Origin of the sequence: Streptomyces sp. NBC_00322, from assembly GCF_036147535.1 — a bacterium.
Classification (GTDB): domain Bacteria; phylum Actinomycetota; class Actinomycetes; order Streptomycetales; family Streptomycetaceae; genus Streptomyces.
Genome location: NZ_CP108019.1, coordinates 7,671,938 through 7,727,824, shown reverse-complemented (window position 1 = coordinate 7,727,824; position 55,887 = coordinate 7,671,938). Strand labels below are relative to the sequence as shown.

At 70.4% G+C, this 55,887-nt stretch carries 51 protein-coding genes and 3 pseudogenes (2 of these 54 only partly in view); 22 read left to right on the top strand and 32 right to left on the bottom strand.

Annotated elements, in window-relative coordinates:
• The 7 genes and pseudogenes from OG905_RS35370 to OG905_RS35340 all read right to left on the bottom strand — a co-directional run.
• Positions 1-207, bottom strand: a pseudogene (locus OG905_RS35370) (ATP-binding protein); its annotated part reaches 108 nt to the left of the window's first position; the annotation flags it as partial.
• 29 nt (positions 208-236) lie between these two features.
• Positions 237-1,031 (bottom strand): SDR family oxidoreductase, encoded by a 795-nt coding sequence (locus OG905_RS35365; protein ID WP_328680830.1) that lies wholly within the window; start codon positions 1,029-1,031, stop codon positions 237-239.
• Complete coding sequence (locus OG905_RS35360) at positions 1,028-5,314, bottom strand: amino acid adenylation domain-containing protein (protein ID WP_328680828.1); 4,287 nt, start codon at positions 5,312-5,314, stop codon at positions 1,028-1,030. The genes OG905_RS35365 and OG905_RS35360 overlap by 4 nt, the downstream gene beginning before the upstream one ends.
• A 230-nt stretch (positions 5,315-5,544) precedes the next feature.
• Positions 5,545-6,354, bottom strand: a complete 810-nt coding sequence (locus OG905_RS35355) for a 2OG-Fe(II) oxygenase (protein WP_328680826.1) — start codon at positions 6,352-6,354, stop codon at positions 5,545-5,547.
• A gap of 702 nt (positions 6,355-7,056) precedes the next feature.
• Positions 7,057-7,161 (bottom strand): annotated as a pseudogene (locus OG905_RS35350) (IS5/IS1182 family transposase); the annotation flags it as partial.
• Positions 7,162-7,366: 205 nt separating this feature from the next.
• A pseudogene (locus tag OG905_RS35345) lies at positions 7,367-7,639 on the bottom strand (formylglycine-generating enzyme family protein); the annotation flags it as partial.
• A gap of 130 nt (positions 7,640-7,769) precedes the next feature.
• Positions 7,770-8,549 (bottom strand): aminotransferase class IV family protein, encoded by a 780-nt coding sequence (locus OG905_RS35340; protein WP_328680823.1) that lies wholly within the window; start codon positions 8,547-8,549, stop codon positions 7,770-7,772.
• A gap of 359 nt (positions 8,550-8,908) precedes the next feature.
• On the opposite strand from OG905_RS35340, the gene OG905_RS35335 reads away from it, so the two are divergent.
• Positions 8,909-10,291, top strand: a complete 1,383-nt coding sequence (locus OG905_RS35335; RefSeq protein WP_328680822.1) for an MFS transporter — start codon at positions 8,909-8,911, stop codon at positions 10,289-10,291.
• Positions 10,292-10,363: 72 nt separating this feature from the next.
• Here the strand turns inward: OG905_RS35335 and OG905_RS35330 are convergent, their stop codons facing one another.
• The 4 genes from OG905_RS35330 to lnt form a co-directional block, all read right to left on the bottom strand.
• Entirely contained in the window at positions 10,364-12,283 is a 1,920-nt protein-coding gene (locus tag OG905_RS35330) for a helix-turn-helix domain-containing protein (protein ID WP_328680819.1), read from the bottom strand.
• A gap of 80 nt (positions 12,284-12,363) precedes the next feature.
• Positions 12,364-13,179, bottom strand: coding sequence for a 3-hydroxybutyrate dehydrogenase (locus OG905_RS35325; protein ID WP_328680817.1), 816 nt, complete (start codon positions 13,177-13,179; stop codon positions 12,364-12,366).
• A gap of 55 nt (positions 13,180-13,234) precedes the next feature.
• Positions 13,235-13,717 (bottom strand): NUDIX hydrolase, encoded by a 483-nt coding sequence (locus OG905_RS35320; protein WP_328680814.1) that lies wholly within the window; start codon positions 13,715-13,717, stop codon positions 13,235-13,237.
• A gap of 87 nt (positions 13,718-13,804) precedes the next feature.
• Positions 13,805-15,424 carry an apolipoprotein N-acyltransferase gene (gene lnt / locus OG905_RS35315; RefSeq protein WP_328680811.1) on the bottom strand — a complete coding sequence of 540 codons (1,620 nt, stop codon included), beginning with the start codon at positions 15,422-15,424 and terminating at the stop codon, positions 13,805-13,807.
• 281 nt (positions 15,425-15,705) lie between these two features.
• Between lnt and OG905_RS35310 the strand changes: the two genes are divergently transcribed.
• On the top strand, positions 15,706-16,785 hold the full coding sequence (locus tag OG905_RS35310; RefSeq protein WP_328680809.1) for an O-antigen ligase family protein: 1,080 nt from the start codon (positions 15,706-15,708) through the stop codon (positions 16,783-16,785).
• Positions 16,786-16,815: 30 nt separating this feature from the next.
• Here OG905_RS35310 and OG905_RS35305 read toward each other — a convergent pair whose 3' ends face one another.
• Positions 16,816-17,382 (bottom strand): hypothetical protein, encoded by a 567-nt coding sequence (locus OG905_RS35305; RefSeq protein WP_328680807.1) that lies wholly within the window; start codon positions 17,380-17,382, stop codon positions 16,816-16,818.
• Positions 17,383-17,494: 112 nt separating this feature from the next.
• Positions 17,495-18,268, bottom strand: a complete 774-nt coding sequence (locus OG905_RS35300) for a glutamate racemase (RefSeq protein WP_328680805.1) — start codon at positions 18,266-18,268, stop codon at positions 17,495-17,497.
• Between the two features lie 58 nt (positions 18,269-18,326).
• Between OG905_RS35300 and OG905_RS35295 the strand changes: the two genes are divergently transcribed.
• Positions 18,327-19,502 carry a glycosyltransferase gene (locus OG905_RS35295; RefSeq protein ID WP_328680803.1) on the top strand — a complete coding sequence of 392 codons (1,176 nt, stop codon included), beginning with the start codon at positions 18,327-18,329 and terminating at the stop codon, positions 19,500-19,502.
• A 16-nt stretch (positions 19,503-19,518) separates the two neighbouring features.
• On the opposite strand, the gene OG905_RS35290 is transcribed toward OG905_RS35295, so the two are convergent.
• Complete coding sequence (locus OG905_RS35290) at positions 19,519-20,829, bottom strand: TerD family protein (protein WP_328680802.1); 1,311 nt, start codon at positions 20,827-20,829, stop codon at positions 19,519-19,521.
• A gap of 241 nt (positions 20,830-21,070) precedes the next feature.
• On the opposite strand from OG905_RS35290, the gene OG905_RS35285 reads away from it, so the two are divergent.
• The 3 genes from OG905_RS35285 (at position 21,071) to OG905_RS35275 (ending at position 25,073) form a co-directional block, all read left to right on the top strand.
• Positions 21,071-21,520, top strand: coding sequence for a DUF6643 family protein (locus OG905_RS35285; protein WP_328680800.1), 450 nt, complete (start codon positions 21,071-21,073; stop codon positions 21,518-21,520).
• 425 nt (positions 21,521-21,945) lie between these two features.
• Complete coding sequence (locus OG905_RS35280; RefSeq protein WP_328680798.1) at positions 21,946-22,554, top strand: Rv1733c family protein; 609 nt, start codon at positions 21,946-21,948, stop codon at positions 22,552-22,554.
• A gap of 125 nt (positions 22,555-22,679) precedes the next feature.
• Positions 22,680-25,073 carry a right-handed parallel beta-helix repeat-containing protein gene (locus tag OG905_RS35275; RefSeq protein WP_328680797.1) on the top strand — a complete coding sequence of 798 codons (2,394 nt, stop codon included), beginning with the start codon at positions 22,680-22,682 and terminating at the stop codon, positions 25,071-25,073.
• On the opposite strand, the gene OG905_RS35270 is transcribed toward OG905_RS35275, so the two are convergent.
• Positions 25,043-27,403 carry a hypothetical protein gene (locus tag OG905_RS35270; RefSeq protein WP_328680796.1) on the bottom strand — a complete coding sequence of 787 codons (2,361 nt, stop codon included), beginning with the start codon at positions 27,401-27,403 and terminating at the stop codon, positions 25,043-25,045. The two genes, OG905_RS35275 and OG905_RS35270, sit on opposite strands and share 31 nt — an antisense overlap.
• A 226-nt stretch (positions 27,404-27,629) precedes the next feature.
• On the opposite strand from OG905_RS35270, the gene OG905_RS35265 reads away from it, so the two are divergent.
• The 3 genes from OG905_RS35265 to OG905_RS35255 all read left to right on the top strand — a co-directional run bounded on the left by OG905_RS35265 (position 27,630) and on the right by OG905_RS35255 (position 29,490).
• Entirely contained in the window at positions 27,630-28,475 is an 846-nt protein-coding gene (locus tag OG905_RS35265; protein ID WP_328682767.1) for a DeoR/GlpR family DNA-binding transcription regulator, read from the top strand.
• Positions 28,476-28,481: 6 nt separating this feature from the next.
• Positions 28,482-28,931: an SRPBCC family protein gene (locus OG905_RS35260; protein WP_328680795.1), complete on the top strand. Its 450-nt coding sequence runs from the start codon at positions 28,482-28,484 to the stop codon at positions 28,929-28,931.
• Positions 28,932-29,007: 76 nt separating this feature from the next.
• Positions 29,008-29,490 carry an SRPBCC family protein gene (locus OG905_RS35255; RefSeq protein WP_328680794.1) on the top strand — a complete coding sequence of 161 codons (483 nt, stop codon included), beginning with the start codon at positions 29,008-29,010 and terminating at the stop codon, positions 29,488-29,490.
• Between the two features lie 4 nt (positions 29,491-29,494).
• Here the strand turns inward: OG905_RS35255 and OG905_RS35250 are convergent, their stop codons facing one another.
• Positions 29,495-30,628 carry a PLP-dependent cysteine synthase family protein gene (locus tag OG905_RS35250; protein ID WP_328680790.1) on the bottom strand — a complete coding sequence of 378 codons (1,134 nt, stop codon included), beginning with the start codon at positions 30,626-30,628 and terminating at the stop codon, positions 29,495-29,497.
• A gap of 199 nt (positions 30,629-30,827) precedes the next feature.
• On the opposite strand from OG905_RS35250, the gene OG905_RS35245 reads away from it, so the two are divergent.
• Both OG905_RS35245 and OG905_RS35240 read left to right on the top strand, forming a co-directional pair.
• Complete coding sequence (locus tag OG905_RS35245) at positions 30,828-31,151, top strand: hypothetical protein (RefSeq protein WP_328680788.1); 324 nt, start codon at positions 30,828-30,830, stop codon at positions 31,149-31,151.
• Between the two features lie 178 nt (positions 31,152-31,329).
• Positions 31,330-31,845 carry an ATP-binding protein gene (locus tag OG905_RS35240; RefSeq protein ID WP_328680786.1) on the top strand — a complete coding sequence of 172 codons (516 nt, stop codon included), beginning with the start codon at positions 31,330-31,332 and terminating at the stop codon, positions 31,843-31,845.
• Positions 31,846-31,901: 56 nt separating this feature from the next.
• Here OG905_RS35240 and OG905_RS35235 read toward each other — a convergent pair whose 3' ends face one another.
• Genes OG905_RS35235 through OG905_RS35225 form a run of 3 tightly spaced genes read right to left on the bottom strand, consistent with a single transcriptional unit; the run spans position 31,902 to position 35,514 of the window.
• Positions 31,902-34,472 (bottom strand): ABC transporter permease, encoded by a 2,571-nt coding sequence (locus OG905_RS35235; RefSeq protein WP_328680784.1) that lies wholly within the window; start codon positions 34,470-34,472, stop codon positions 31,902-31,904.
• Positions 34,469-35,230, bottom strand: coding sequence for an ABC transporter ATP-binding protein (locus OG905_RS35230; RefSeq protein WP_328680782.1), 762 nt, complete (start codon positions 35,228-35,230; stop codon positions 34,469-34,471). The genes OG905_RS35235 and OG905_RS35230 overlap by 4 nt, the downstream gene beginning before the upstream one ends.
• The gene (locus tag OG905_RS35225; RefSeq protein WP_328680780.1) at positions 35,227-35,514 is read right to left on the bottom strand and encodes an SHOCT domain-containing protein; all 288 of its coding nucleotides are present in this window, start codon (positions 35,512-35,514) and stop codon (positions 35,227-35,229) included. The genes OG905_RS35230 and OG905_RS35225 overlap by 4 nt, the downstream gene beginning before the upstream one ends.
• A 174-nt stretch (positions 35,515-35,688) precedes the next feature.
• Here OG905_RS35225 and OG905_RS35220 point away from each other — a divergent pair, with 174 nt between their 5' ends.
• Both OG905_RS35220 and OG905_RS35215 read left to right on the top strand, forming a co-directional pair.
• On the top strand, positions 35,689-36,270 hold the full coding sequence (locus OG905_RS35220; RefSeq protein WP_328680778.1) for a TetR/AcrR family transcriptional regulator: 582 nt from the start codon (positions 35,689-35,691) through the stop codon (positions 36,268-36,270).
• A complete protein-coding gene (locus OG905_RS35215) occupies positions 36,270-36,872 on the top strand; it encodes a DUF4865 family protein (RefSeq protein ID WP_328680775.1) in 603 nt (200 codons plus the stop codon). Before OG905_RS35220 ends, OG905_RS35215 begins: the two co-directional genes overlap by 1 nt.
• Here OG905_RS35215 and OG905_RS35210 read toward each other — a convergent pair.
• Together OG905_RS35210 and OG905_RS35205 are read right to left on the bottom strand one after the other, a co-directional pair.
• Positions 36,869-37,720: a YhjD/YihY/BrkB family envelope integrity protein gene (locus OG905_RS35210; RefSeq protein ID WP_328680773.1), complete on the bottom strand. Its 852-nt coding sequence runs from the start codon at positions 37,718-37,720 to the stop codon at positions 36,869-36,871. The two genes, OG905_RS35215 and OG905_RS35210, sit on opposite strands and share 4 nt — an antisense overlap.
• A 161-nt stretch (positions 37,721-37,881) precedes the next feature.
• On the bottom strand, positions 37,882-39,096 hold the full coding sequence (locus tag OG905_RS35205; RefSeq protein WP_328680772.1) for an ROK family protein: 1,215 nt from the start codon (positions 39,094-39,096) through the stop codon (positions 37,882-37,884).
• Positions 39,097-39,172: 76 nt separating this feature from the next.
• Here OG905_RS35205 and OG905_RS35200 point away from each other — a divergent pair, with 76 nt between their 5' ends.
• The 3 genes from OG905_RS35200 (at position 39,173) to OG905_RS35190 (ending at position 41,579) form a co-directional block, all read left to right on the top strand.
• Complete coding sequence (locus tag OG905_RS35200; RefSeq protein WP_328680770.1) at positions 39,173-40,393, top strand: MFS transporter; 1,221 nt, start codon at positions 39,173-39,175, stop codon at positions 40,391-40,393.
• A gap of 72 nt (positions 40,394-40,465) precedes the next feature.
• Positions 40,466-40,813 carry an SCO4225 family membrane protein gene (locus OG905_RS35195; RefSeq protein WP_328680767.1) on the top strand — a complete coding sequence of 116 codons (348 nt, stop codon included), beginning with the start codon at positions 40,466-40,468 and terminating at the stop codon, positions 40,811-40,813.
• A gap of 22 nt (positions 40,814-40,835) precedes the next feature.
• Positions 40,836-41,579, top strand: coding sequence for a maleylpyruvate isomerase family mycothiol-dependent enzyme (locus OG905_RS35190; protein WP_328680766.1), 744 nt, complete (start codon positions 40,836-40,838; stop codon positions 41,577-41,579).
• Positions 41,580-41,585: 6 nt separating this feature from the next.
• On the opposite strand, the gene OG905_RS35185 is transcribed toward OG905_RS35190, so the two are convergent.
• On the bottom strand, positions 41,586-41,984 hold the full coding sequence (locus tag OG905_RS35185) for a MarR family winged helix-turn-helix transcriptional regulator (protein ID WP_328680764.1): 399 nt from the start codon (positions 41,982-41,984) through the stop codon (positions 41,586-41,588).
• Positions 41,985-42,071: 87 nt separating this feature from the next.
• Between OG905_RS35185 and OG905_RS35180 the strand changes: the two genes are divergently transcribed.
• Both OG905_RS35180 and OG905_RS35175 read left to right on the top strand, forming a co-directional pair.
• On the top strand, positions 42,072-43,550 hold the full coding sequence (locus OG905_RS35180; RefSeq protein WP_328680762.1) for an MFS transporter: 1,479 nt from the start codon (positions 42,072-42,074) through the stop codon (positions 43,548-43,550).
• Positions 43,551-43,625: 75 nt separating this feature from the next.
• On the top strand, positions 43,626-43,910 hold the full coding sequence (locus OG905_RS35175) for a DUF6332 family protein (protein ID WP_328680760.1): 285 nt from the start codon (positions 43,626-43,628) through the stop codon (positions 43,908-43,910).
• On the opposite strand, the gene OG905_RS35170 is transcribed toward OG905_RS35175, so the two are convergent.
• The 3 genes from OG905_RS35170 to OG905_RS35160 all read right to left on the bottom strand — a co-directional run bounded on the left by OG905_RS35170 (position 43,871) and on the right by OG905_RS35160 (position 46,556).
• Positions 43,871-44,536 carry a response regulator transcription factor gene (locus OG905_RS35170; RefSeq protein WP_328680757.1) on the bottom strand — a complete coding sequence of 222 codons (666 nt, stop codon included), beginning with the start codon at positions 44,534-44,536 and terminating at the stop codon, positions 43,871-43,873. The genes OG905_RS35175 and OG905_RS35170 overlap by 40 nt on opposite strands.
• Positions 44,533-45,768 carry a sensor histidine kinase gene (locus OG905_RS35165; protein WP_328680755.1) on the bottom strand — a complete coding sequence of 412 codons (1,236 nt, stop codon included), beginning with the start codon at positions 45,766-45,768 and terminating at the stop codon, positions 44,533-44,535. Before OG905_RS35165 ends, OG905_RS35170 begins: the two co-directional genes overlap by 4 nt.
• Before the next feature lie 86 nt (positions 45,769-45,854).
• Entirely contained in the window at positions 45,855-46,556 is a 702-nt protein-coding gene (locus tag OG905_RS35160) for a TetR/AcrR family transcriptional regulator (RefSeq protein WP_328680753.1), read from the bottom strand.
• 127 nt (positions 46,557-46,683) lie between these two features.
• Between OG905_RS35160 and OG905_RS35155 the strand changes: the two genes are divergently transcribed.
• Positions 46,684-47,133, top strand: a complete 450-nt coding sequence (locus OG905_RS35155; RefSeq protein WP_324989227.1) for a nitroreductase family deazaflavin-dependent oxidoreductase — start codon at positions 46,684-46,686, stop codon at positions 47,131-47,133.
• A gap of 144 nt (positions 47,134-47,277) precedes the next feature.
• Here the strand turns inward: OG905_RS35155 and OG905_RS35150 are convergent, their stop codons facing one another.
• The gene (locus OG905_RS35150; RefSeq protein ID WP_328680749.1) at positions 47,278-48,531 is read right to left on the bottom strand and encodes a geranylgeranyl reductase family protein; all 1,254 of its coding nucleotides are present in this window, start codon (positions 48,529-48,531) and stop codon (positions 47,278-47,280) included.
• A 143-nt stretch (positions 48,532-48,674) separates the two neighbouring features.
• Here OG905_RS35150 and OG905_RS35145 point away from each other — a divergent pair, with 143 nt between their 5' ends.
• On the top strand, positions 48,675-50,030 hold the full coding sequence (locus OG905_RS35145; RefSeq protein ID WP_328680747.1) for a dipeptidase: 1,356 nt from the start codon (positions 48,675-48,677) through the stop codon (positions 50,028-50,030).
• 37 nt (positions 50,031-50,067) lie between these two features.
• On the opposite strand, the gene OG905_RS35140 is transcribed toward OG905_RS35145, so the two are convergent.
• Positions 50,068-51,099 carry an NUDIX hydrolase gene (locus OG905_RS35140; RefSeq protein WP_328680745.1) on the bottom strand — a complete coding sequence of 344 codons (1,032 nt, stop codon included), beginning with the start codon at positions 51,097-51,099 and terminating at the stop codon, positions 50,068-50,070.
• 243 nt (positions 51,100-51,342) lie between these two features.
• Here OG905_RS35140 and OG905_RS35135 point away from each other — a divergent pair, with 243 nt between their 5' ends.
• On the top strand, positions 51,343-51,513 hold the full coding sequence (locus OG905_RS35135; protein WP_328680743.1) for a hypothetical protein: 171 nt from the start codon (positions 51,343-51,345) through the stop codon (positions 51,511-51,513).
• Positions 51,514-51,600: 87 nt separating this feature from the next.
• Here OG905_RS35135 and OG905_RS35130 read toward each other — a convergent pair whose 3' ends face one another.
• The 4 genes from OG905_RS35130 to OG905_RS35115 are packed head-to-tail and all read right to left on the bottom strand — an operon-like array spanning position 51,601 to position 54,759.
• The gene (locus OG905_RS35130; protein ID WP_328680741.1) at positions 51,601-52,479 is read right to left on the bottom strand and encodes a biotin-dependent carboxyltransferase family protein; all 879 of its coding nucleotides are present in this window, start codon (positions 52,477-52,479) and stop codon (positions 51,601-51,603) included.
• The gene (locus tag OG905_RS35125; protein WP_328680738.1) at positions 52,476-53,150 is read right to left on the bottom strand and encodes a 5-oxoprolinase subunit B family protein; all 675 of its coding nucleotides are present in this window, start codon (positions 53,148-53,150) and stop codon (positions 52,476-52,478) included. Before OG905_RS35125 ends, OG905_RS35130 begins: the two co-directional genes overlap by 4 nt.
• Complete coding sequence (locus OG905_RS35120; RefSeq protein ID WP_328680736.1) at positions 53,147-53,911, bottom strand: LamB/YcsF family protein; 765 nt, start codon at positions 53,909-53,911, stop codon at positions 53,147-53,149. The genes OG905_RS35125 and OG905_RS35120 overlap by 4 nt, the downstream gene beginning before the upstream one ends.
• Before the next feature lie 53 nt (positions 53,912-53,964).
• Positions 53,965-54,759 carry a putative hydro-lyase gene (locus OG905_RS35115; RefSeq protein WP_328680734.1) on the bottom strand — a complete coding sequence of 265 codons (795 nt, stop codon included), beginning with the start codon at positions 54,757-54,759 and terminating at the stop codon, positions 53,965-53,967.
• Positions 54,760-55,077: 318 nt separating this feature from the next.
• On the opposite strand from OG905_RS35115, the gene OG905_RS35110 reads away from it, so the two are divergent.
• Positions 55,078-55,773: a GntR family transcriptional regulator gene (locus tag OG905_RS35110; RefSeq protein ID WP_328680732.1), complete on the top strand. Its 696-nt coding sequence runs from the start codon at positions 55,078-55,080 to the stop codon at positions 55,771-55,773.
• A gap of 36 nt (positions 55,774-55,809) precedes the next feature.
• Here OG905_RS35110 and OG905_RS35105 read toward each other — a convergent pair whose 3' ends face one another.
• On the bottom strand, positions 55,810-55,887 hold the end of the coding sequence (locus OG905_RS35105; RefSeq protein ID WP_328680729.1) for an ABC transporter substrate-binding protein. The gene runs 1,194 nt beyond the window's last position; only the last 78 of its 1,272 coding nucleotides appear in the window; its start codon lies beyond the right edge, outside the window; the stop codon is at positions 55,810-55,812.

Sequence of the window (55,887 nt, the reverse complement as noted above, 5' to 3'; positions counted from 1 at the left end):
GAGAACGCCGTACAAGGCGAACGGGTCGTACGTGAACGCCGCTTGCGCGTGCACATAGGGCCGATGCAGATCCCCTGGGCACCGAGACCGCCCTCCGCGAGAAATGGATACGCCCCCGGAAGCGGTAGCCGTCGTCATCCGGTGGGCGGGGAGCTCGAGCCGTCCGCCGCGGGCGGAGGCTGGGCCGAGTCGGCCGGTGGACAGGTAGGCGGCCGGCTGACGGGCCGACCGACCGGTCAGGGCCGCTGGCGAGTGGGGCGCAGACGAACATCGTCGAGGTGGACATGCGACGGGCGTCCGATCACGTACCCGACGACGTCGGCGACGTCCTCCGGGACCAGCAGCGGCCCGTTCTCCTCGGCGATCGCCTCAAACCACGCCGCATCGTATCCCGCAGCCTCCTGGAACCCGGAGCGTACGAAACCCGGTTCGATCAGCGTCACCCGGATGTTGTAGTGGCACACCTCCTGCCGCAGTGCCTCCACCAGCGAGTGCACCGCGAACTTGGTCGAGCCATAGACCGGATTCGCTGCCGACACCTGCCGACCGACGGTCGAGCCGACGACCACGATGTCACGCACTTGCGCGCCGCCGTCGGCCTCCGCCCGCTTGCGGAACTCAGCGCCAACCACGCGGAGTTGGCGCAGCATGGCGAGGTAGTTGACTTCCACCAGTTGCTGCCAGCGCTCCGGGTCGGAGCCCAGCACGGTGCCGGGCAAGCCCTGCCCGGCGGCAGCGACGAACACGTCGGCCGGTCCCCACTCCAGCTCAGCCTTAGCCAACAGTTCCTCGGTATGGCCGGCCTGCGCGATGTCGCCGGGCACCGGTACGGCCCGGCCGGGCGCCGTACGTAACTCTTCGGCCAGTTCTGTCAGTCGTCCGGCGCGCCGCCCGGCGGCCACCACGTAGGCGCCCTGATGGGCGAGGTGGCGGACGACGGCCCGCCCTATCCCCGACGAGGCCCCGGTCACGACTGCGATGCGTCGGTCTGTCATGTTGAGTCCCTGTAGTTCATCGATCGGCTGGCTCATGGAGGGGGCAGAACGGGCCGGTGCGGCAGCTCGCCCTGGTCGATCAGGCCGGTTAACCAGGCGTGTAGCCAGGTACGGTCCGGTGCGGGGAAGGACACGTCCAGGCGGGCGAGTAGGCGACGGGTGCGACTGTGGTCGTAACGAACATTGCGCTCCGGACGGCTCGCCCAGAAATGCGCCAGAGGGATCTGTTCGTCGCCGCCGGTCAGATGGTCCGCGAACAGCGGCGCGAAGTCGGCGGCCTCGTCAGGCTCCAGGACGAACCTAAGCTCACGCAGGGCGGCGAACAGGTCCGCGTAGAGCACCTCGTGGTGCGTGTCGACATGGAAGGTGCCGCCGGACACCCGTTCGCTCCGCGAGATCGCCAGGATGCCTTCAGCCACCACATCCACCGGGCTGAGTGCCACCGTCCGCGCGTCGACCCTGGGCACACGGCCGATCTGTACCGCGGCGCGCAGGAGCTGGACCAGCCGGCTGTCACCGCCGTTGCGCTGGAAGCGGCCGGTAACCGAGTGGCCAGTGACGTTACCGGACCGGTAGACGAAACCCGCGCCGCCGGCCGCGGCGAACTCGTGGACGATCCGCTCTGCGTCGTACTTGCTGCGCTCGTACTCATTGAGGAAGCGCTGGCCGATGTTGAGGCTTTCCTCGGAGAAGACTGCCGGTTCACCCTCCGGCCCGGTACCGCACACCGCGAGAGTGGACACGTAGTGCAGGTCCTTCGGCCGACCGGTGGAGGCGAGAGCGACGACTGCACGCAAGGGTTCGGTGTTGAGACGGGTGAAGCTCTCGCGGTCGCCGAACAAACGGGTATCGGCGGCGAGGTGGTAGACGGCCTCGACCTCGCGGACCAGCCGTTCGTACTCCTGATCGGACAGGCCGAACGCGGGCTCGGCGAGGTCACCAGTCAGCACGGTGAGTCGATCGGCATAACGGTCGAAGTCACCATCGGGCAGGTACCAGGTGAGCGTCTCGCGCAGCCGCTCGGCGGCCGGGCGGCCGTCGCGGTCACGGACCAGGCAGTGGATCGTGCCGCTGGTACGGGTGAGCAGCAGGTGCAGGAGGTGGGCACCGATGAAGCCGGTGGCCCCGGTAAGGAGCACGGTGCCGTACTCACGAACGCCAGTCCGTCCGAGGCCGCCGCCGGCCGACGGCTCGAAGCACAGCGTGCGCGGGACTTGGACGAGCAGACCCGTGGTGGAGCCAGGCTCCACCACGAACTGCCCTTCCTCCGGCGGAAGTCCGGCCGCCTCCAGCAGGTGCGCCCGGGTACCCCGTGCCAGGTCGGCCAACTGCCCGAGGTCGTGCGAGCGTGAGGGGTAGGACAAGTCGGCGACCAACTGGCCGTCGTGCAGGCGCGCGGTGAGCTTGAGGGCGTAACCGCGGTCGTTCTCAGGTCCACGGACTGGGCCCTGGCGGTGCCGTGAGGGCGACAGCCGAAGCTCGTCGTCCTGAGGGAAGGCAAGCGTGCCCAGGTAGTTGAAGCACACGTCGGTGCGCTGTGGCTGACCGTAGAGCCCATAGGCAACGCCGAGTCGGGGCACATCTGCCAGCGCGGCCTCAGCGGCCTTGACCGTAGCCGTCATGTCTTCGGCGACGGCAGCGATGCGGACCGGAAAAGTGGATGTGAACCAGCCCACCACCCGGGAGACATCAAGGGCCTCGTCAAGTGGGAGTCGTCCATGGCTCTCGACATCCACCACGACCTCGTCGGTGCCGCGCGCTGTGGCCAGTGCTTGGGCGAAAGCGCCGAGCAGGACAGCATGAGGGGGCAGCCCGGTGCGATTCAGCGCGTCGGTCTGGGCGCGGGAGAAGCGGAACCAGATCGTCTCGGCGTTGCCCTCGCGGTTGTTGCCGATGGCGGCAGAGGTTGGGGTCGAGGTGGTGATGTCGCCCCAGTGCATGAGGTCGTCGGCCAGGACAGGGGCCTGGTCGCGCAGGTGGGTCGCCCAGTCGCCGAAGTCGGTGGGTGCGGGAGCAAGCGACGGAGCTCTGCCGCGCAGCCGTTCGGCGTAGCAGTGGGCCAGGTCGCTGGTAACAATGCGCCAGGAGACGGCGTCGACGCACAGGTGATGGGCCACCAACAACAGGTGGCTCCGTTCCGTGCCGAGGAACAGGTGGGCCTGCAACAGGGTGCCGTCCTCGACCCGGATCCGCTGCTGGCAGGCGGTGGCGGTCTCCTCGATGTGCCGTTCAGCCTCTCCGGCGGCGACTGGCAGGGTGGAGCTGGTGAAAGGAGTGCCGGGCTCGGTGAGCACTCGGCGGACACCGCTTGGTCCGGGGCGGAAAGCGGTGCGGAGCAACGGGTGCAGGCGAACCACATCGGCCACCGCGGCGGCCATGATCTCCGGTCGGACGGGCGGGTCGGCGTCCAGCAACAACGCTTGGTTCCATTGGTCAGGCTGGGCAAAGTGCTGCCGGAAGAACCATGCCTGGGCGGGGGACAGCGCGGTGTCCTCGGCCAGGAAGGGGACCACCGGGCGGTCCGTCGTCCCAGGACCCTCACCCGCGGCGCCCGCCCGTAGACGGGTGGCCAGGGCAGCTGCTGTGGGTTCGGCCAGAAAGGCGGCAGCGGATACCCGATGGCCGCGGGACTGCAGGTCCGCGATCACCTGGATGGCATCGATCGAGTTGCCGCCGACCGACGAGAAGTCGTCGTGTGGGGTGAAGTCATCGTGACCGAGTTGGCGCCGCCAAGCCGTCAACACCTCGTCGAGCAGCGGATCCTCCGCGGAATGGGCGCTTCGACGCTCGGTGGGGCTCTCCTCGACCAACTGACGCAGCGCCGCAAGGTCGGTCTTGCCGTTTCCGGTCCGTGGGAAGGCGTTGAGCACTTCGATCCGGTCCGGGACCATGTACGAAGGCAGCACTTCCCGGGCTCGGGCTCGCAGCGAGACCGATCGCTCGCGGGTGCCAGGTGCGCTGACCACGGCGACCAGTCGGCCCTGCTCACCGGGCAGCAGTATCGCGAGGGCGTTGGTGACGCCGGGCATCCGTCGCAACTCCGCTTCGACGTGGTCGAGTTCAACGCGGTGGCCGCGCACCTTGACCTGCCGGTCGCCGCGGCCGAGGAACTCCAGCACACCGTGGGAGTCGGCCCGGACCCGGTCGCCGGTGCGATAGGCCACGCCGAGACCGGGATGTCGCACGGCCACTTCCTCAGTGAACGCCGCCGCAGTGGCCTCCGGGGCGCCGCGATAGCCGAGTGCGACCGAAGGGCCGACAACGTACAGCTCGCCGGTCGCATCGCGCTCATGGAAGGCTCCGTCCGGCGTGCGGACGAAGAGCCGGTTCGCACCGAGCGGGCGGCCGATCGGTACCGACGCTGCGTCGCCCAGGGCGTCGAGGTCGGTATTGGAGGTCAGGAGGTGGACGGAGACGCCGACCGTCGCCTCGGTCGGGCCGTAATGGTTGACCAGTGTGGTGGTGATGCCGGAAGCGATGACTCTGCGGGCGAGCGGCAGGGGCAGGAGCTCGCCGCCGAGCAACAGATGCCGAAGCCTTGGTCGGGTGGCGCCGTCAAGCCCGTAAGCCTGGAACAGGACGCTCCAGTGCGAGGGCGTGGTCTTGAGGACGTCGATCCCTTCAGCAAGTAGATAGTGGAGCAGACCTGCGGGGTCGCGCCGTGTGGCGTCGTCCACCAGATGCAGGGTGCCGCCGGTCCACAGGGCGAGGAAGACGCATGTGTTGCCGAGGTCGGCGGCAAGCGTGGTGACGTGGGCGTACTGGAGCGGCTCGGTTATGTCGAGCCGCTCCAGCAAAGACTCGGTGTAGTGCCTGATGTTGGCGTGCGTGACCATGACACCCTTGGGCACCCCGGTAGAGCCGGAAGTGTGCAAGACGTATGCGGTGTCCTGCACTGCGGGAGTGGTCACGCCCCCCTCGGGGGGCTCCCCGGCGTCCCCGGGGATGTTCTCGTAGACGTCGATGACGTTGAGCCCATGTCGACGTAGTTCGTCGAGGTACGGTGCCGCACCAAGTACCAGGTCGGGGCGAGCCGCGGCGAGACGGCCCGCCCCCTCGGAGACCGGATCGGCCAGGTCGACCACGGTGTATGCCGCACCGGCGGAGAGCGCGGCCAGGAGCGCGGCGACAGTCGCAGGCGTACGGTCCAGGTGCACGCCGACGAGGTGCCCGCGGCCGACGCCTTGGTGGCGCAGACGGCGGGCCAGTCGAGAGACCCAGACGTCCAGCTGTGCGTAGGTCAGACGATCGTGACCCACGACAACAGCCGTGCGGTTCGGGTGAGCCTTCGCGTGCGCTTGGACCTGAGCCGGGAGCATTTTCGGTCGTCCTCTGGGTGTCGACTCGTGGCCGGGTGGCTGGTGGTGGGGCGCTAGGGCGTGTTTTAGAAGTAGCGCCGTCCGCCCGCAGGGCGGGCCCCACGGCGTCTGGTGCGTGCAATCGCAAGGCGGAGGATCGCCCTCGTACTGGACGTACTTGGGCGACTCCGACAACACCGCGAGTGTGCGTGCCAGGCGCCGCGGGGCAGGCGCGACTTCTAAAACACGCCCTAGCTCCAGAACAGGAGCGGTTCCTGCGGGCCCTTGGTGACGATGAAGGCGCTGGCTCCGACCCGGTGTCGGTCCTTGACCGGCGTCACCGCATGCAACTGACGCGGGCTGACGAGAATGAGGTCCCCGGCTTCTGGGTGGATCTGAATCATCGGCTTCTCGATTGAGTCCGGCTCCAGGCCCTCAACCTCGAGGATCCGCTCCTTCTCTTCCGGAGTGGGCTCACGCAACCAGAGCTGGAGATCGCCACCCTCATCCGCGGACTGCAAGTAGATGTTGGCAACGAGTTGGTTGAGCACGCCCTCGATCTCGGGGGCGTCGGTCTCCTGATCAATTGAGTCGCTGTGAGGCCAGAACTCTGAGGTGTTCGGCTGGAAGACGCGGAGGGCGCCGACGAAGCAGGTCCGGCCTCGCAGGCGCAGCAGGTTGGCGCCTGCCGGCCACAGCTCCTGCAGCTCCAGTCGGATGCGGTCTACCGGCGCCATGTAGGGATGGAACATCGAGCGGACGTCTTCGATCGCCGGGAGCGCTTCCTCGTGGTACTTATTCGTCAGTTCCTTGTCCCACTTGGTATCGATGTGAGGCATGTAGACACGACCGACACTGCTAGTGTGCTGCTTGTGGTAATGGCCGAGTTCCTGGTGATTGATTGCTTTTTCGGCGACCTCGGCGGCGACCTCGACCGGGTAATAGCCGCGCACGTGGATCGCGGCGATCTCTCGGTTGGCCAGCTGCAGCAGCGTATCTGTTGTGAGTTCGTGCGCGACCGTGCTTGTCGCGGACCGTACGACGTCGGGCAGGGTGGTCACGGATAGCTTCCTCTCGGTGGACGGCGCAGGACCGGTGCGAAGGCGTGACCGTGCTCGGAACTCGATTTCGCGCTCATTCGGATCGGCATTAATGGCAAGACAGCCCGGATCAGAAAGAACGGAATTCGCTAGCCGCGACGGCACGGTCGGCCGGAGATCAGCGATTTGAAACCCTTACCATGTCAATACCGTGGATCGCACTACCCTCGGCGACAGGAGGGCTTGGGACCCCAGTAGACGAGGTGACGTGTGTACTCATCGCGCTTCTCCTCCTGCTTCACTTCGCCGTGCAGTGAAATCTCGATGCATGGAGGCTTACGCAAAAGCCCATGATTACCCCGCATCACCGCAGGCCACCGGTATGCTGCTCCCGAGTTTCGCATGACACGGAATCCAGAGCTGCCCAGGGATTCAGTGGCGGCACCGGATTTGAGTCTGGGTGATCTCTCCCAGTCGTGTCAACGATGTGGCAATGGGAACTAGGGAAATCACTAGGGAACGATGCATTTCGAGCCCAGCACCCAGGAGCGCCGGCAGATGTGCGACCCGCTCGAGATCCGGTTGTCGACAATCAAGTTTTTCCCCAGCTTGGGCGGTTTGAGCTTCATGTAATTCCCCATCCCGAATTCTCCTCATTGGCCATGGGCAAGCGTTGTCCCGTAAATGATCTACGGCATGCCGGTTGACCAGCGCCACTGCCCCTCATCCAGCCAGCGTGAGGTTGTGCAGGCGGGCGATGCCGAGCATGGCGTGGTGAACGCCGTCGCGTTTCAGGAGGCAGTCGCGGAGGATTTTCCAGATGCTCAACGCGGGCACCGAACGGGCCAGCCCGCCGCCTTATTCGGGCGCCATCCGCGCCCGATCGGTTGTCCTCCTCTTTTGGAGTCTGGCTTAATCGCCCGCCCCAGCACTTCGCAGGCGCTCCGGACTGGTATCGGAAGACTGGCGTGGTCGCGTCTATGCCGGTCTCGGCGACGTTGCATTTGGCGGCTGTGGGTTCGTTGCCCCACGGGTAGATCCTTCCCCTCGGACCACGAGCGGCCTTCTCCCACTGCTGGGCTGTGGACAGAGTCCCGGCCCAGCGGGCGTACGCGGTGGCGTCGTGCCAGGTGACCCAAACCACGGGATGGGTGGCCAGATCAGCGGGACAGCGCCCGTTCGGCCAGTGCTGGGGCGGCCGGCGCCCGGTGGCCTGTACGAAGCGCTCGTAGTCGCTGTTGGTCGTTGGGTACGTCGTGTTCGACGGCGGCCCACTCGGTGAGAGGCGCCGCGAACCGCTGTTGATCGTCGGGTTTGGATTTGGCGCGGATTGACGCCGACCAGTGCGGCGAACGCCTTGCCGCTCTTACGCATCCCGAAGGGGGCAGGCCGGCCTCACGGCCGGTCCACCTGGTCACCCCCGTCATGGCCGGGCCCTACGGCCTCTCGCCGGGGACGGACAGGTAAGTCTCGCGCAGCCGGTCCAGCACGGGGTGCTCGGTGGGCAGTTCGGTGTCGTCGATCGCAGCGAGGGCCCGCACGCCGATACTTGTGTTCGTCGCGAACGCGGCTGCCATGCCCTTGGCCTGTTCCAGGGTGACGGTGGCGATCCGGTGTTCGGCGCGCTGCTGGAGCAGCGCCATGGTGACTCCGGGCAGTACAGGAGCCTGTGGCCACACGACCGTGCCGTTCTGGTCGACGAATCCGACGTTCCAGGTGCCGCCTTCGCTGACGAGACCCTCGCGTCCGATGAACAGGGCGTCGTCGAATCCGGCGAGCTGGGCGCTGCGCCGGGTGTGCAGGACCCCGAAGAGGCCGACATGCTTGACCTCTGGCAGGTCTCGCTCGTACAGCATGCTCCTGGCACGCAGCGGAGCCGGAGGCATCGCGCCGGCACCGCGCACGGTTACCAGGACGTGCGGTTCCCCGGCGTCCGCGGGGTGTCCCATGTCGACCTTGGGGTCGTAGATGGTCACGCGGACGACGCACGGCTGCGTCGGTCCATCCAGGGCCTGGCGGACGAAGTCGCGGACACGTTCGGTGTCCAGGTCAGCACCCCACACGGCCTTGCAGTCCTTCGTGAGGCGTTCCATGTGCAGCGGCAGGCCGCGAATGCTGCCGTCATCTACTCGCATGGACGTGAAATGGCCGACGTTGACCAGGGCCAGGGTCAGCAGTTCATCGGGGGAAACGGGCTTTCCGTTGAGGGTCGCCATGCCGCCCAGGATGTCAGGACTGCCGTTGCTGATGGCACCCCAAACTTGGTTACTGACGGGTCAACGTCATCTCGAAGTCATTCCCAAGGCGTTGCCGCGGGGTGTTCCCTGGTCGCTGTCCGGACACATCTGGTGACCAGTCAGGCAGGGCGCGCCGCTCGACAGCGCAGCCAGGTCAGCTGCGTGCTTCCCCGACCGCCCGCCCGGGAGGTGAGCGACCGCTCCGCAAGCGGGCATGGTGGCCCGACGCATAGCCACGACCCGAACTATGTTGCCCCACCACATGTGCGCCTGACCTGCGTGTTTCTACGGTGTGGCGACACACAAACGTCCCCGCCAACTGTCCGGAAGTGGTGTCCATGGCCGCCCCCGCAAGCGCTCCACCAGCTCCCAGTTCACTCAAGCGCATCGTCGCCGCGAGCCTCATCGGCACCACCATCGAGTGGTACGACTTCTTCCTCTACGGATCGGCCGCTGCGCTGGTCTTCAACAAGCTGTTCTTCCCCGGCTCCGATCCACTCGTCGGAACCCTGCTTTCCTTCCTCACCTACGCCGTCGGGTTCGCCGCCCGCCCCCTCGGTGCGCTGGTCTTCGGGCACTACGGCGACCGACTCGGCCGTAAGAAGCTGCTGGTGCTGAGCCTGCTGCTGATGGGTGGGGCGACCTTCGCGATCGGGTTGCTGCCGACGCATGCCACCGTCGGGAGCGCCGCGCCCGTGCTGCTCACCGCGCTGCGGCTGGTGCAGGGATTCGCCCTCGGCGGTGAGTGGGGCGGTGCCGTGCTGCTGGTGTCGGAGCACGGGGACGCCAAACGGCGCGGGTTCTGGGCGTCCTGGCCGCAGACCGGCGCTCCGGCCGGGCAGTTGCTCGCCACGGGGGTGCTGTCGGCACTCACCGCGCTGCTGTCGGACGCCGCGTTCACCTCATGGGGCTGGCGCATACCCTTCCTCCTCTCCGGTGTGCTGGTGGTCGTCGGCTTGTGGATTCGTCTCTCTGTCGATGAGTCACCGGTCTTCAAGGCCGCGCTGGCACAGGCGGAGGAGCGCAAGGCCGTGGCCGGGCAGGCCGAGAAGATGCCGCTCGTCGCCGTGCTTCGGCACCACTGGCGCGATGTGCTGGTCGCGATGGGCGCCCGCATGGCGGAGAACATCAGCTACTACGTCATCACCGCCTTCATCCTCGTGTACGCGACGACCGCCGTGGAGATGAGCAAGCAGACCGCGCTCAATGCCGTACTCCTCGCCTCCGCCGTGCACTTCGCGGTCATCCCGGCGTGGGGCGCCCTCTCGGACCGGATCGGGCGCAGGCCGGTGTATCTCATGGGCGCGATCGGCGTCGGCGCCTGGATGTTCCCGTTCTTCTCGCTCATCGACACCGGCAGCTTCGGCAATCTGCTGCTCGCCGTCACGGTCGGGCTGGTGTTCCACGGAGCGATGTACGCACCGCAGGCCGCCTTCTTCTCCGAGATGTTCGCGACCCGCATGCGGTACTCCGGTGCCTCCATCGGCGCGCAGTTCTCCTCGGTCGCGGCCGGTGCCCCAGCGCCGCTGATCGCCACCGCGCTGCTCGCCGACTACGACTCGTCCACGCCGATCGCCCTGTATGTGATCGCCGCGGCGCTGATCACGGTGGTGGCCATCGGGTGTGCGCGCGAGACCCGGCAGCGGGATCTGAACGCTGTCGAGGCGGAACCGGCGGAGGAAGCGCCCGCTGCCCGCTCGGCGGATGTGCGCACCGCCTGACGGACGCAGAACATACGACGCCCGTCTGCCGCGCGGACTCCCGAGGGAGGTCCGCGCGGCGGCGCGTTCGGCTCAGCGGGCGACCGAGGTGGACATGGCGTGCAGACGCAGCGCCAGCTGGATCTCGAGCGCACGGCCCGGTGACTGCCAGTCTGGGCCGAGCAGCCGGCCTATTCGCTCCAGGCGCTGGGCCACGGTGTTCACATGAACGTGCAGATCGTCCTTCGTACGGGCAGGGCTCATGCCGCTCGCGAAGTACGCGTCGAGCGTGCGCACCAGGTCCGTGCCGCGCTTGCGGTCGTACTCGACGACCTCGCCCATCGTCCGCCGGACGAAACCGTCGATGTCACCGGGGTCGGCGAGCAGCAGACCGAGGAAACCCAGGTCCTGCGCAGCGGCCCCCTGCCCGGAGCGGCCGAGCAGCCGCAGGGCGTCCAGGCAGCGGCGCGCCTGTTCGTACGCCCCCGCTATCGGGCCGGGATCGCCGGCGGGCGCTGCGACCGGCGAGGAAGCGCCGACGGTGACCAACTCCCTGAGCGTGCACCCCAGTTGTCTGGCTGTCTGGCGGGCGAGATCGGACGCGCTGTCACTGGGGCCGAGCGGCAGCAGCAGGACGGTGCCGCCGTCGCGGGCGGCCGCCAGACCCGAGCGGGTCGCGGCCAGATGCGAGGCGGCCGACCACAGCCGCTGCCGGTCCGCGGTCTCCCGCTCTCCGGTGGCCGCCGCATCGCCGCCGCGCCCCCCGGCGTCCCGGCCTGAGCCGTCCGCGCCGGCTGTGTCGATCCGTGCGGCCAGCACCACATGCGGCACGTCGAGATCGGCTTGCAGGCGGGCCGCTCGTTCGCGCAGCAACCGCGGGTCCCGGTCCGCCGCATCGAGAAGGTCGTCGAGCAGCTCGCCCCGTACCCGCTGTTCTGCCTCGTGGGCGGAGCGCCGGGCGAGCAGCAGAAGTGAGGTGACCATGGCGGCGCGCTCCAGGGTGCGCTGGTCGACGGGGTCGAGGTCGCGGTGCCCGCGGAGCACCAGGGCCCCCAGCAGCTCACCGCCCGCCGACACCGCGGCCACCCAGTCGTCCCCGTGCCGTATCGCGCGCCCGTCGGCGCCGGTCACTTCGAGGTCGTAGTCCGTGAACTCGACCGTGCCGTCAAGGACTTCGGACAGCGCGGCAGCCACATCATGGACGCCGCCACCGCGCAGGACGACCTCGGTCAGCCGGTCGTGGACGTCCGAGGCGCGCTCGATGACGCCACTGTGGTCCCGGATGATCTCGTTGGCCCGCTCCAGCTCGGCGAGGGCGGAGCGGGTCTCGGCCAGCAGGTTCGCGGTGTCGATGGCGACGGCGGCATGCGCGGCGAACGAGGCGAGCAGCGCGACCTGTTCCCGTTCGAAGACTCTCGCGCGGCGGTCCGCCGCGAAGAGCACGCCGATGACCTGGCTGCCGAGCATCAGCGGCACTCCGAGGATCGCGACCAGGCCCTCGTCTCTGACCGCCGTGTCGATCGCTCTGGTGTGCTCGAAGCGGGCGTCGTCGAAATAGCTGTCGGTGACATACGGCCGTGCGGTCTGGGCGACGAGCCCGCCGAGCCCCTCCCCCATGCCCAGCCGCAACTGCTGGAAGCGCGCCGAGACCGAGCCTTCGGTGACGCGCATATAGGTGTCGCCCGCCGACGGGTCGTTCAGGCTCAGGTAGGCGACCTCCGTGCCGAGCAGTGAGCGGGCGCGCTGCACGATCGCGCGCAGCACGGCGTCGAGATCGCGCAGTCCCGCCAGATCGTGCGCGGTCTCGAAGAGCGCGGACAGCTCGGCCTCACGCCGTCGCCGTCCCTCCAACTCGGCCCGGACCCGCAGCGCGAGCTGCTTGGCCTGGTCGAGTGCGGCGAGCTCGTCCGGTCCGGCGCCGCTCGCGCGGGCGAGCAGCAGCGGCCGGTCGTATGCTTCGGCGGCGGCACCGCGGGCGAGGAGCTCCAGGTAGGACGCTTGATCGTGGGACATGGACACAGGATTACCTGCCGTACGGGTGGGCGCACCAGACCTGTGGACGACGAAGCTGGTGTGGACAACCTCGTCACCCACTAATGAGCGGTCCAACCGCCGTCGAGGGTGAGCGAGGTGCCGGTGATGAAGGACGCCTGCGGGGTGCACAGATACAGCACCGCTTCGGCGACCTCCTCCGGCTCGATGAGCCGCTTGATCGCGGAGTCCTTGAGCAGTACGTCGGCGAGCACACGCTCCACGGCCATGGAGTGGGCAGCGGCCTGGTCGGCGATCTGCCGCTCCACCAGCGGTGTGCGCACATAGCTGGGATTGACGCAGACCGATGTCACCCCGTGCGGGGCCCCTTCGAGGGCCGCGGTCTTGGAGAGCCCCTCAAGACCGTGTTTGGCGGCCACATACGCGGACTTGAAGGCAGAGGCGCGCAGCCCATGGACGGAGGAGATATTGACGATGCGGCCCCACCCCTGCGCGTACATGTGCGGCAGCGCGCCCCTGATCAGGCGGAACGGCGCTTCCAGCATCACGGTGAGCACGGTGTGGAAGACGTCCGGCGGGAACTCCTCGATGGGCCGGACCAGTTGCAGCCCCGCGTTGTTGACCAGGATGTCGGCGCCGGCCGCGGCGGCCTCGGCCGCGTCGAGATCGGTGAGATCCAGGACGTCCGGTTCGACGGCGCCGGCCAGCCCGTCGGCGTGCGCGGCGAGGGCATCGAGCCCGTCGGCGTCCCGGTCGACCGCCCTGACCTTGGCTCCGGCGGCCGCTAGCCGCAGCGCACACGCCCGGCCGATACCGCCGGCCGCGCCGGTGACGAGTGCCGTACGGCCGCCGAGGTCGAGATCGACCGAAGGGGCAGAGAGGTGGGGTGCGGGACCTGGTGTGGTGGGGGCGGTCATGCTTCGCACCCTAGGCACTGATGATCCGCCGACCGATGTGGTCAGCTCCCATACTTCACCGCTGGGTGGTGGGTTGGAACCATGCAGGCCCCTCGGTCAGGGCCTGCTTGATCCGGAAGAGGGCGAAGTCCTTGAGCTCCGGCAGGGTGTCCGCGGAGAACCACCCCACCTCCAGCGACTCGTCGTCGTTGACACGCGCCTGTCCACCCACCGCGCGGCAGCGGAAGGTGATGTCCATGAACTGGCACCGGTCGCCGTTCGGGTAGGTGACCGGCTTGGGCAGCCCCTGGACGAGCACGACCCGTTCGGCGACACAGCGCACCGCGGTCTCCTCGTACACCTCGCGCACTGCCGTCACGGCCGGCTGCTCCCCCGGCTCGGGAATCCCGCCGATGACCGACCACTTGCCGGTGTCGGCACGTCTGCCGAGCAGCACACGGCCCTTGTCGTCGAAGACGACCGCGCTGACGCCGGGCAGGAGTAGCAGCTGATGGCCCGCATCGGCCCGGATCTGGCGGATGAAGTCAGGGGTTGCCATGTACTCGACCCTAACCGGCGTCGGCCGTCCTCACCGGCGGAGGCGTCCTCACGGGGGTCACCGTGTCCTAGCCGGCGTCACCGTGTGCTAGCCGGCGTCCACCACGCCCTGTCCAGCCTTCCGCAGCCTGCGGGCCCCGGCCGCACGGGCGACGGCCCAGCCCACGCCGCCGGCCGCGACCAGCACCAGAATCCGCTCGGGCCACGTGCCGAGCCGGGTCGCCGGAGTGAGCGAGGAACGCAGCGGCACCTTGGCGACCAGGGCGTCCGGCGTGAACATCTCGGTCTTCTGGACGATCTTCCCGTCCGGCATGATCACCGCGCTGACGCCGCTGGTGACGGGTACGACGACGGCGCGCCCGTGCTCGACGGCCCGCACCCGCGACATGGCCAGCTGCTGATAGGTCATCTCGCTGCGACCGAACGTGGCGTTGTTGCTGGGTACGGAGATCAGCTGCGCGCCGTGGGTGACCGTGTCCCGCGCGGCGTCGTCGAACGCCGCCTCGAAGCAGGTGACAAGCCCGACCCTGGTGCCCGCCAGATCGAAGACACCCACCTTGTGGCCGGGGCCGAAGTCGCGCCGTACCCGGTCGACGTCGGCGCTGAAGAGCCGTACGAAGGAGCGCATCGGGATGTACTCGCCGAACGGCTGCACATGACGCTTGTCGTAGGTGTTGACGGGCCCGCCCACTGGATCCCATTCGATCAGGGTGTTGCGGAGCTTGCCGGTGTCGGGAGTGACGACGGCGCCCACGACGGTCGGTACGCCGATCGCCTTCACCGCCTGGTCGATCACGAGCTTGGCGTCGGGATTGCGGTACGGGTCGAGGTCCGAGGAGTTCTCGGGCCACAGCACGAAGTCCGGCTGCGCCACCTTGCCCGCCTTCACATCGGCGGCGAGCTGCTGGGTGCGGCGGGCGTGGTTGTCGAGGACGGCGCGGCGCTGGGAGTTGAAGTCGAGCCCCAGGCGCGGCACATTGCCCTGGACCGCGGCGACGGTCGCGGTGCCGTCCTCGGCGGTGTCATCGACGAGCGGCAGGGCGGCGAGGCTCCCTGCGAGCGGGACGAGCACGGTGAGAACCGCTGCGAGCGCTGCACCGCGCGGCAGTTCGCCGGTGCGCCGGTACGCGAGAACGCGGCGGGCGGTCTCGTACAGGCCGAAGCCGCACAGGACGACCGCGAAGCTGAGCAGCGGTGTCCCGCCCACCGCGGCCAACGGCAGAAAGACGCTGTCCGCCTGGCCGAAGGCGATCTTGCCCCACGGGAAGCCGCCGAACGGCATCCGCGCGCGGGCCGCCTCGCCCACGATCCACACCCCGGCGGCCCACGCCGGCCACAGCGGCAGCCGGGACACCGCGGCGATGCCCATGCAGGCGAGCGCGACGAACACCGCCTCCGCCGCCGTCAGGGCCACCCACGGCAGGGCGCCCACCTCCTCGCCCGTCCAGACGAGCAGGGGCAGCAGAAAGCCGAGGCCGGTGAGGTAACCGAGGCCGAAGGCGGGCCGCAGCCTGCGGCCGTACAAGGTCCAGCCGAGCAGGGCGAACGCGGGCAGGGCCAGCCACCACAGGGGCCGCGGCGGGAAGCTCAGGAACAGCATCACCCCGGACAGCGCGGCGGCACCCGGCCGTACGGACCGGCGCAGCAGCGGGTGGCCTGCGGCGGTGGCGGGCTGGGGGGTGTCGACGGAGGTGACGGTGGCGCTCACCCAGCGGAGTCTACGGCGGGTGGCTGTGCTCTTGGCAGTCCGGTCCAGATCAGCTGACGCGTCTGCGGGTCGGGCCGCCTGCCACGCTGCCGCAACTCCGGGACCGCCTGCCCCCACCGCCGCCGCAAGTCCGGGACCGCCCGCCGCGCCCGCTGCCGCAACGTTCCTGCGCAACCCATCCACAAACACCCGCATCTGCCGTTACCGTGTGCGCCAGTCCTGCCAGCCGATCCGGTTCGGCTGCTGCGGCAGGGCCCGTCACAGGTCGGGGGGTCGACGGGATGGCTGCACCGGACAGCCGGTCCGCGGCGCGCGAGCGCGGCAGCGCGACCGACGTCGCCGGCGTCGTCGTCCTCAGCGGATGCGTCGTGTGGTCGCTCGTCAGCGCGGCCGGGCGCGAGGCACGGCCTGAGGGCGTACTGCTCGCCGTGTTCGCCGTGGCCGCGGGCTACGCCTGCGGCCGTATCTGCGGCACACTCCTGCCGGTCGCCGCCCCGTCCGCGGCGGCGCTCGCCGCCCTCGGTCTGGCGCTCGCATCACGGCAGGGCGTACCCGGCGCCAACGCGGGCGCGCCCATCCAGCCGGGTCACACCGGGGCGGCCGCCGCCCTGCTGGTACTCGCCGCGGGCGCTGCCTGCTGCGCCGCCTCCGCCGCCCGCCCGCCGGTGCTGCGTCTCGCACTGCGTCTGCTCGCTCTCGCCGTCGCCTCCACCGCGCTGGCGCTCGGTGCCGTGACCGGGTTCGCCACCGCGATCGGCGTGCTGCTCTGCTCGCTCGCGGCGGCCCGGATGCGCTGGCGGACCCTGGCACTCGGCGGCCTCGCCGTCGCCACCGCCCTGGTCGTCGCCACCACGTGGGGCGTGGCCGAGGACGCCCTGCCGGAGGGACTCACGGTCTCGCTGGATGGCCAGCTGACCCAGAACCGGGTGGCGCTGTGGCAGGACGCGGTCGCCCTCGCCAAGGAGGATCCGGTACGGGGCGTGGGCCCCGACCGCTTCGGCAAGCTGAGCACCACCGCGCAGCAGTCGCTGGGCTCCGACGGCAAGCCGCACTCGGCCTCGCTGCAGCAGGCGGCCGAGCAGGGTGTCGTGGGGGTGGCCCTGCTGGGGGCGGTGTTCGGCTGGATGCTCTACGGCCTGTGGCGCTCGCCCCGGTCGACGCCGGTGGTGCTGAGCGCGGGCGCCACGTTAACGGCACTGGCGTTCCTGGCGAGCGTCGGCAACGCTCTGAGCTTCACCCCGGTGACGGCGGGTGCGGGGCTGCTCGCCGGTCTGGCGACTGCCCGCATGCCGGGCGAGGGCAGCACGGGAGCGCAGCGGCATGCGGCACGGAAGAGGCAAGCGGACAGCCGGGTGCCGTAGGCCGCACGGGCCCTCGCGGCATCCGGAGGCTCAGGCCTCCGCGGGCCGGCCGGCTCCGGCGCCCGCCAGGCCGAGGCAGTGGCGGATCACCCTCACGGCCTCTTCCGCGTCGTCGACGGTCACGGTGAACGTCCTACCGTCGCCCAGCGTGACGACGATGCCCTCACCCCGGCGTACGACCACGGCCGTGCCCTTCTCCGGGCGCCAGCGATACCCCCAGCCGCCCCAATGCCGCGGATTGACCTTCGGGTCGAACTCCGCGCACACGACATGGGAGAGCGGGATCCTTCGCCGCGGCAGGCCCATGTAGCCGCAGCGCACCTCGACGGCATCACGGTCCACGCTTACCGCCACATGGACGAAGGCGAGGGTCCCGTACAGGATGAACAGCCCTGCCGCGACACAGCCGATCACGGACATCAGCAGGGCGACGACGCCCGAGGTCCATGTGGAGTCGACGGCGAGCTCGACACCCAGCGCCATGCAGGCCGCGCCCGCCGCAGCGAGCAGCCACTGAATGCGGTTGGTGGCACGCCCGGTCCAGACCGCTGGCCGCGGCTCCGCGGTGGGCGATGAGTCGTGGGGGTGGTCCGTCATGGACGCAGAGTACCGAGCTTCCGGCGGCTCAGCAGGGACTCGGGAATCGAGATCGGGCCAAGGACGGGGGCGGCTCGCGGGCGAGGGCGGCGGGCCGGACGGGCGGTCGCCGTCAGTGTGCGGGGGTCACTGCCTGGAGCAGACGGCCTTCGGCATAGCTCATCGACTGCGCGGGAAGAGCGGACTCACGGCCGCTGAGCAGCACGGTGAGCCGGCTTCCCGCAGTGGCGTCAGGGGCGGGCAGTTCGCCGATACGGCGCAGCGCCTGCGCGGCGACGGCCTCGGCCGAACCGTGCAGGACGACCTGCCCACCGACGGCTGCCCTGATGCGGTCGGCGACCAGCTCGTAATGGGTGCACCCCAAGACGACGGCCCTTACATCGCCGGGCGTGAGTGCAGCCGCTGCCGCCACAGCCGCGTCGATGGCCGTCTCGTCCGCATGCTGCACGGCATCCGCAAGTCCCGGGCAGGGCACCTCGGTCACGGTGACCGAGTCGGCGAAGTCCCGGATGAGGCCGCGCTGGTAGGGGCTGCCGGTCGTGGCGGGTGTGGCCCAGATCGCGACGGGGCCGCCGCCCGCCGACGCCGGCTTGATCGCGGGCACCGTCCCGATGACCGGGATCGCGGGCTCCAGCTCCGCGCGCAGCGTGGCCAGGGCGTGCACGGAGGCCGTGTTGCAGGCGACGATCAGCGCGTCGGGCTCGTGCGCGGCGGCCGCACGGGCCACGGCGAGCGCACGCTCGGTGATATCGCCGGGTGTATGCGGCCCCCAGGGCATGCCGTCGGGATCTGAAGACAGCACCAGATCGGCGTCCGGCCTCAGCCGGCGCACCGCGGCGGCCGCCGCGAGCAGGCCGATTCCGGAGTCCATGAGCGCGATCTTCACCCGGTCACCATAGTCGACTGCCCTTGCGGTACCGGCGTGGTGGGGCAGACTGCGGCAAATGAGCGCCATTGCCTGGATCGCCGTCGGATCGCTCGCCACCTGGGGATGGCTGCTGCTCGGGCAGGGCTTCTTCTGGCGTACGGACCAGCGGCTGCCTCGGCGCGAGGCCCCCGCCGACTGGCCGGATGTGGCCGTTGTCGTGCCCGCGCGCGACGAGGCGGAGGTGCTGCCGGTCAGCCTGCCCTCGCTCCTCGCCCAGGACTATCCCGGCCGCGCGGAGATCGTTCTGGTCGACGACGGCAGTACGGACGGAACCGGGGAGGTGGCCCGCGCGCTGTCCGGGCAGCACGGCGGGTTGCCCCTTCGGGTGGTCTCCCCCGGTGAGCCGGAGCCCGGCTGGACCGGCAAGCTCTGGGCGCTGCGGCACGGCATCGCCGTGGCCCGGGCCGCGCGCGAGCCCGAGTATCTGCTGCTGACCGACGCGGACATCGCCCATGATCCGGACAGCCTGCGCGAGTTGGTGGCCGCCGCCCGCACCCAGGGTCTCGACCTGGTTTCCCAGATGGCCCGGCTGCGGGTCGCGAGCGGGTGGGAGCGACTGGTGGTGCCCGCCTTCGTCTACTTCTTCTCGCAGCTCTACCCCTTCCGGTGGGTCAACCGCCCGGGCGCCCGCACGGCGGCCGCCGCGGGCGGCTGCGTCCTGCTGCGCACCGAGGCCGCCGAGCGGGCGGGCGTACCGGAGTCGATCCGGCAGGCGGTGATCGACGATGTGTCGCTGGCGCGGGCGGTACAGCGCGCGGGCGGGCGGATCTGGCTGGGCCTTGCGGAGCGGGTGGACAGCGTGCGGCCGTATCCGCAGCTGGCGAACCTGTGGCGGATGGTGTCGCGCAGCGCGTACGCGCAACTGCTCCACAGTCCCCTGCTGCTGGCCGGAACGGTGGTGGGGCTGGCGCTCGTCTATCTCGTGCCACCCGTCGCGCTGTGCTTCGGAGTGTTCGGGAACGACGCGGCCGCGGGCTGGGCCGGGGGCATGGCGTGGGCGGTGATGACGGGGACGTATCTCCCGATGTTGCGCTACTACCGCCAACCGCTGCTGATCGCGCCCCTGCTGCCCTTCACCGCGCTGCTGTACCTGCTGATGACGGTCGATTCGGCGGTACAGCACTACCGCGGCCGGGGAGCCGCCTGGAAGGGACGTACGTACTCACGTCCCGAGACGGCTCCCGACCGCTGAGGCGCTCGGTCCGGCTTCACTTCCTGCCGGGCGTCCAGTTCATGCCCCAGCCGTATGCGTAGTCGATGGTGCGCTGCGGGCTCACACCGCGCTCAGGGACCAGGAAGCGGGCCTCGCGCTGGACGACGAGATCCGAGCCGGTGTTGGTGATCAGCGCGAGCGCGCAGACCGTCGACGGCACGGTGCACTCGCCGAGCGAGAAGTCGATCGCGGCGCCGTGCTGCGGCTGGAGTGTGACCGTCGCGTCCAGATCCGCGAAGCTGCGCGCGCCTTGGTAGATGGTGACGAAGATGACGACGCGGCGCAGCCGGTCCTTGTGATCGAGGTTGATGGTGAGGTTCTCGCCGGAGGTGCCGCCGGTGCGGTCGTCCCCGTCGAGATGGATGTACGGAGGCTGGTGCAGCGCGCCGAAGGCGTTGCCGAGGGCCTGGACCACGCCCTTGCGGCCGTCGGTGAGTTCGTAGAGCGCGCACAGATCGAGATCCAGGTCGCCGTGCATGGCGACGGCTCTGCCGAGTTTGGCGCCCCAGCCCTGGAACTGCTTGCGCACCTGCCAGCTGAGGTTCACGCGCATCGCGCCCGACGTGCCGCCCTGTTTGGTGAGGGAGACGGACGGGGTGTCCTTCGTGAGCGTCACCTTGGTGAGGCGTACGGGAGCGGAGGGCGCGGCCACGGGGGGAGGCGGCGCCGGAACCGGGGGCGCCACGGGCGGCGGCATCGGTGCCGGTGGTGCCGGAGGCATGACGGGCTCCGCGGGAATCGGGGCAGCCGGAGCGGGTGCCGCCTGCTGCGGCTCGTCGACCGTGATGCCGAAGTCCGTCGCCAGGCCCTCGAGTCCGCTGCTGTAGCCCTGCCCCACGGCGCGGAACTTCCACGCGCCCTGACGCCGGTACAGCTCGCCCAGCACAAAGGCCGTCTCCACGGTCGCGTCCTGGCTGTCGTAGCGCGCGATCTCTGCGCCGGAGCCCGCGTCGAGCACCTTGATGTAGAGCCCGGGCACCTGCCCGAAGCTGCCGCTGTCGGCCGAGGCGGCCAGCACGATCTTCTCGATCGCGGGCTCCACGCGCGCGAGGTCGACCGACACCCGGTCCCTCACACCGTCCGGTGCGGTCTGCTTGCCCTCGTGGCGTACGGCCCCCGAGGCGTGCGAAGGCTGGTTGTAGAAGACGAAGTCGGCGTCGGAACGGACCTTTCCCGACGCCAGGAGGAGCGCCGAGGCGTCGACGTCCGGCACACCCGGACCTGAACGCCACCCCAACTCGACGCGAACCTGCGGCGCCGGCACCGGAGTATTGGCTCCTTTAAGCATGGACATGCTCGCCCCCATCGCGAGTCGGGGTGCCCGGAAAGTTCACCTGGCGACCACCTAATCATCCGAGCGGCCCGAACACCCCGGCCGACCCGTGGGTAACCCGCTCTCAGCTTGCCCTTTACACGATCTAAGCACTTGCCTGCGACCGATTTCCCCAGATTCGCTCGCATTGGGGATCCATCGTCACTCGCATCTCCCGAAACAACCCTCTTATCGGGCTCCCCAACCAGCACATCGTGGGCTTAACTTATGTGCCATGACCTCCCCCCGCGCCACCTACGGCGGCGGTTACTACTCCGCTCCGTCGTTCCCCGACACCCCCATCTACGACTCCCTGGTCGCGGAGCGGGGCACACCTCAGATCGCACCGATCCGAGTGCCTTCCGCGTACGACACCGGCAACAGCTACCTGCCGGCGCTCCCCGCGGCCCTGCCCGCCCTCCCGGCGGCTCCCTCTCCCTCCTACGGCTATCCGCAGCAGATGCAGCAGCCCATGCCGCTGCAGCACGCACCTGCTCCGTACATCCCGCAGCAGCCCCAGGTGCCGCGCGGGTATCCCGGACCCCAGGGCTACTCCCAGCAGCAGCCCCGTCCGGTCGCCACCGGCTACGAGGCGATGCGGCCCGCGGCCGCCCGTCCCGCTCCGGCGCCCACGTCCTACGACGACCCGTACAACCGGCCGTACCAGGGCGGCCGGGGGTACTGACCGACCGACTGTCCACCCGGTCCGATTCGGACGCGGGGTGCGCACCGGCGAAACGGCTGAGCAGCCGCAGGGATTCGCCGGAGGACCGTCGGTGGACACTGATCGACCCTTCGGCCATGGTGGCCGACCAACGCCGGCAGTGACTGTCGGCGTTGGCGCATGTCCGGGCCCTGGAGCCCTCCGCCGGGCGGTGGATTCCGGCCGACCCGCGCCGATGCGCGCCGATGCGCGCCGATCCGGCCAATCCGGGCCGATGCGCGCCGATGCGCGCCCAGGGGAACCCTCCGTGGTGCCAGGCGCGTTGGACGGTTGGCGGCGGCCGGAGCGTGTCGAGGGGCAGGGGTGACGTTGCTCTCTCCTCGCACCACCCGCGCCTGTGCCGTGCCGTACCGGGCTATGACGGATGCGGAAGGGGGTGCAGGACCGTGCGAACAGCCGCAGGAGTGTGGCGCTGGCGCCGCAATCCCCTGCGCCGTGCGACCGATCTCATCGAGGCATGGCTGGCGCTCGTGGCCGCCGTGCTTCTCGTCACCGCCGCTCCGGCCGTCGGCTGGCTCGGCGGGAGTCTGACTGACGACTCGCTGCGGCAGTCGGTGCGGATCCAGCGCCAGCAGCGTCATCCGGTCACCGCGACGGTGCTGAGACCGGCCGAGGAGCCCAGGCCCGCGGCGTACGACCCCGAGGGTGCCGCGGCCCGTGAGAAGCGCCGGCCCGTCGTGGCGAAGTGGACGGCGGTGGACGGCAGTCGGCACACCGGCACGGTGTCCACGGTGCTGCGTACCGCGCGGGCCGGTGACACCTTCACCATCTGGACCGGCCGTACGGGCCGGATCGTCGGTCGTCCGATGGACGCGGCGACCGCGCGGGTGCACGCCGTTCTCGCGGGCATCGCAGCCGCCGTGAGCGCCGGGGGCCTCGTCGAATGTGCCAGACGGCTGGTCATGTGGCGGCTGGTCCGACGCAGACACGCGCGCCTGGACAGGGCCTGGGCCGCGGCGGGCCCCGACTGGGGCCGCACCGGCGCGGGCAGCTGACCGGTCACATCTCGTCAACTCCCGGTCGTCGCGCGCGCTACGGTGGTGCGACCCCTCGGGGGTGAGGGGGCGTCCCCTCAGAGGCGCGGCTGAGCAGTTTCACGAGGTGGGGGCAGAGCAGCACGATGGCACAGGGCACGGTCCAGGTGACGCACACCGGCACATCGCGGTGGCGGCGCCGCACGGGCGAGTACCCCTCACTGGCCGCAGCCCTGGAGGCCGCGGGTGACGGCGACATTCTCACCGTCGCGCCGGGGACGTACCGCGAAAACCTCGTCGTCCAGCGGGCGGTGACTCTGCGCGGCTCCGAGGGCGCGGTCGGTTCGGTGCGCATCGCGCCTGCCGACGGGGTGGCGCTGACCGTGCGTGCTTCGGCCACCGTCCAGGACCTCCATGTGGAGGGGCAGGACTCGGCGGCCCCCGCGCTGCTCGTGGAGGACGGCACACCCGAGCTGATCGATCTGCGGATCGTGACCCGTTCCGCGGCCGGTCTCGAGGTGCGTGGCGCGGCCCGGCCCACCGTCCGCCGCTGCACCGTCGACAATCCGGGGGGCGTCGGCATCGGCGTCCTGGACGGCGCGGGCGGGGTGTTCGAGGAGTGCGAGGTCGTCGCGGCCGGCCAGTCGGGCATCTCCGTGCGCGGCGGCGGGCATCCGCGTTTCGAGCGCTGCCGGGTGCATCACGCCTCGGGCGCGGGCCTGAGTGTGACCGGCGAGGGCAGCGGTCTGGAGGCGATCGGCTGCGAGGTGTACGAGATCAAGGGCACCGGCGTCCAGATCGCCTCGCGCGCCTCGGCCCATCTGACGGACTCCACTGTGCACCGCACGTCGGCGGACGGCATCACGCTCGACACGGATTCCGTGCTCACGCTCTCCGACTGCGATATTCACGACATTCCGGAGAACGCGATCGATCTGCGCTCGCGGTCGGTGCTCACCCTCACCCGCTCCACGGTGCGCCGCTTCGGGCGCAACGGCTTGTCGGTGTGGGATCCGGGCACCCGGGTGGATGCCAACCAGTGCGAGATCCACGACAGTACCGGCGACTATCCGGCCGTCTGGGTCAGTGACGGCGCGAGTGCCGTCCTCGACTCGTGCCGTGTCCACGACGTCCCGGACGCGCTGTTCGTCCTCGATCGCGGCTCGCGCGTCGATGTCGTCGACAGCGATCTCTCCCAGATCCGCAACACGGCCGTGTCGGTGAGCGACGGCGCGACCGCGCAGCTCGACGACTGCCGGATCAGGGAGGCCTCCACCGGCGCCTGGTTCCGCGACCACGGCAGCGGCGGCACCCTGAACGGCTGCACCATCGACGCGGCGCAGACCGGCGTGATCGTCACCAAGGGAGCGGATCCGGTGATCGAGCGCTGCACGGTCACCTCGCCCGCCGAGGCCGGTTTCTATGTCTCGGCGGAGGGTCGCGGCACCTTCCGCGGCTGCCGGGTCACCGGCAGCGGCGGCTACGGCTTCCATGTGATGGACGGCTGCCGTACGACGCTGAGCCGCTGCCGCACCGAGCGCTGTGCGCGCGGCGGTTACGAGTTCGCCGAGTCCGACGGCGTGGTCGCCGAGGACTGCACGAGCGACGAGAGCGGCGTACGGACCGCGGCCGAGCCGACGACGGCTGTGCTGACCGCGACCCAGTCCCCCGGGCTGCTCACCACGGTCCCCGGGCAGCCCACCCCCGAAGCCGTGCCCGCCGAGCCCGTACGGACCTCGGGTGCCGTGCTCGGCGAACTGGACGCGCTCGTCGGTCTGGAGAGCGTCAAGCGCGAAGTCCGCACGCTCACCAACATGATCGAGGTCGGCAGGCGCCGCCAGGAGGCGGGCCTGAAGGCCGCGTCCGTCCGCCGCCATCTGGTCTTCACCGGCTCCCCCGGCACCGGCAAGACGACCGTGGCTCGGTTGTACGGCGAGATCCTTGCCTCGCTCGGAGTGCTGGAGCGCGGCCATCTCGTCGAGGTCTCCCGCGTCGACCTGGTCGGCGAGCACATCGGCTCCACCGCGATCCGTACGCAGGAGGCGTTCGACCGGGCGCGCGGCGGTGTGCTCTTCATCGACGAGGCCTACGCCCTCTCCCCCGAGGACTCCGGGCGGGACTTCGGCAAGGAGGCCATCGACACCCTGGTGAAGCTGATGGAGGACCACCGCGAGGCTGTGGTGGTGATCGTCGCCGGGTACACCGCCGAGATGGAGCGGTTCCTGTCCGTCAACCCCGGTGTGGCATCGCGGTTCTCACGGACCATCACCTTCCACGACTACCTTCCCGAAGAGCTGCTGCGGATCGTGGAACAGCAGGCCGAGGACCATGAGTACCGGCTGGGCACGGGCACGGGCGAAGCACTGCTGAAGTACTTCACCGCGCTGCCCAAGGGGCCCGCCTTCGGCAACGGCCGCACCGCCCGCCAGACCTTCGAGTCGATGGTGGAGCGGCACGCGGGCCGGGTCGCCGAGCTCACCGAGGTGAACACCGACGACCTGACCCTGCTCTACCCGGACGATCTGCCCGAACTGCCCTGAGTCTGGCGGGGAACGACGGGCGTGAGCCGGTCCAGCAGCTCGCGCCGTTCCTTTTCGAACTCCGGGTCGGCCTGGTACTCGGAGTGCCCGAGGATCGGCTCGGGCAGGGGATGCAGGTTCGAACGCCCGTACACCAGCGGGTCCTTGAACGCCGCGCAGTCGACTCCGGGACGCGCGCCGTCGGCGGGAACCCGGACGGGCCCGCCGATCGGGTCGGTGAGCCGCCACAGATTGCGCCAGGTGTGCACCTGGCCGCTCAGCTCGGCGAGGGCGACGGGCCCGAAGTAGGCGGGGAACCACCGGCCGTACAGGCGCTCCAGCGGTGATCCGTACGTCAGCAGCGCCACCCGGCGCCGGGTGGCCGCGGGAAGCTGCCAGACGGCCGCCGCCGCCAGCACGCTGCCCTGGGAATGGCCGGAGATGACGAGCCGCCCGCCGGTGCGTGCGGTCCAGGTGCACATCCGCCACGTGAGGTCGGGGACGGCGCGCTCCGCGTAGCAGGGCGGCGCGAAGGGGTGGGCGGCGCGCGGCCAGAAGGTGCCGACGTCCCACAGGATGCCGATGGTGCGCCGGGCGGAGGCGTCACGGTACGCGCGGCGGCCCCAGGTGACGAACAGTATGAAGCCGAAGCCGATCAGCCAGGAGCCGGCGGACTGCGCGGCCTCGGCAACGGACTGGGCAAAGCCGTCACCGAAGGCCTCGCCCGGCACGTCGCCACTGGCCCACGCGCCGGCGACCGCGCCCGCACCGAGGAGCAGGGTGGCGCCGGAGACGATGCCGACGATCCAGGGTGCCGCGTCGGTGAGGGCGGCCCGCGCGCGGGTGCCCGCAATGCGCCGGGTGCGGCCCTCGTCGGGACGGCCGACCTCGTACTCCGCCTCCACTCCTTTCCCGAGACCTCGGGCCGTCCGCCAGGTGCGTACTGCCAGGACGACGGCGGGGACGAACAGGACGATCAGCAGGAGGGGGATGACCGAGGCCTGCCAGCTGAGCAGCACGGGCGGCCCCGGAATGGAGCCTTCGCCGTCCATGCCGGGCGTGCCGGGGCCGTCCAGCCAGTCGGCGACGCGCTGGGCGACACCGCCGGTCATCACCCCGCCGAGGGCGCAGGCGAGCATCGCGACGGCCGGCCCGCCCAGTCCGTACAGGGCGGTGCGCGCATGACGCGCGCGGCGGTGCAGGACCCAGGCGACGACGCCCAGGGCGATGACCAGCGCCCCCTGGGCGAGGGCGATGACGCGGAAGGTGACATCGCCGGGGAGGGTGGCGGTGGAGGCCCAGCCGGGCCGCGACCAGGAGGCATACAGCAGCGACAGGGCTAAGACCGCGAGTGCGGCACCCGGCAGCCAGCGCACGGCGGCGCGGTCGATGCGGACATCGAATTTCTTCTCGCTGCGGCCCCTGCGCACCACAACCCACAGCACGCCGAGCAGCCCGATGACGAGGCCAGTTTCCAGCAGCCACCCGCAGACTTCGAGCAGCGCGTCGTCGCCGCGCCGGTCATGGCGGGCGGCGGCTCCGGCTACGGCGGCTGCGACGGTGAGGAAGCCCGCGGCGGTGTGCGCGGCGCGCAGCCTGGCGACGAGCCGGCGGCCGTACCAGAATCCCGGACGGCCGAGCGCGGGCCGTACGACGGGGTCCTTCGGCCCGGCGGCGTCCTCCTCGATCTCCTCCAGGCCCTCCTCGCCGATGTCCTCGCCGGTCGGCGGCCGCTGGGATTCGTACGCGCTCCAGGTGCGGTTGGAGAGGTACCAGAGCAGCCCGACCAGCGCGGCCGGTACGACCGAGGCGAGCGCGAGGCGCCTGCCGGGCTGTGACCACCAGCCGCCCTGAGCGGCGGACACGAATCCCAGCCAGGACCTTTCCCGAGTGCATTCGGCAGAGCCGGCGCACTGCCAGGCCAGCAGGTCGAGCGCGACCTCGCAGGCGGCGGCCGTCAGCAGCACGGTGAGGCTGAGGGCGACGAGCCGCACGAGCACGCCGTACAGCCGTGTCGTGGTCCTGCGGCCCTTCGCGCGCGGGCGCATCCAGTGCGCGAGGTTGGCCACCATGAAGGGGAGCAGCAGCAGCCACAGGGCACGTGCGCTGTTGCCGGAGGTGAGGTTGGACCAGCAGTACGCCTCAGGGACGGGCCGGTCCTCGTACCGTTCGGGGTGGCTCTCCGCCTTCTCGTCGTCGGTGCGCCGGAACACGGCGGCTTTCTCGTCACCGGAGATCCGGATCGTCCGGGGGTCGCCGAGCATGTCCTGCGGGGTGGCTCCGCCGACGCCGTGGACCAGCAGCTCCAGCGCGGGCCCTCCGTTCTGCGGGACCGGAGTGGCAGAGGACACTTCTGTGACTCGCTCTCTCGATGGAAGGCTCTCGATGGGAGGATCGATCAGTGCGCGGCCGCGCGGCGGTTCATGACCACCATCCCGGATCATGGCAGTTCACCGCACGGCACTTACGGAATCTCCCCGAGCCCCGGCGGCACCGACCGTGCGAGGATGAGCAGCCTTGGCCACAGGCGGTGTACGACACCCGGTGTACGACGACATGGAAGGACCGGCCCCGGCAGTGACCGACAACCAGAACCTGCTCGCGGAGCAGCGGCGCGCCCTGATCCTCGACGAGGTGCGCAGGCGCGGCGGGGTGCGGGTCAACGAGCTCACCCGCAAACTCAATGTCTCCGACATGACAGTGCGCCGGGATCTGGACGCTCTGGCCCGGCAGGGGGTCATCGAGAAGGTCCACGGCGGCGCTGTGCCGGTGGTCGAGGCGAGTACGCACGAGCCCGGGTTCGAGGCCAAGTCGGCGCTGGAGCTGAGCGCCAAGGAGGACATCGCGCGGGCGGCGGCCCGGATGGCGGTGCCCGGCAGTGCGATCGCGCTGTCCGGCGGCACCACGACCTATGCCCTGGCGCACCACCTTCTCGACGTGCCCGATCTGACGGTGGTCACCAACTCGGTGCGGGTCGCGGACGTGTTCCACGCGGCGCAGCGCGCGGGTGCCGCGGGCGGCCAGCGGTCCGGCGCGGCCACGGTGGTCCTCACCGGAGGCGTGCGTACGCCATCCGACTCACTCGTGGGCCCGGTCGCCGACCAGGCGATCCGTTCCCTGCACTTCGATGTGCTCTTTCTCGGTGTGCACGGGATCTCGGTCGAGGCCGGGCTGTCAACGCCGAATCTGGCGGAGGCGGAGACGAACCGCCGTTTCGTCCAGGCGGCGCGGCGGGTCGTCGTGGTCGCCGACCACACCAAGTGGGGGACGGTGGGCCTGAGTTCCTTCGCCGCGCTGGCCGAGGTCGACACGCTGGTGACGGACTCGGGGCTGTCCGAGGAGGCGCGCGAGGAGATCGCCGAGCATCTGCCGGGTCTGGTGGTGGCGGGCGGTGCCGAGACTTCCGGCGGACAGGACGGCTGACCCCGCGTGGGCGCCTTCCGGCTCACGCGGGCCGTCGCGCTGCCGGCCGACGAGGTCTGGTCGCGCGTCACCGACTGGCGCGGGCACGCGGCTCAGGTGCCGCTGACGGCCGTCCGGGTCGTGACACCGCCGCCGACCCGGGTGGGCACCCGCTTCGTCGCACGCTCCGGAGTGGGCCGCGCCCGCTTCGACGATCCGATGGAGGTCTCCCGCTGGGAGCCGCCCGCGGGCGGCAGGCCGGGGCGCTGCCGTCTGGAGAAGTGTGGCTCCGTCATCACGGGCTGGGCGGAGATCGAGGTGCTTCCGGAGGGACCCGGCGCCGTGGTGGTCTGGGTGGAGGAGCTGCGTATCCGCTTCCTGCCCCGGCTGCTGGATCCGCTGGTCGCCCGGGCGGGGCGGCTGGTCTTCGGCCGCGCCCTGGACGGACTCCTGCGGAGATCCTCGTCTCATGTCTGAAGCACCTGCGGACAACTGACGACCTGTCAGCTAGGGTGTGCGACCCTACCCATCTCCCCGCCGGAGGTACGGCCCCATGGCACGCCGACTGAGCCCCGTGGAACTCGACTTCGTCGAGTCCGCCCCCCTGCGCCTGGTCTTCTCGGCCGAAGTGTCGGCCGCGCCGAAGGCGGTGTACGAGGCGCTCGCCGAGGATGTCGCGGGCCTGCCCACCTGGTTCGCCGCGGTCGCCTCCGCCACGCCGACACACGGGGGCGCGGGCCGCGAGGTCAGGCTCAGGGGCGGGATCTTCTTCGCCGAGACGATCCTCGCCACCGACCCCGGCGAACGCTACGCGTACCGCGTCGACCGGACCAACGCCCCTGGTCTGCGTGCCCTGTTGGAGGAGTGGCGGGTCACGCCCAGCACCTCCGGCACCCGGGTGCAGTGGACGTTCGCGGTGGACGCCCCGGCGCCGATGCGCGGCATACTGAAGCTGAGCCGGGCAGCTCTCGCCTCGTCCTTCCGGGGCGCGGTGCGCAACCTCGACCGGAAACTCGCCCGCTCCGCCGCGCAGTGAGAGATCAGCGGGGCCACTCCCCCGTGGCCAGGAACTGCTCGATCGTCGCCGTGTACGGGGCGATGTCCAGGCCCTGTTCGTCCAGCCAGGCATCGGAGTAGTACTTGTCGAGGTAGCGGTCACCCGGGTCACAGAGCAGCGTGACCACACTGCCTTTGCGGCCGTCGGCCACCATCTCGGCGATGATCTTCAGCGAGCTCCACAGTCCGGTGCCGGTGGAGCCTCCCGCCTTGCGGCCAATGGCTTTCTCCAGGGCCCGAACGGCGGCGACACTCGCCGCGTCCGGCACCTTCATCATCCGGTCGATGGCGCCGGGCACGAAGCTGGGCTCCATGCGCGGCCGCCCGATGCCCTCGATACGGGACCCGCAGTCGCTGCCGGCGCCCGGGTCGCCCTTGGTCCAGCCCTCGAAGAAACAGGAGTTCTCCGGGTCGGGGACGCAGACCCGGGTGTCGTGCTGCATGTAGTGCACATAGCGGGCGATGGTCGCCGAGGTTCCGCCGGTGCCCGCCGTCGCCACGATCCACGCCGGCTCGGGATACCGCTCCAACCGCAGCTGCTGGTAGATCGATTCGGCGATGTTGTTGTTGCCGCGCCAGTCGGTGGCCCGCTCCGCGTAGGTGAACTGGTCCATGTAGTGGCCGCCGGTGCGCTCCGCGAGGGACGCGGACTCCTCGTACAGCTTGCGCGAGTCGTCCACGAAGTGGCACTGCCCGCCGTGGAATTCGATCAGCCGGATCTTCTCCGGGCTGGTCGTGCGCGGCATCACGGCGATGAAGGGGACACCGATCAGCTTGGCGAAATAGGCTTCGGAGACCGCGGTCGAGCCGCTGGATGCCTCGATGACCGGTTTGCCCGGCCGGATCCAGCCATTGCACAGACCGTAGAGGAACAGCGACCGCGCGAGGCGGTGCTTGAGGCTGCCGGTCGGATGGGTGGACTCGTCCTTGAGGTAGAGGTCGATTCCCCACTCCTCCGGCAGCGGGAAACGCAGCAGATGCGTGTCAGCGGAGCGGTTCGAGTCGGCCTGGACCTTGCGGACCGCTTCCTTCAGCCATGCCCGGTAATGCGGATCGCTGCGGTCCACATCGACGGTCACCATCGCCCCGTCCGTCACTGACTTCCCACTCGTGCTCATGCGTGCCGTTCCTCGCCTTGTCGACTCCGGTCCCCACTCGCCACAGTAAGCCCCTCACCTGCACAAACGTTCACTTTGGGGATCCATAGGAGTCACTTGCAGGCCAGGAGCCGCCCCTGCCTTCCCGCACGTACTGGTGAACTCGCCCCGAGTTGTGCAGACTTGCAAGGAGGAAACGTGCGAAGGGGGCGGAGACTCGATGGCGATGGCAGAGCCCGAATTCAGCGCTACGGGCGTGCGGATCGAGCGGTGGCCGCGATCACTGACGAGGGCCGGGCAAGTGCTGATCAAGGACGGCAGGCTGGCGCTGCTCACCAGCTACGGCCGGGTGATCGAGAGCGCGCCGGTGCGCGCGGTCAGGGCCGGCAAGCCCTGGTTCGCCGATGACGCGAGCACGGTTGCGACGCTCAACGGCAAGAGGTACCGGCTCACGATGGGGCAGCGCGGCCGCAGGCCGGAGGGCCGGGCGCTGGCCGGGCGCTTCCTGGAGGCCGTGCGCGGCGCAGGCGGCATCAGGAGCTGAGAGTAACCGCCCGGGTGCTGTGAGTTGCGGGACCGCCTTCACTGGTTCACGCTTGTATCACGTCACTCAGGGTTTACCGGCGGTCACGCTGCGATCCAGCCCGCCGGACACATCAGCAGCCAGCCAACTGCTGGATCCGATCCTTCGTCTTCCGGACCTCATTCGGGGAGTCGCAGCCGTGATCAGCCAGCCAAGCAGGCACTGCACGGTGGAGCTCCAGGCCCTGCCGTCGCGGATCGGTCAGGTCCGCAGAATCATCTCGGCGCAACTGCGCTACTGGCATCTCGATCCTTTGATCGACCAGGCAGCGCTCGGCGTCACCGAACTGCTGACCAATGTCCACCGCCATGCCGAGCCCGACAAAGTGTGCACTGTCGAGATCGAGTTGCTGCTCGACCGGCTCACGGTCTCGGTCCATGACCACGATCCGCGCCTTCCGACCGTGCGCGACTCCGATGCGCTGGACACCTCCGGCCGCGGGCTCGCGCTGATCGCGGCGGTGAGCGAGAGCTGGGGCGTACGGCCCAAGGGCGACACGGGCAAGATCGTGTGGTTCACGCTCTCGGCGCCGTCACCCGCGGTGGCTCTGCCGACGTATCCGATGGTGTACGGAGCGACGCCTGACGGCCCGTTCGCCGAGACACAGGACGGTGCGCGCAAGCGCGCCACAGCGCGGTCGACCGTCGCCGGGTGAGCAGAAGGCGCCGGACGGGCTCGCAGCCCGTCCGGCGTTCGAGGACAGCACTCGGACTACTCCGTGGCGATGGCGCGCAGCACGTCCAGGCGTGCCGCCCGGCGCGCCGGGCGCCAGCCCGCGACCGCCCCGGCCACGAGGCCGACCAGCGCGACCACCAGGAGCCGGAGCGGCGGTACGGCGAACGCGAAGGCCGTGTCGCCCGCGCCCTCGGACGCCTTGACGAGCACCCAGCCGAGCAGTCCGCCCAGGGCCAGTCCGCCTGCCGTGCCGAAGGCTGCGACCAGCACCGATTCGTAGCGCACCATCGAGCGCAGCTGCCTCCTGGTCTGTCCGACCGCCCGCAACAGGCCCAGTTCCCTGGTGCGTTCGTGAATCGCGAGGGTGAGGGTGTTGGCGATGCCGAGCAGCGCGATCACCACGGCGAGCGCGAGCAGGGCGTAGACCAGGGTGAGCATCATGTCGATGGCTCCGGCCGCACTCTGCGCGTACTCGTCACGGGTCTGCACCTCGGGGTTGCCGTACGCGGCCGCTGTCTTCTCGACCGCCGCCGCGCCGTCCGCGGTGGACACGCCGTCCTTGAAGCTGACGGCGATCAGCGTGTCGGAGTCCTGGCCCCGGTGCGGGGCCCAGGCCTCGCGGGTGATGACATAGTCGCCCGCCAGCTCCGACTGCTCGAAGACGGCGCGGACGGTGAAGGTCTGCTTCTGGCCGTCGGTGAAGGCGAGTTCGGCGGTGGATCCGGGCTTCCAGCCCTTCTTCTCGGCCTCGGTGTCCGCGACGGCCATTCCGGTGGTGCCGAGGCCGTCGAGCGAGCCCTGCACGGTGCCGAGGTCGAAGGACCTGCCCAGCGCCACCGGGTCGGTGACAGTCAGCTGGCGTCCCGCGCCGTCGACTTCCGCGACGCCCTTGCCGAGGCCGACCGCGGTCTCCACCTCGGGCTGTGCGGCGATGGCCGGGGCGAGCTTCGGGCTGAGCCCGCTGCCGCCCGCACCGAAGGCGGGCACGCTGACGGCCACGTCACCGGCAAAAGACCGGGAGACCGTCTGGTCCATGGTCGCCTTCAGAGAGGCGCCGAAGACCGTGAACAGGGAGACGACGGCGACACCGATCATCAGCGCGGTCGCGGTGGCCGCGGTCCGCTTGGGGCTGCGCAGGGCGTTGCGCTTGGCCAGGCTGCCGGACACGCCGCGCAGCCGGTCGAGCGGCCCGCCGAGGATCCGTACCGCATACGAGGACGCGACCGGTCCGAGCACCACGAAGGCGGCAAGGGCCAGCACAGCGCCCGCAGCCGCGAGCCAGATGGACGGGGAGGCCACGACGCCGACCAGGATGATGCCGATACCGGCCAGGGCGACGCCCGTTCCGATGTACGCGCGCTTCCGGGAGGCGCCCGACTGGTCCACGGCCGTCTCGCGCAGCGCGGCTAGCGGAGCGGTCCGCCCGGCGCGCAGAGCGGGCATCAGCGCGGAGCCGAGGCCGACGATCACGCCGACGGTGAGCGGCAGCAGCAGCGAGAGACCGCTGATGACCAGGGCGCCCTCCGGGAAGGGGAAGCCGATGACGGGGAACAGCGCCCGCAGTCCTGCGGCGATCCCGATGCCGCCGAGCAGTCCCACGGCGGACGCGGTCAGCGCGACGACGGCCGCCTCGACGAGCGTCGAGCCGACGACCTGGCGCCTCGACGCGCCGAGCGCGCGCAGCAGCGCGTTCTCGCGGGTGCGCTGGGCGATGACGATCGCGAAGGTGTTGTAGATGGAGAAGGTCGCGACCAGCAGCACGATGCCGGAGAACACCAGCAGCAGGGTGGTGAACAGATTCAGGAACTGACCCGAGATCATGTCCTGGTTCTCTTCCGTCACCTCCTGGCCGGTGACCGCCTCGACTCCCTGGGGGAGTACGGGCGTCAGCGCGTCCACGAGCTCCTGCTGACTCGTGCCGGGCCCGGCCCGGACCTGGATGGACGTGGCCTGACCGGGCTTGGGGGTGAGGTACTTCTCGGCGTCGGCGAGGGTCATTCCGGTGAAGGTGACCTGGGCCATGCCGTCCTCGCCGCCGAAGGTCGCCAGTCCGACGATCGTGACCTGCACCGGGTCGGGGGTGCGCAGCACGGTACGGTCGCCGATCTCCAGCCCGCCCTTGTCTGCGGTCCCGCGGTTGACCACGACCTCGCCGCTCCTGGCGGGGACCCGTCCCTCTGCGAGCTGGTACGGGTTGAGCTCCGGGTCTGTGATCCAGTTGCCGGCGAGCGTCGGCGGGCCCTGTCCGCCGATGGGCTTGCCGCCCGATCCGACGAGCTGGCCCGCGCCCTGGATGTTGGGCACGGCGGCGGCGACACCCGGCGTCTTCTCGATCCTCGACACGAGGTCGGTCCCTACGGGCTGCCGAGTCCCCTGTCCCTCGCCGGAGACGGTGACGACGTTGGAGCTGCGGACGACGGCGTCGGTGCCGCCGTTGGCGCTGGCGAACATGGTGTCGAAGCTGCCGCGGAGCGTGTCGCCCATGATGAGCGTGCCCGCGAGAAAGGCCACGCCGAGCAGTACGGCGGTGAAGGTGCCGGCGAAGCGCCGTTTGTGGGCGCGCAGGGAGTTGAGGCTGATGCGCAGCGAGGCGCGGCTGCCGCTCATGTCTTCGCCCCCTTGGCGTCGAAGGCCTTGAGACGGTCCAGGACGCGCTCGGCGGTCGGGGCCTCCATCCGGTCGACGAGCCGTCCGTCGGCGAGGAAGACGACCTCGTCGGCGTGGGCCGCGGCGACCGGGTCATGGGTGACCATGACGACCGTGCGGTCCGTCTGGCGCACTGCCCGGCCCAGCAGCCGCAGCACCTCTTCGCCCGAGCGGGAGTCGAGATTGCCGGTGGGCTCGTCGGCGAAGACCACGTCGGGCCGGCCGGCGAAGGCGCGGGCCACGGCGACTCGCTGCTGCTGTCCGCCGGAGAGTTCGCTCGGCCGGTGGTGCAGCCGGTCGCGCAGTCCGACGGTGTCGATGAGGGCGTCGAGCCACTCGCCGTCGGCCCGCTCCCCCGCCAGATCCATGGGGAGCGTGATGTTCTCGGCGACGGTGAGTGTGGGGATGAGATTGAAGGCCTGGAAGACGAAGCCGATGCGCTCGCGCCGCAGCAGGGTGAGCCTGCGGTCGTCGAGCGCGCTCAGATCCGTGTCGCCGATGAGGGCGGAGCCCGAGGTGAGGGTGTCGAGCCCGGCGGCGCAGTGCATCAGCGTCGACTTGCCGGAGCCCGAGGGCCCCATGATGGCGGTGAAGCGGCCGACAGGGAAGTCGACGCTCACCCCGTCCAGGGCCCTCACTTCGGTGTCGCCCTTGCCGTAGACCTTTACAGCGTCGACGACGCGGGCGGCGATCCGGGTCAGGGTGGCGGTGGTGGTCATACAGCACCCTCCTTTCCCGCCGTGCGGCCGAACTGCTCGTCCAGGACGGACAGTCGGCGCCAGTACTCGTCCTCGTCGATCTCACCGGCGGCGAAACGGCGCCCGATGATCGCGATCGGCGAGTTCTCGCCGTACGTCACGCGTGGGCCCTGCCACGGGCCGCGGCGGCCGCGCCACATGCCTGTGCGTCGCAGGACGGTGACGACGGAGACGACGACGGCCGCCCAGATCAGCGGGAAGAACAGAATCCACGGGCCGGGCCCGTCGTACGCCAGGGTGTTCATCTCGGTTCAGCTCCTCGGTGGCGATGGTGGGACATGGTTCGTTGTCGCTTTCGAGGCTCCCGCCGGGAGGGGGTCGAAGTCGTCGTACGGCCAGCGGCAGTGCGCATACCACCCTGGGAGTACGCAGGGCTTTCACAGCTGCTCCCAAGCCTCCTGGATTCTGTACCTACTAGTATGTACAGTCGCCATATGAGCACCCCTGAACGGCTGATCGAGGCCACCCGTGAGCTGCTGTGGGACCGCGGCTATGTGGGCACCAGCCCCAAAGCGATCCAGCAGCAGGCGGGCGCCGGCCAGGGCAGCATGTACCACCACTTCGCGGGCAAGTCCGATCTGGCGCTGGCGGCGATCCGGCGCACGGCCGAAGAGCTGCGCGCGAGTGCCGAGGCGGCGCTGGGCGTCGAGGGGACGGCGTACGAGCGGATCAGCTCGTACCTGCTGCGCGAGCGGGACGTGCTGCGCGGCTGCCCCGTCGGACGGCTGACGATGGACCCGGACGTCATCGCCGGCGACGAGCTGCGCGCCCCGGTCGAGGAGACGCTCGGCTGGCTGCGCGGACGGCTCGCCGCAATCGTCCAGGAGGGCCGGGAGCGGGGCGAGTTGAGCACCGCGCTGGTGCCCGCCGAGATCGCGGCGACGATCGTCGCGACCGTGCAGGGCGGCTATGTGCTGGCCCGGGCCTCGGGCTCGACGGCCGCCTTCGACGCGGGCATGCGGGGCCTGCTGGCCTTGCTGCGGACCAACGGGAGCAATTGATGCATGCCATGCAGTACGAGATCACGCTGCCCGCCGACTACGACATGGGGATCATCCGTGAGCGGGTCGCGGCGAGGGGGCATCTTCTGGACGACTTCCCGGGGCTGGGGCTCAAGGCGTACCTGATGCGCGAGCGCACCGACGGCTCCCCGGTGAACCAGTACGCGCCGTTCTATCTGTGGGCCGCGCCCGAAGGCATGAACGGCTTCCTGTGGGGGCCGGGATTCCAGGGCATCGTCAACGACTTCGGACGCCCCGTCGTCCAGCACTGGACGGGACTGGCCTACCAGGAGGGGCCCGCGTCCGGTGCCGCGGCGCAGACCGCGACACGCTGTCGGGTACGCCTGCCGGAGTACGACCCGCCCGCCGCGGCCGTGGAGCGGGCGCTGGAAGAGCATCGGCGTCTCGCGAGCGCTGACGGCGCGGTCGCGGTCGCCGTCGGCATCGATCCCCGGCGCTGGGAGCTGGTGTACTTCGCGCTCTGGGCCGAAGACGCACCCAAGGAGGTCGGTGATCCCTTCCAGGTGCTGCATCTGTCGGCCCCCCAGCGTGCTGAGCTGCCTCGCGGACGGCACTGGCGAGCTTCGTCCGAACGGTCCTAGACGGGACCTGCGAACTCGCGCTCCAGCCGCCGCCGTACGCGCTCCTCGTGGAAGAGGCGTCCCACAAGCGCTCCGCCGTAGACGACGAATCCGACGCCCACGAGCCAGGACTGAATGACGAGCACGGTCCCGAACGAGCCGTAGGTGACGGCGTTCGACGCGATCAGCGGCGAGAAGACGAGCTGTGAGAAGACCCGCAGCCCCAGCATGCCCACGGCCGTGGCCACCGCCCCGGGGAGCAGGGCGCGCCAGCGGACCCGCCCGCCGAGCAGCACCCGCTGGGAGAGCCAGAAGAACAGGATGGTGCCGATCAGGTCACTCACAGCCCCGAATATCGTGACCGGGACCGATTCGGCCGACAGGGGTGTGTTGACGAAGGCCAGGAGGGCGGAGATCAGCAGGGCGAGCCAGACGACATGCCGCCACATGGTGTGCCAGCGGGCGGTCGGCAGGTCCCAGACCTTCTCGTAACCCGTCTGTACGGCAGAGCCGAAGGTCAGACCGAACACGGTGAGCGCGGCGAGACCGAACGCGGTCGTGCGCTGCAGCGTCGCGCCCGGCAGGCCGAACAGCCGCTGCACCTCGTCCTGGGAGGCTTCGGAGACCCCCAGCGCCTGGCCCAGCCAGCGGGCGAAGCCCTGTCCGCTCGCCGGATCGGCCGCCGCGACGACGACAAGCAGCGGAACGAGCGTCAGAAAGCCCAGTGCGGCGAAGCCCATGGCACGGTGCATCAGCTCCATCTCGCGGCCGCGGTTCCAGGCCAGCCCGACGGGTGACGCAGCAATCCTGCGGCCCAGGTCGTGGAGCCGGTGCGCGTGGGAACGCTCGCCGGAGGGCTTGTGGGTCATAGATCGTCGACTACCCGGAAGTGCATCGCCACGCTTCCATCGTGCCCCCGGACGAGTGTTCCCGCCCGTGCCGCCGACGGGCTGCCGATCCGGCTGGGGGCCAGGTCGTGCCCCGGGACGTCCGCCGCACCGTGCACGCATCGGTCAGGCCCCCTCGGCGATCAGCCGAGCGCGGCCAGCGGGTCGTCGAGCACCGGCTGCCAGGCCAACTCGGCCGCTCCGACGAGGCTGTTGTGATCCAGCGTGCAGGCCAGGATCGGCACCCCGCCGCTGCGCCCCCACAGACTGCGGTCGGCGACCACGGCGCGCAGCCGCTCGGGGTCGGCCTCGAGCAGATCGCGGTGCAGCCCGCCGAGGATGATGCGGTCGGGGTTGAGGATGTTGACCAGACCGGCGAGCCCGAGGCCGAGGCGGTCGATGAGTTCCTCGGCCGCGTTGCGTACCGCCGGGTCGTCGTACTCCGTGCGCAGCAGCTCCCGGCACTGCTGGAGCAGTGAGACCTCGGGCCCGGGGTCGCGTCCCGCGGCGATGAGGAAGGCGAGCGGGTCGGCCTCGACGTCGAGGCAGCCGCGGCTGCCACAGTGGCAGGGGCGCCCCTCCGGGTTGACGGTGAGGTGGCCGACTTCGAGAGCGAGGCCCGAACTGCCGGTGTGCAGACGGCCGTCGAGCACCAGGGCCCCGCCGACGCCTCGGTGGCCGGTGGCGACGCAGAGCAGATGCTGGGCGCCGCGGCCCGCGCCGTGGCGGTGTTCGGCGAGCGCCGCGAGGTTGACATCGTTGCCGGTGAACGCGGGTCCCTGGATGCCCGCCGCGCGGACCCGCTCGGCGAAGATGTCGCGGACGGGGGCCCCGGCGGGCCAGGCAAGGTGCAGGGGGTTGAGCGCGGTGCCTTCCGGTTCGGCGACCGCGGAGGGCACGGCGAGTCCCGCGCCCACGCATCTGCGGCCGCTCTCGCGGAGCAGCGCCGCGCCCGCGTCGACGACCTCGCCGAGCACTTGGGCGGGGTCCTCGGAGACGGTGACGCAGCCGGGCGCGGTGGCGACGGTGCGGCCGCCGAGTCCGACGAGCGCGGCGCGGAATCCGTCGGCGTGGACCTGGGCGGCGAGGACGACCGGGCCCGCGTCGTTGACGGCGAGCCGGTGCGAGGGGCGGCCCTGGGAGCCGGCGGCGGCGCCGGGCCGGGAGTCGACCCGGATCAGCCCGAGCGCTTCGAGTTCCGCGGCGACGGCGCCGGCGGTGGCGCGGGTGACGCCGAGCTCGGCGGTGAGGACGGCGCGGGTGGGGGCGCGGCCCGTATGAACCAGTTCCAGCGCGGGGCCGAGGGCGCCGCGGCCCCTCTCCAGCCTCGTTTTGATGGTTGTCGCCTTGCCGTTCATGGATGCGAGTCTCCCATGATCCGGAGGCTGTGCAGCCGCCTTGTCCGGATCGGCCGCCAGCCTCTATCCTGACTTTGTGCCGCTACTAAACAAACCAAGGACGGCCGTTCCCGGGGGGCCCGGCGCAAACATCGCCTCACCCTCCCTGGCCCGCCTCCGTACCGCGCTGACCGTGTTCTTCGCCCTCGACGGCTTCCTCTTCGCCGGCTGGGTGGTCCGCATCCCCGCGATCAAGGAACAGACCGGGTCGTCGGCGAGCGATCTGGGGCTCGCCCTGCTCGGCGTCTCGGCGGGTGCGGTGGTGACGATGACGCTGACCGGTCGGCTCTGCCGCCGATACGGCAGCCATCCGGTGACCGTCGTCAGCGGCGCCCTGATGTCGCTGAGCATCGCCCTCCCGCCGCTGACGCATTCGGCGCTCGCGCTCGGCCTGGTGCTGCTGGCCTTCGGGGCCGCGTACGGCGGGGTCAATGTCGCGATGAACAGCGCGGCGGTCGATCTGGTCGCGGCCATGCGGCGGCCGGTGATGCCCAGCTTCCACGCTGCATTCAGCCTCGGCGGCATGATCGGCGCGGGTCTCGGCGGATTCGTCGCGGGCGGTCTGTCCCCCACAGCACATCTCATCACTCTCACGACGATCGGCCTGCTGGTCACCGCCGCCGCGGGACCCGTGCTCCTGCGCCACCCGGCGCCGGTCAGCGAGCACGCGGCGAAGGACCCGGCGCCGCGCAGGCTCAAGGGGCGTACGCGCCGGATCGTCGTCGTCTTCGGCGTGATCGCGCTCTGCACGGCGTACGGAGAAGGCGCGATGGCCGACTGGGGCGCTCTCCACCTCGAACAGGACCTGCACGCCCACGCGGGCATCGCCGCCGCCGGATACTCGCTCTTCGCGCTCGCCATGACCGCCGGCCGTCTCTCTGGCACGGCCCTGCTGGAGCGGCTCGGCCAGACCCGCACGCTGGTCGCGGGCGGCACCACGGCGGCTGCCGGCATGCTGCTCGGCGCGCTCGCCCCCACCGCGTGGCTCGCCCTGCTGGGCTTCGCGGTGACCGGCCTGGGGCTCGCGAACATCTTCCCGGTGGCGGTGGCCAGGGCGGGCGCACTCGCGGGACCCGGCGGCGTCGCGGCCGCGTCGACGCTGGGCTACGGCGGGATGCTGCTCGGCCCGCCCGCGATCGGCTTCCTCGCCGACTGGTTCTCGCTGCCCGTGGCGCTGACGACCGTGGCCGCTCTCGCCGGTGGCGCGGCCCTGATCGGGTACTCGGCACGGAAGGCGTCCGTACCCCAGAGCGGCTGAGTACGCCTACTCAGGCCGATCCGCCGTCCCGGGCGGACCATGGGAGCAACGTCGCCCCTGCGGGAGAACACCATGAACTCGGAACGGCTCGGCACACTCAAGCGGCTCACCTTCGGCAACCGCGCCTCCCAGGTGTATCTGGCGCTCGTCGCCGTGGCGACGCTCTACGTCACGATCGACACGGTCTTCGTCCACCACGACGACGCCTCGTTCGCCGGTATATGGCTGTTCCTGCTGGCCTCCCCGGTGATGTTCGCCTTCCTGATGCTCGGCGAACTCTTCGGGGACGCGGTTTCCGGGTCCGCGCCGTACCTCTACACCGCGCTGGTGGTGTCCGTGCTGATCCAGTCGCTCGCGCTCGGACTGTTCGTACGACTGCTCCGCGGCCGCCCGCACTCCCCGCACCCCCAGGGAGCGTGAGCGCGGTGGCACAATCTGGAGCATGGAGACCGCCCGGCTGATCAAGTTCCTTGTCCACGAGGGCCAGTTGCTGGCGACGGCTGCCGTCGAGGCGGGCCCCGACGCGACGGTGCCGACCTGCCCCGACTGGCAGGTGCGGGACCTGCTGCGGCACATCGGGATGGTCCACCGCTGGGCGACCGCCTTCATCACCGAGGGCCATACCGCATACCACCCTGCCGAGGAACGGTCCGACCTCGACGGCGACGAGCTGGTGGAGTGGTTCCGGGAGGGACACGGGCTGCTGGTGGCGGCGCTGAGCGAGGCGCCCGCGGACCTGCAGTGCTGGACCTTCCTGCCCGCGCCGTCGCCCCTCGCCTTCTGGGCCCGGCGGCAGGCGCACGAGACGGCGATCCACCGCACGGACGCCGAGATGGCGCTGGGCGGCACACCAGGCCATGTGGCCGCCGAGTTCGCCGCCGACGGCATCGCCGAGCTGCTGACCGGCTTTCACGGCCGCTCCCGCAGCCGAGTGCGCTCCGAGGCCCCTCGCTCACTTCGCGTACGGCCGGTCGACACGGATGATGTGTGGACCGTATGGGTGTCCACCGACGCGCCCCGAACGGAGCCCAGCGAAGAGGGGCCCGTGGACTGCGAGTTGAGTGGTACCGCGGAGCAGCTCTATCTGACGCTGTGGAACCGGCTGCCGCTGTCCGCCGTGTCCGTCACGGGCGAGGCGGACCTCGCGCAGCTGTGGCGCGATATGTCCGCGATCACCTGGTCGTAGACCGGATCAGACTGTCGGGTTCGCAAGCATCCGGGAGAGCACCGCGCGCTGCAGCGGCTGCACCTCGGCGTGCCGGGCCCGGCCCGCCTCCGTGAGCGCGACCCGCACACCGCGCCGGTCCTCGCTGCACATCCCGCGGGTGACGAGGCCGTCCTTCTCCAGCCGCGCGACCAGCCGTGACAGGGCGCTCTGGCTCAGATGGACCCGGGACGCGAGCTCTTGCACCCGGAACGTGCAGTCGCCGTCCCCGGTCTTTTCGGCGAGCACATCGAGGACCTCGAAGTCACTGGCGCCCAGCCCGTGCCGGTGCAGCTCGCGGTCGAGCTCGCAGATCGTACGGGCATGCAGCGCGAGGACCTCCCGCCACTCGTCCACGAGCGCTCGCTCGGACTTCTTCGCCGCCATGACGGCACGGTAGCAGAAAAAGCGGACTTTGTTGCATCGGAATTAAATGCATTTGCATTCAATGCGTGTGCATGTACTGTCCTGCCCATGACCTCTCCGCTCACCGTCCCCGTAGCGCAGGAGCGCTGGAGCCCGCGACTCTGGGGCACCCTGCTCGTGCTCTGCGCGGCGATGTTCCTCGACGCCCTCGACGTATCGATGGTCGGCGTCGCCCTGCCCTCGATCGGGACCGATCTCGATCTCTCCACCTCGACCCTGCAGTGGATCGTCAGCGGCTACATCCTCGGATACGGCGGCCTGCTGCTCCTCGGCGGCCGCGCCGCCGACCTCCTCGGCCGGCGCCGGGTGTTCCTGATCGCACTCGCCGTCTTCGCACTCGCCTCGCTCCTCGGCGGGCTCGTCGACTCCGGGCCGCTGCTCATCGCCAGCCGCTTCATCAAGGGCCTGAGCGCCGCGTTCACCGCGCCCGCCGGACTCTCCATCATCACGACGACCTTCAAGGAAGGCCCCCAGCGCAACCGCGCGCTGGCCATCTACACCACCTGCGCGGCCACCGGCTTCTCCATGGGCCTGGTGCTGTCCGGGCTGCTCACCGAGGTGAGCTGGCGCCTGACGATGCTGCTGCCCGCGCCCATCGCCCTGATCGCGCTGCTGGCCGGCATCAGGCTGATCCCGAAGAGCAGCCGCGAGGACTCCGGAAAGGGATACGACCTGCCGGGCGCCGTCACCGGCACGGCCTCGATGCTGCTGCTCGTCTTCACCGTCGTCCAGGCCCCCGAAGCGGGCTGGGCATCGGCACGCACCCTGCTGTCCTTCCTGGCCGTTGCCGTGCTGCTCACCACCTTCGTCACCATCGAACGGCGCAGCTCGCACCCGCTGATCCGGCTGGGCGTGCTGCGCTCGGGCAGCCAGATCCGGGCCAATCTCGGGGCGGCCTTCTTCTTCGGCTCGTACGTCGGTTTCCAGTTCCTCGTCACGCAGTACATGCAGTCCCTGCTGGGCTGGTCGGCGCTCCAGACGGCACTCGCCTTCCTTCCGGCGGGCGCCCTGGTGGCGCTCTCCTCGACGAAGATCGGCTCGGTCGTGGACCGGTTCGGCACGCCGCGTGTGATCGCCGCCGGCTTCAGCCTCCTGGTCGTCGCGTACGCGCTCTTCCTCCAGATCGATCTCACACCGACCTACGCAGCCGTGATCCTGCCCTCGATGCTGTTGCTCGGCGCGGCCTGCGCCCTGGTCTTCCCCTCGCTCAACATCCAGGCCACCAGCGGCGTGGAGGACCACGAGCAGGGCATGGTCTCCGGCCTGCTGAACACCTCGATCCAGGTCGGCGGGGCGATCTTCCTCGCCGTCGTCACCGCGGTGATCACGGCGGGCGGTGGCACAGGCCGCTCCGCGCAGGCGGTGCTCGACAGCTTCCGGCCGGGCCTGGTGGTGGTGACCGCGATCGCGGCGGCCGGGCTGCTGATCACGCTGACCGGTCTTCGTACGCGCCGCAGCGGACCGACCGTCCTGGTGGCGAAGTCCGTACCGGAGACGGAGCCGGAGCGGGTGGCGGTCGGCGACTGACCGGCACCGTGCTCAAGGGGGCGGCGGCCGACGGGAGTTCTTGCCCGTCGGCCGCCGCCCTGTGACACTCCGTAGATGGGGCGACGGACACAGGCGAAGCGGGACGCGATCACGGTCGAGATCGGCTTCGCTGTCGTCACCGGGTGCCTGGTGGGCGGACTGACGTTCCTGGCGATCGCCGGACCGATGATGGTGATCCCGATGTCGTCCGACACCGAGCGCCGACTGGTTCTCGGGGGCACCGTGGCCGGCCTGGCCGTCTTCGTCGTGCGCGTCGTGCACGTCCTGTGGGGCTTTCGCGGCGGGCGGGGCAATCCCCGTCAGCCGAGCCAGCCAGGGCGCACCAACCCCGACTCGTAGGCCAGCACGACCAGTTGCGCCCGGTCGCGGGCGCCGAGCTTGACCATCGTGCGGCTCACATGCGTCTTGGCGGTGAGCGGGCTGACCACGAGCCTGCGGGCGATCTCCTCGTTCGACAAGCCGATGCCGACGAGGGCCATCACCTCACGCTCCCGCTCTGTGAGTTCGCCGAGACCCTCGGCATCCGTGGGTGCCTTGGAGCGGGCCGCGAACTCCGCGATCAGACGGCGCGTCACGCCCGGGGAGAGCAGAGCGTCGCCCTGCACCACCGCCCGTACCGCACGCAGCAGTTCCTCGGGCTCCGTGTCCTTCACCAGGAAGCCCGAGGCTCCGGAGCGGATCGCATCGAAGACGTACTCGTCGAGCTCGAAGGTGGTCAGCATCACCACCTTCACCTCCCCCAGCTGCTCGTCCTCGGTGATGTGGCGAGTGGCGGCGAGGCCGTCGAGCTCCGGCATCCGGATGTCCATCAGCACGACGTCGGGGCGCAGTTCGCGCACCAGCCGCACCGCCTCCTCGCCGTCGGCCGCCTCGCCCGCCACCTCGATGTCCTGCTGGGCATCGAGCAGCGCGCGGAAGCCTGCCCGCACGAGCAGCTGGTCGTCGGCGAGCAGTACGCGGATCACATCGTCTCCTTCGGCTGCACGGGGAGGTCGGCCCGCACCCGGAAGCCACCGTCCGGCCGTGGTCCCGCCTCGATCGTGCCACCCAGTGCGGCGGCCCGCTCCCGCATTCCGGCGAGGCCGTTGCCGCTGCCGCCCGCGTCCGAACGGGTAGCCGGGCCGTCGTCGTCGATCCGCAGACCGAGCCGGCCCGGCGCGTACGCGATCCGCACGCGCGCGGCGCGTGATCCCGAGTGGCGTACGACGTTGGTCAGGGCCTCCTGGACGATGCGGAAGGCGGCGAGATCGGTGCCGGGCGGGAGCGCGGTGCGCTCTCCCTCCGTCTCGATCTCCACGCTCAGTCCGGCGCCGGCGGCCTGTTCGACGAGTTCGGGGAGCCGGTCGAGTCCGGGCGCGGGCGCTCGCGGGGCGTCGCCCGGCGTACGGAGTGTGTCGAGGACCTGGCGCACCTCGCCCAGTGCCTCCTTGCTCGCCGCCTTGATGGTGGTGAGCGCGGTGCGGGCCTGCTCCGGGTTGGTGTCGAGCAGCGCGAGGCCCACGCCCGCCTGCACGTTGATGACCGAGATGGAGTGGGCGAGGACGTCGTGGAGTTCACGGGCGATCCGCAGCCGCTCCTCGTCGGCGCGGCGCTTCTCTGCGGCGGCGCGCTCGGCGCCCTCACGGGCCCACACCTCACGCCGTACGCGTACGAGCTCCGAGGCCGCGAGGATCGCCACCACCCAGGCGAGGGGAACCAGTTCCTGCCCCCAGGGCGCCGCGTCGTCATTGCCCGGTGGCAGATACTCGTAGAGCCAGTGCGCGATCAGCAGATGTCCTGCCCAGAGCCCACCGACGGCCCACCAGGCGGCGCGCCGGTGCCCGGAGATGACGGCGGCGAAAGCGCCGACGGCGACGGTGAGGAAGACGGGGCCGTAGGGATAGCCGGCGCCGACGTAGACGAGCGCTGTCGCGCAGACGCCGAAGACGGAAGCGACGGGCCGGCGGTTGCGCAGCAGCAGAAAGGCCGGACCGGCCAGCAGCAGCACGAGCGCGAAGGCGTCGATCGATTCTCGGTACGGCTGGCCGCGCGCGGCGAACGTCGACCCCACCATCACGAACACGGCCAGCGCGATCGTCGAGGGCCAGGGCACCCTGCCGGTGCTGCGCCGGGCGTCCCAGCGACGCAACGGCGGCGGTGGTCCGCCGCCCCGCGCCCAGGGGGGACCACCGCAGAAGCGGGTGCGCTGCTCATCCATACGGCCACGCTAGACCGGGCCGGGCGGCCCGGGCGTCAGCCCGGCGTGGCGATCACGCGTACTCCCTGCGCAGTACGTGACCTGCCTCAGGTCCGCACACTCCGCAGACCGACCTCGTGCGCGATGCGGGCCGCGGCATGGACGAAGAAGGCGTCCCGGTCCTCGACGACACGGTTGAACTGACCGAAGAGCTCGAAGGAGATCAGCCCGAACAGCTGCGGCCAGGCGCTCACCAGGGCCACCACGACGGCCGGCGGCAGATCGAGCACGAGGGCGGCGGCGAGGCGGTGGGCCTCGGGACGCAGCTCCTCGGCGAGCGGGGGCAGCGCGATGCCGTTCGCGCGGTGGGCGTCACGGGCGATCGAGATCATCGCGAGTCCGACGCGGGAGGCGGGTCCGACGGTGTCCATCGGGGCGGAGTAGCCGGGGACCGGGGAGCCGTAGATCAGCGCGTACTCATGGGGGTGGGCGAGCGCCCAGGCGCGTACGGCCGAGCAGAGCGCGACCCAGCGGGCCGGGTGATCCTGGGGGTCGGGGGCGGCGGCCAAAGCGGTCTCGGCCGCTGCGCCGACGGCGTCGTAGGCGTCGACGATGAGGGCGGTCAGCAGGTCGTCGCGGCTGGGGAAGTAGCGGTAGAGGGCGGAGGAGACCATGCCCAGTTCGCGGGCGACGGCGCGCAGGGAGAGCTTGGCGGCGCCCTCGGCGGCAAGCTGTCTGCGGGCCTCGTCCTTGATCGCTGCGGTGACTTCGACTCGGGCTCGTTCCCTGGCACCTCGGATGGTGGTCATGGTGCGCAGTCTTTCACGTTTCGGAGCAGTGCCCAACAATGAGAGCACTGCTCTTGCTTTGGATCACCAATCCGGTGCACACTGCTCTTAAGCGAGAGCACTGCTCTCTCAATCACAGGAGTCCACGATGTCGCAGGCCCACTACATCAAGCCCGGCCGCTTCGACAACATGCTCAACGGCACTGTCGCCTGGCTCGCCCGCCACGGCATCAGCCTCATGGGCACCGCCGAGCTCTCCGTACGCGGCCGCACCAGCGGCGAATGGCGGCGCATCCCGGTCAACCCGCTCCCCTACGAGGGCGGCCCGTATCTGATCTCCGCCCGCGGCCACTCCCAGTGGGTCCGCAATCTGCGGGCGGCCGGCGGCGGACAGCTCCAAGTCGGCCGCAAGACCCAGCAGTTCACGGCGGTCGAGCTGCCCGACGAGGAGAAGCCCGCGCTGCTGCGCACCTACCTGGAGCGCTGGGGCTGGGAGGTCGGACGCTTCTTCGGTGACGTCAACGCCAAGTCCACGGACGAGGAACTCCTCGCCGCGGCGCACAAGCACCCTGTCTTCCGGATCACTGTGACGAAGTGACCGACGAGACGCCCGACGCGCAAGCCGCGGCGACCGACAAGGCGCCCGACGCGCAAGCCGCCGTGACCGACAAGGCGCCCGACGCGCAAGCCCGCCGTGACCGACAAAGCCCTCGGCCGGAGCGAGTCCGGGCCGCCCGGCCGCTCAGGCCGACGGTTCGTTCGGCTCCGCGCGGCGGTCGAGCGCTTCCAGTGCCCGCCGCGCCACCGCGTGCGTACGCACCAGACCCGCCAGCGTCGTCGATCCGCGCGTGATGTCCGCGAACGCCCGCCACGCGGGCCGCAGACCAGTGATCGCCGCGTGGAGAAGCCCCGGACGGCGCTCGAAGATCGCGAGCATCCGCCGCCCGACGCCCATCTCCACGCCAAGACCGGCCTTGATCGCGAACGCGTAGTTCAGCGCCTGCCGCCTCGCGTCCACAGCGTCATGGGCCTCCGAGATCCGTACCGCCCACTCCCCCGCGAGCCGTCCCGACCGCAGCGCGAACGAGATCCCTTCCCGGGTCCACGGCTCAAGGAGCCCGGCCGCGTCCCCGCACACCAGCACCCGCCCGCGCGACAGCGGCGAGTCGTCGCTGCGGCACCGGGTCAGATGTCCGGAGGAGATGGCGGGCTCGAACCCGGCGAGCCCCAGCCGTGCGATGAAGTCCTCCAGATAGCGCTTGGTCGCCGCGCCCTCGCCCCGGGCCGAGATCACACCGACCGTCAGGGTCTGCCCCTTGGGGAACACCCAGCCGTAACTGCCCGGCATCGGCCCCCAGTCGATGAGCACGCGCCCCGCCCAGTCCTCGGCCACCGTCGCCGGTACCGGGATCTCGGCCTCCAGGCCCAGGTCGACCTGGTCGAGCTTCACCCCGACATGTGCGCCTATCCGGCTGGCGCTGCCGTCGGCGCCGACGACCGCGCGGGCCAGCACGGTTTCGCCGTCGGCCAGCACCACGGCCACCGTGCGCCGGTCCGGCACGGCGGGTCCGTGCTGCTCGACCCTGGAGACGGTCGTGCCCGTACGCAGCACGGCTCCCGCCTTCTGCGCCTGCTCGACCAGACCGGCGTCGAACTCCGACCGGTTGATGAGCCCGAAGAGCATCCGCTTGGAGCGGCGCGTACGCGTCAACTTGCCGTTCAGCGAGAAGGTGACGGCGTGCACCCGGTCCCGCAGCGGCAGCTCGAAGCCCGGCGGCAGACTGTCGCGCGAGGGGCCGATGATCCCTCCGCCGCAGGTTTTGTAGCGGGGCAGTTCGGACTTCTCCAGCAGGAGCACCTGACGGCCGGCCACCGCCGCGGCGTAGGCGGCCAAGGCCCCGGCGGGCCCGGCCCCGACCACGACGACGTCCCACACCGGCTGGTCGTGCCCCGGCTCGTCGTGCTCACCCACGGCGTCTGCGTTCTCGCTGCTCACGATGTGCTTCTGCTCCCGATCCGAGGCGTGATCAATGCTCTCGACGGCATCCTACGGCGCGGTCACTTCCTGCCCGTGGGAGGATCAACCACACATTCGCCGTACACATATCTCACAACGTCGCACCCACAAGGAGCGTGCCCATGACCGCCAATCCGATCGCCGAGACCATTGCGTCCCTGATGCCCCGCGCCAAGTCGGAGCTGACGGAACTGGTGGCTTTCCAGTCGGTGGCGGACGAGGCCGTGGCGCCGAGGAGCGAGTGCGAGGCCGCCGCGAACTGGGTCGCCGACGCGCTGCGCACCGAGGGTTTCCAGGACGTCGCACTGCTCGACACCCCTGATGGCTCGCAGTCGGTGTACGGGCTGCTGCCCGGCCCGGAGGGTGCGCGGACCGTGCTGCTCTACGCGCACTACGACGTCCAGCCGAAGCTGGACGAGGCCGCCTGGGTGAGCCCGCCCTTCGAGCTGACCGAGCGCGACGGCCGCTGGTACGGGCGCGGTGCCGCCGACTGCAAGGGCGGTTTCATCATGCATCTGCTCGCGCTGCGCGCTCTCAAGGCGAACGGCGGCGTCCCCGTCAACGTGAAGGTGATCGTCGAGGGCTCGGAGGAGCAGGGCACGGGCGGCCTCGAGCAGTACGCCGAGGCGCACCCCGAGCTGCTGACGGCCGACGCCATCGTGATCGGCGACACCGGGAACTTCCGGGTGGGCCTGCCGACGGTGACGGCGACGCTGCGCGGGATGACGATGATCCGCGTCCAGATCGACACCCTTGAAGGCAATCTGCACTCGGGCCAGTTCGGCGGCGCCGCGCCCGACGCGCTGGCCGCGCTCATCCGCGTACTGGACTCGCTGCGTGCCGCGGACGGTTCGACGGTGATCGACGGGCTCCCCGCGCAGGCCCAGTGGGACGGACTGCAGTACCCGGAGGACGAGTTCCGCAAGGACGCCAAGGTCCTCGCCGGTGTCGGTCTGACCGGCAACGGCACGGTCGCCGACCGTATCTGGGCGCGCCCCGCCGTCACGGTGATCGGCATCGACTGCCACCCCGTGGCGGGCGCGACCCCCTCCATTCCGGCCGGCGCCCGGGCCCAGATCAGCCTGCGCGTGCCGCCCGGCCAGGACGCGGCCGAGGCGACCAAGCTGCTGTTCGCCCACATCGAGAAGCACACTCCGTGGAACGCCCGGGTCTCGCTGGAGCAGGTGGGCCAGGGCCAGGCCTTCCAGGCGGACGTCACGAGCCCCGCGTACACCTCGATGGCCGACGCGATGCGTGTCGCCTACCCGGGCGAGGAGATGCAGGCCTCCGGCATGGGCGGCTCGATCCCGCTGTGCAACACGCTCGCCGCGCTCTACCCCGAGGCGGAGATCCTGCTCATCGGTCTGAGCGAGCCGGAGGCGCAGATCCACGCGGTGAACGAGTCGGTCTCGCCCGAGGAACTGGAGCGGCTGTCCGTGGCGGAGGCGCTGTTCCTGCAGAACTACGCCGCGAGCTGACCGTCGGGCCCGCCCCCGGCCGACCGGGGGCGGGCCGTCAGACCGGGACGCCCGCCTCCAGGTAGAGCGCGGAGCCCCGCTCCCGTGCCCTCAATGCCCAGCGCAGCCGCTCGTAGCGCGTCGGCGGCAGCAGCTCGGCAGCCTCTTCCTCGGCGACGAACCGCCAGCCGCGCAGCTCCGATCCGGGCAGCAGCACACGCCCTGCCTCGCCGCTGTCCAGCCGGCCGCCGTCGTAGAGCAGCCGCAGTCCGCCGAAGCCCGGTGGCCGCGGCGCCTCCCAGTCGACCACCAACAGCCGGGGCACCTCGGCGAGTTCGATGCCCAGTTCCTCGGTCACCTCGCGCATCCCGGCGCGCGCGGGTGGCTCGCCGCGCTCCACCACTCCGCCCGGGAACTCCCAGCCGGGCTTGTAGGTGGGGTCGACGAGCAGCACCCGGTCCTCCTCGTCGAAGAGCAGTACTCCGGCGGCCAGTGTTTCGGCGGTCGGCTCGGGGGTCTGCACGATCTCGCAGACCGCGGCTTCCCCGCTGCGTACCGCCGTGGCTATGCGGCGCGCCGTCTGAAGGGGGTCGAGCCGGCTGGTGTCGATGACGTGCGCGTCGCCCCCGATCCAGTCGAGGGCGGCGAGGTACGGCTCGATGTGGTCGTACGCCCATTGCCTCACGCGCTGGTCGGCATCCGGTATGTCCGGCTCCTCGCGGGTGGCGATCCGTTCGCGCAGGATCGTTTCATCCGGTCGAAGCAGCACATGCCGCACCGGAATCCGGCGGGAGGCGAGACCGCCGAAGATCTCGTCGCGGTGCTCCTGGCGCAGCAGAGTCATCGGCACGACCAGCACCCCGCCGAGCTCGCTGAGCAGCGCCGCCGCCGTGTCCACCACGAGGCGCCGCCAGATCGGCAGATCCTGGTAGTCGCTCACCTCGGCCAGGCGCTTCTGCGGCAGCAGACGGCGCAGCTGGCAGCCGATGAGTTCGGGGTCGTACAGCGTGCTGTTCGGGATCAGATCGATCAGTTCGCGCGCGGTACTGGTCTTGCCCGCTCCGAACGCACCGTTGATCCAGACAATCACGGTTCCCCCTCTTCCGTAGCCCACAGTGGATTGCCCGCAACACCCTGCCACGGAAACCCGCGCCGGGAACCCGCCGGTTGATCGTGGACGGCGTCGCGGATCCAACTGTGGCCGTGCTGTTGCCGGTTCACCACCACCGTGCGGGAACCTGGTGCGTCTCACCCTACGAACAGACGGCTTCGCCGGACCGTGACACGGGGGTGTGGAGCGTCGTTGGAGCGGGAGAGACAAGGGGGGTGCGGGATGCGCCGTACGGTGTTGGAGAGGTTTCCCGCCGGGGGCCCGCGCGGGAGCTGGCCGGCCGAGGAGTTCGCACGCGCCCGCCGGGACGAGGGCCTGGCGGCGGAGGTCGTGATGGACCTGGAATCGGATGCGTTTCTGGTGATCGTGCAGCAGCAGGCCGCGGACGCCTGAGGCCTATGCCGGGGTCGGAACCCTTGCGGGTGTTGGTCGCGACCGCGGCCCCAACTGGTCCTCCGACCGCGAGTTCCGCGGTGTCCGTCAGGACTGTTTCCGACGACGGACCGGCGCGAATCTGACGCCCAGGCCGGGGCCGGCCTGGGCAGCGGCCGACAACCGGTTCTCGGGTACAACGCCGATCACGGGATAGCCGCCGGTGGTGGGGCTGTCGGCGAGGAAGACCACGGGCTTCCCGTCGGGCGGTACCTGGATCGCTCCCAAAACCATGCCTTCGCTGGGCATTTCACGGTGCACGGCACGCTCGAGAGTGGGCCCGTCCATCCGCAGCGCGATGCGGTTGCTCTGGGGAGAGACCGAGAAGCGGGCTGATGCGAGGGTCTTCACGGCGGTAGTGGTGAACCAGTCGTCCCGTGGGCCGAGCAGTACGGGCAGGACCAGCTCCTGAGGAGGCGCTTGCCACACCACTGTGTCGGCGTGGAGAGGCCGGCCGAGTTTCTCGCCCAGGGGCAGGATGTCCCCGTCCCTGAGAGGAGCCGGGCCGAGACCGGAGAGCAGGTCGGTGGAGCGGCTGCCGAGGACAGGGGGGACCGTGACACCTCCGCTGATGGCGACATAGCTGCGCACGCCGACAGCGGGTACGCCTACGTCGAGCAGGGCGCCGGCAGGAAGGTGTATGGCCTCGGCCCAGGCCGCCGGCCGTCCGTTGACCCGCACCGGTGCGGGCGCGCCGGTCACGGCGACGATCACGGCCTGGGAAATGCGCACGGCCACTCCGGTCAGTGTGGTCTCCAGCGTTGCGGCCCCGGCGTGGTTGCCCACCAGCCGGTTCGCCAGTCGGTGTGCCGGCTGGTCCAGTGCCCCGGAGCGCGGTACGCCGAGGTAGGCGTGACCGAACCGGCCCAGGTCCTGGAGGGTGGTGAGCGCACCGGCCCGTACGACTTCCAGCTTGCCGCCGCTCATGCGATGCGCCCTTCGGCCTTCGTGGGTTGTGCGGGTGTGTCAGTGCTCCCGGAAACGGGTTCTTGAGGGACGAACCGCACCCGGGTGCCGGGAGTCAGCAACGCCTCGGGTTCGCGCTCCATGTCCCACAGGCGCACATGCGTCGTACCGATCAGTTGCCAGCCGCCGGGGGAGGAACGCGGATAGATACCGGTGTAGGGACCTGCAAGTGCGACGGAGCCGACGGGCACGGAGGTGCGAGGTGCGGCCTGGCGCGGCACGGCGTACTTTTCGCCGAGTCCGATCATGTACGCGAACCCGGGGGAGAACCCGCAGAAGGCGACACGGTGTTCGATACTGCTGTGGATCCGTGCCACCTCATCCTCGGTGACACCCCACAGCTCAGCCACCGCACGGAGATCGGCTCCCCTGTAGTGCACCGGAATCTCCAACAGGGGCCCGCTGTCGGCTGCCAGAGTGGGCACGGACCACCGGCGCAGCTCCGCCTGCAAGGCGTCTGCGTCGTGGACCCCGTAGAGAAGAACGGTTTTCTCACCGGGCACGATCTCACGCACCGGCGGCAGTGTCCCGGCGATACGGCGACTCAGGAGCTCGGCATGCCAGGCCTGGGCCTCTTCCGGTGTGTCCAGATCGACAAGGAGGGAATCGAATCCGACCGGCCTCAGCTTCATGCGAACGCCTCCACCGTCACTCCGGCCGCCTCCAGTGCCGTGCGCACGTGCTTGGCCAACTCGACCGCCCCGGGGGTGTCCCCATGGAGGCACAGAGAGCGCGCGCGCACGGACAGGGAGTTGCCGTCCAGCGTCGTGACGCGGCCGTCGAGCGCCATCGCAACGGCCCTGGCAGCGACCTGCTGGGGCTCAGTAATCACCGCACCCGGCGTGGATCGCGGGACGAGCGCCCCGTCTGCCGTGTAGGCACGGTCGACGAACGCCTCGTCGACCACGAGGAGGCCGGCCCTCTTGGCTTCCTTGTGCATGGCCGAGTCAGGCAGGCACAGCACCTGAAGTACCGGATCGGCGAGTCGGACGCCTGCTGCCACGGCGGACGCCTGTGCCTGGTCGAACACCACACGGTTGTACAGCGCTCCATGAGGCTTGACATAGGTCACCTTTGTTCCGGCGGCCCGGGCGAACACCTGAAGGGAACCGATCTGGTACGTGATCTCGTCGGCGAGTTCGTCAGCAGGCACGTCCATGGCCCGGCGGCCGAAGCCAGCCAGGTCCCGGTAGGAGACTTGGGCGCCGATCCTCACACCGCGCTCGGCCGCCATGTCGCAGACGCGGCGCATGGTGCTGGGGTCGCCTGCGTGGAAGCCGCAGGCGACGTTGGCGCTGGTGACGACCGACAGCATGGCCTCGTCGTCGGTGAGGACCCACCGTCCGTAGCCTTCTGCGAGGTCTGCGTTGAGGTCGATCACGATGTCTGTCATCGCTGGGTTGTCTCCTTGGAACAGTCCGCTTGGCACGAGATACCACTGCGCCTTCATCCGAGGCGGTAATCCGTGTCTCGGGCGTCGGTGATCAGCATGTATCCGGGGGCGTGAGTGATTGCGAACGACGGTCGTGAGGCCACCAGCACGGCCTGCGGTGTGACGCCGCAGGCCCAGAACACCGGTACGTCGCCCGGCTCCGCCTGTACCGGGTCGCCGAAGTCGGGGTACGCAAGGTCCTCGATGCCCAGGGCTGCCGGGTCGCCGACGTGCACCGGGCTTCCGTGCACGGCGGGCATCAGTGTGCTGACGCGGATCGCGGTGTCGACGAGGCCGGCCGGGATCTGCCGCATGGACACCACCATGGGGCCCCTCAGCCGGCCTGCCGGGCGGCAGTCGCGGTTCGTTTTGTACATCGCGACATTGCGTCCCTGGTCGACGTGGCGCATAGGTACGCCTGCGCCTGCCAGCGCGGTCTCGAAGGTGAAGCTGCATCCGACGAGGAAGGTGACCATGTCGCTGCGCCAGACAGCGGTGGCGTCGGAGGGTTCGTCGATCAGACGGCCGTTCTCCCAGACCCGGTAGCGAGGGACGTCGGTGCGCAGGTCGGCGCCGGGAGCCAGTGTCGTCGACCAGGATCCCGGCTCCGTGACGTCGAGCACGGGACACGGCTTGGGGTTGCGCTGGCAGAACAGGAGCAGGTCATAAGCCCAGTGGGCCGGAACTGCGATGAGGTTGACCTGGGTGTATGCCGCACACCATCCTGCGGTTGGCGCGCTTGTACCATCGCGGAACATCGCCCGCGCCTCACCGGGGGTCAGTGCCCCGGGAGCCGGAACTGTCGTCATCACTCGTCCTGTCGTCACAGGCAGCCAGGGCTGCCTCTGGAGTCACCGCGTTCTGCGCAGCAGGGGCGTGCCGCCTTGGCGCTCGCATAGTGTTCTGGCGTCCGCGTCCCCCGACCTGCGGTTCTGCCGATCCGTGCGGGCACAACCGCTCCACGGCGGATTGCGGCCGCTCACCGTTCACCCCATAGTAGAGGATCGTTGAACAATCCGACAGGGCCTCTGTTGTTTCGTTCACGAGTTTCCGGTTCACTGGATACACAGCAACGCGTTGGGAAGACCGTCGGACGCACCGTCGGCCGTGGGGAAGGGCAAAAAACCATGACAGCCGAGGTGGACCCGTCCGTGCTCGTCGGTGACCGTGCGCTTCTGGGGCGCTCCAGCACCGCCGACCGCGTCGCCGACATCTTGCGCGCCCGCATCGCCGAGGGCTACCTCCCGCCGGGGAGCAAGCTCTCCGAAGACACCATCGGTAACGCTCTGGGAGTCTCACGCAACACTCTGCGAGAGGCTTTTCGTCTGCTCACGCACGAGAGGCTGCTGGTCCACGAGCTCAACCGTGGCGTGTTCGTACGCGTCCTCACCGTGAAGGACGTAACCGACATCTACCGGGTCCGCAGACTCATCGAGTGTGCGGCGGTGCGTAATCTCGGGGCACCGCCCTACGACCTGGCTCAGGCTGAAGCTGCGGTTGCCGAAGGCGAGAAGGCGGCCGAGGAAGGCGCCTGGCGTGAACTGGGCACCGCGAACATCCACTTCCACCATGCCGTTGTGGCCCTCACCCACAGCAAGCGCCTGGACGAGCTCATGCGCGGTGTGCTGGCTGAACTGCGCTTGGTCTTCCATGCCATGGACAATCCGCGCAGCTTCCACGAGCCGTACCTGGGACGCAACCGGGAGATCCTCTCCGCCCTCAAGGCGGCAGACAGGGTCAGAGCCGAGCTGCTGCTGGCCGACTATCTTGACGGCGCGGAGAAGCAGCTGCTCGAGAAGTACTCCGAGTTCATGGCTCCGTGAGGCCGGCCGCAGACCAAGGACCCGTGCTCTGTGTCGTCAGCGCCCGTCGGCCATGGGCCATCGCAGGCGTGCACGGGCCACGTCGAAGGGATAGACGAGGCGGTACCGGCCGTT

Bases quoted from the DNA above. Each gene is read 5' to 3' on its own strand.
- OG905_RS35210 (WP_328680773.1), bottom strand. From the start codon at position 37,720: ATGACCCACAAGCCCTCCGGCGAGCGTTCCCACGCGCACCGGCTCCAC.
- OG905_RS35330 (WP_328680819.1), bottom strand. From the start codon at position 12,283: ATGTCCCACGATCAAGCGTCCTACCTGGAGCTCCTCGCCCGCGGTGCC.
- OG905_RS35215 (WP_328680775.1), top strand. From the start codon at position 36,270: ATGCATGCCATGCAGTACGAGATCACGCTGCCCGCCGACTACGACATG.
- OG905_RS35160 (WP_328680753.1), bottom strand. From the start codon at position 46,556: ATGACCACCATCCGAGGTGCCAGGGAACGAGCCCGAGTCGAAGTCACC.
- OG905_RS35335 (WP_328680822.1), top strand. From the start codon at position 8,909: ATGGCCGCCCCCGCAAGCGCTCCACCAGCTCCCAGTTCACTCAAGCGC.
- OG905_RS35165 (WP_328680755.1), bottom strand. From the start codon at position 45,768: ATGGATGAGCAGCGCACCCGCTTCTGCGGTGGTCCCCCCTGGGCGCGG.
- OG905_RS35245 (WP_328680788.1), top strand. From the start codon at position 30,828: ATGGCGATGGCAGAGCCCGAATTCAGCGCTACGGGCGTGCGGATCGAG.
- OG905_RS35190 (WP_328680766.1), top strand. From the start codon at position 40,836: ATGGAGACCGCCCGGCTGATCAAGTTCCTTGTCCACGAGGGCCAGTTG.
- OG905_RS35225 (WP_328680780.1), bottom strand. From the start codon at position 35,514: ATGAACACCCTGGCGTACGACGGGCCCGGCCCGTGGATTCTGTTCTTC.
- OG905_RS35130 (WP_328680741.1), bottom strand. From the start codon at position 52,479: ATGAGCGGCGGCAAGCTGGAAGTCGTACGGGCCGGTGCGCTCACCACC.
- OG905_RS35255 (WP_328680794.1), top strand. From the start codon at position 29,008: ATGGCACGCCGACTGAGCCCCGTGGAACTCGACTTCGTCGAGTCCGCC.
- OG905_RS35310 (WP_328680809.1), top strand. From the start codon at position 15,706: ATGGCTGCACCGGACAGCCGGTCCGCGGCGCGCGAGCGCGGCAGCGCG.
- OG905_RS35305 (WP_328680807.1), bottom strand. From the start codon at position 17,382: ATGACGGACCACCCCCACGACTCATCGCCCACCGCGGAGCCGCGGCCA.
- OG905_RS35290 (WP_328680802.1), bottom strand. From the start codon at position 20,829: ATGGGGGCGAGCATGTCCATGCTTAAAGGAGCCAATACTCCGGTGCCG.
- OG905_RS35135 (WP_328680743.1), top strand. From the start codon at position 51,343: ATGCGCCGTACGGTGTTGGAGAGGTTTCCCGCCGGGGGCCCGCGCGGG.
- OG905_RS35360 (WP_328680828.1), bottom strand. From the start codon at position 5,314: ATGCTCCCGGCTCAGGTCCAAGCGCACGCGAAGGCTCACCCGAACCGC.
- OG905_RS35275 (WP_328680797.1), top strand. From the start codon at position 22,680: ATGGCACAGGGCACGGTCCAGGTGACGCACACCGGCACATCGCGGTGG.
- OG905_RS35180 (WP_328680762.1), top strand. From the start codon at position 42,072: ATGACCTCTCCGCTCACCGTCCCCGTAGCGCAGGAGCGCTGGAGCCCG.
- OG905_RS35205 (WP_328680772.1), bottom strand. From the start codon at position 39,096: ATGAACGGCAAGGCGACAACCATCAAAACGAGGCTGGAGAGGGGCCGC.
- OG905_RS35220 (WP_328680778.1), top strand. From the start codon at position 35,689: ATGTACAGTCGCCATATGAGCACCCCTGAACGGCTGATCGAGGCCACC.
- OG905_RS35325 (WP_328680817.1), bottom strand. From the start codon at position 13,179: ATGACCGCCCCCACCACACCAGGTCCCGCACCCCACCTCTCTGCCCCT.
- OG905_RS35340 (WP_328680823.1), bottom strand. From the start codon at position 8,549: ATGGCGACCCTCAACGGAAAGCCCGTTTCCCCCGATGAACTGCTGACC.
- OG905_RS35115 (WP_328680734.1), bottom strand. From the start codon at position 54,759: ATGACGACAGTTCCGGCTCCCGGGGCACTGACCCCCGGTGAGGCGCGG.
- OG905_RS35195 (WP_328680767.1), top strand. From the start codon at position 40,466: ATGAACTCGGAACGGCTCGGCACACTCAAGCGGCTCACCTTCGGCAAC.
- OG905_RS35185 (WP_328680764.1), bottom strand. From the start codon at position 41,984: ATGGCGGCGAAGAAGTCCGAGCGAGCGCTCGTGGACGAGTGGCGGGAG.
- OG905_RS35235 (WP_328680784.1), bottom strand. From the start codon at position 34,472: ATGAGCGGCAGCCGCGCCTCGCTGCGCATCAGCCTCAACTCCCTGCGC.
- OG905_RS35365 (WP_328680830.1), bottom strand. From the start codon at position 1,031: ATGAGCCAGCCGATCGATGAACTACAGGGACTCAACATGACAGACCGA.
- OG905_RS35110 (WP_328680732.1), top strand. From the start codon at position 55,078: ATGACAGCCGAGGTGGACCCGTCCGTGCTCGTCGGTGACCGTGCGCTT.
- OG905_RS35120 (WP_328680736.1), bottom strand. From the start codon at position 53,911: ATGACAGACATCGTGATCGACCTCAACGCAGACCTCGCAGAAGGCTAC.
- OG905_RS35175 (WP_328680760.1), top strand. From the start codon at position 43,626: ATGGGGCGACGGACACAGGCGAAGCGGGACGCGATCACGGTCGAGATC.
- OG905_RS35295 (WP_328680803.1), top strand. From the start codon at position 18,327: ATGAGCGCCATTGCCTGGATCGCCGTCGGATCGCTCGCCACCTGGGGA.
- OG905_RS35125 (WP_328680738.1), bottom strand. From the start codon at position 53,150: ATGAAGCTGAGGCCGGTCGGATTCGATTCCCTCCTTGTCGATCTGGAC.
- OG905_RS35250 (WP_328680790.1), bottom strand. From the start codon at position 30,628: ATGAGCACGAGTGGGAAGTCAGTGACGGACGGGGCGATGGTGACCGTC.
- OG905_RS35155 (WP_324989227.1), top strand. From the start codon at position 46,684: ATGTCGCAGGCCCACTACATCAAGCCCGGCCGCTTCGACAACATGCTC.
- OG905_RS35230 (WP_328680782.1), bottom strand. From the start codon at position 35,230: ATGACCACCACCGCCACCCTGACCCGGATCGCCGCCCGCGTCGTCGAC.
- OG905_RS35320 (WP_328680814.1), bottom strand. From the start codon at position 13,717: ATGGCAACCCCTGACTTCATCCGCCAGATCCGGGCCGATGCGGGCCAT.
- OG905_RS35145 (WP_328680747.1), top strand. From the start codon at position 48,675: ATGACCGCCAATCCGATCGCCGAGACCATTGCGTCCCTGATGCCCCGC.
- OG905_RS35285 (WP_328680800.1), top strand. From the start codon at position 21,071: ATGACCTCCCCCCGCGCCACCTACGGCGGCGGTTACTACTCCGCTCCG.